The following is a 55367-nucleotide window of genomic DNA, read 5'->3' on the forward strand; positions in this document are numbered from 1 at the left end:
CTGTGTAGCGACTGGCATCAGCCCGTCGGCAAAGATCAAGGATCTGAGCGAAGAGCAGATTGATCAGCTGCGTACCGAAGTGGGCAAACTGACCACCGAGGGTGACCTGCGCCGCGAAATCAACATGAACATCAAGCGTCTGATGGACCTCGGTTGCTACCGTGGTCTGCGTCATCGTCGCGGTCTGCCGGTTCGCGGTCAGCGTACCAAGACCAACGCGCGCACCCGTAAGGGCCCGCGTAAGCCGATCCGCAAGTAATCGCTTAGGAATTTAGTCATGGCAAAACCTGCTGCTCGTCCTCGTAAGAAAGTCAAAAAGACGGTGGTTGACGGGATCGCTCACATCCACGCGTCCTTCAACAACACCATCGTTACCATCACCGACCGTCAGGGCAACGCTCTGTCCTGGGCTACCTCTGGTGGTTCGGGCTTCCGCGGCTCGCGTAAGAGCACCCCGTTCGCTGCCCAGGTAGCGGCCGAGCGTGCCGGCCAGGCTGCTCTGGAATACGGCCTGAAGAACCTCGACGTAAACGTCAAGGGCCCGGGTCCGGGTCGTGAATCGGCTGTTCGTGCGCTGAATGCCTGCGGTTACAAGATCGCCAGCATCACCGACGTAACCCCGATCCCGCATAACGGCTGCCGCCCGCCGAAAAAGCGTCGCGTGTAATAGGAGACAGTGAGAAATGGCTCGTTACATTGGTCCCAAGTGCAAACTGTCTCGCCGTGAAGGCACTGATCTGTTCCTGAAGAGCGGCGCTCGCGCCCTCGACTCCAAGTGCAAGGCCGAACAGGTTCCTGGCCAGCACGGCGCTCGCCGTGGTCGCCTGTCCGACTACGGTCTGCAGCTGCGTGAGAAGCAAAAAGTCCGTCGTATCTACGGCGTACTGGAGCGTCAGTTCCGTGGTTACTACCAGGAAGCATCCCGCCGCAAAGGTTCTACCGGTGAGAACCTGCTGCAGCTGCTGGAATGCCGTCTGGACAACGTCGTCTACCGTATGGGCTTCGGTTCCACCCGTTCGGAATCCCGTCAGCTGGTGTCCCACAAGACCATCAGCGTGAACGGTCAGACCGTCAACATCCCGTCCTATCAGGTTAAGGCCGGCGACGTCGTTGCTATTCGCGAAAAGTCGAAGAACCAGCTGCGTATCGCTCAAGCCCTCGAACTGTGCGCCCAGCGCGGTCGCGTTGAGTGGGTCGAAGTGGACACCGACAAGAAGTCCGGTACCTTCAAGAGCGTTCCGGCTCGTGCCGACCTGTCCGCCGACATCAACGAAAACCTGATTGTCGAGCTCTACTCCAAGTAAGGGCTAGAAAATAGGTGCATCCATGCAGAGTTCGGTAAATGAGTTCCTGACCCCCCGCCACATCGATGTGCAGGTGGTCAGCCAAACCCGCGCCAAGATCACTCTCGAGCCTCTCGAGCGTGGTTTCGGCCATACCCTGGGCAACGCGCTGCGTCGCATCCTGTTGTCCTCCATGCCCGGCTGTGCAGTGGTCGAGGCCGAGATCGACGGCGTACTCCACGAGTACTCCGCGATCGAAGGTGTGCAGGAAGATGTCATTGAAATCCTGCTCAACCTGAAAGGTCTGGCCATCAAGCTGCACGGCCGTGACGAAGTGACGCTGACCCTGGCGAAAAAGGGCTCGGGTGTGGTGACCGCTGCCGATATTCAGCTGGATCATGATGTCGAGATCGTCAACGGTGACCATGTTATCGCCCACCTGGCCGATAACGGTGCGCTGAACATGAAGCTGAAAGTCGCTCGTGGCCGTGGCTACGAGCCGGCTGATGCTCGTTCGAGCGATGAAGACGAAAGCCGTAGCATTGGCCGTCTGCAGCTCGATTCCTCGTTCAGCCCCGTACGTCGTGTTGCCTACGTGGTCGAGAACGCCCGTGTCGAACAGCGTACCAACCTGGACAAGCTGGTCCTCGATCTGGAAACCAACGGCACCCTGGACCCTGAAGAGGCTATCCGTCGCGCCGCTACCATCCTGCAACAGCAGCTGGCAGCGTTCGTGGACCTCAAGGGTGACAGCGAGCCTGTCGTTGAAGAGCAGGAAGACGAGATCGATCCGATCCTGCTGCGTCCGGTCGATGACCTGGAGCTGACCGTCCGTTCGGCCAACTGCCTGAAGGCGGAGAACATCTACTACATCGGTGACCTGATTCAGCGCACCGAAGTAGAGCTGTTGAAAACTCCGAACCTGGGCAAGAAGTCCCTGACCGAAATCAAGGACGTCCTGGCCTCTCGTGGTCTGTCCCTCGGTATGCGCCTCGATAACTGGCCGCCGGCAAGTCTCAAGAAAGACGACAAGGCTACTGCCTGATCGTCGTAGCTACCGAACGTAAAGTTTGGAAAGGAATTGAACCATGCGCCATCGTAAAAGTGGTCGTCACCTGAGCCGCACCAGCGCGCACCGCAAGGCTATGTTCCAGAACATGGCTGTGTCGCTCTTCGAACACGAACTGATCAAAACCACCCTGCCCAAGGCCAAGGAACTGCGTCGCGTTGCCGAGCCGCTGATCACCCTGGCCAAGGTCGACAACGTTGCCAACCGTCGTCTCGCTTTCGACCGTACCCGTTCGAAAGAAGCCGTAGGCAAGCTGTTCAACGACCTGGGCAAGCGCTACGCCAACCGTCCGGGCGGCTACCTGCGCATCCTGAAGTGCGGCTTCCGCGCCGGCGACAACGCCCCCATGGCGTACGTCGAGCTGATCGATCGTCCGGTTGCCGGTCAGGTCGAAGCGGCTGAATAAGCCTGCTTGCTGCTCTACAAGAAACCGGGCCTCGTGCCCGGTTTTTTGTTGTCCCTGGAAATGGCTCGTATTTCGTCAGCATTTTCGCAATGGGGCTATCCTCGACCCGATCCGGATCGCGGTCGTGGAGGGCGGACTCCCCTTATTTTCTTCATCGGATTCATGGAGCTGACTGATGCAAGGCCACGCGGAAGTAATCGACTATCTCAACATGCTGCTAGCAGGCGAGCTGGCCGCGCGCGACCAATATTTCATCCATTCGCGCATGTACGAGGACTGGGGCTTCAGCAAGCTTTACGAGCGCCTCAACCATGAGATGGAAGAGGAAACTCAGCACGCCGACGCGCTGCTCCGTCGCATCCTGCTGCTCGAGGGCACGCCCCGCATGCGTCCGGACGAAATTCATCCAGGTCGCACCGTGCCGGAAATGCTCGAGGCCGATCTCAAGCTGGAGCGCCAGGTGCGCGCCGCGTTGGCCAAAGGCATCGCGCTTTGCGAGCAGCATCGCGATTTCGTTTCCCGCGAGATTCTCAAGGCGCAGCTGGCCGACACCGAGGAAGACCACGCCTACTGGCTCGAGCAGCAGCTCGGTCTGATCGCCAAGATGGGGCTGGAGAACTACCTGCAGTCGCAGATCTGACAGCCGAATCGCCATAAAAGAAGCCCCTGGTGCTGCCGTGCACCAGGGGCTTTTTGTTGGGTCGGGAAGCGCGTTCAGGCGTCTGTAGCGCACCGGCGGCTGCCTATCAGGATGTCAGTTTTTAAGAGATAAAAACTATCGTGGCGTTGCTTTTCATAAATTGGTCCCTTCTTTGGAGCGGGTCTAGTCTTACCCAACCGTCGGCCGTAGTCGTCCAGACCGACTCGATGAGCACAGAGGACAAAGGAGAGAGCAATGTCGAATGAAGCAAAATGCCCGTTCAATCATGTCGCAGGTGGCGGCACCACTAACAGGGATTGGTGGCCCAACCAGCTTCGCGTGGATCTGCTCAACCAGCATTCGAACAAGTCCAACCCGCTCGGCAAGAAATTCAACTACGCCGAAGAATTCAAGAAGCTCGACTACAAGGCCCTGAAGGCCGACCTGGTCCGGCTGATGACCGACTCCCAGGACTGGTGGCCCGCCGACTTCGGCCACTACGGTCCGCAAATGATCCGGATGGCCTGGCACGCCGCCGGCACCTATCGCACCACTGATGGCCGTGGCGGCGGCGGTCGCGGCCAGCAGCGCTTCGCTCCGCTCAACTCCTGGCCGGACAACGTCAACATCGACAAAACTCGCCGTCTGCTCTGGCCGATCAAGCAGAAGTACGGCCAGCAAATTTCCTGGGCCGACCTTCTTTTGCTCGCCGGTAACGTCGCGCTCGAGTCCATGGGCTTCCGTACCTTCGGTTTCGGTGCTGGCCGCGAGGACGTGTGGGAACCGGACCAGGACGTGAACTGGGGCGCCGAGATCAAGTGGCTGGGCGCGGACCCCGAGCGCGTCGACGCCGCCCGTGATCTGACCCCGCCTTTCGGTGCCACCCACATGGGCCTGATCTACGTGAACCCCGAAGGCCCGAATGCCAGTGGCGACTACATCCTCGCTGCCCGCGATATCCGCGAAACCTTCGGCCGCATGGCCATGGACGACGAGGAAACCGTGGCCCTGATCGCCGGTGGCCACACCTTCGGCAAGACCCACGGCGCCGCGCCCGAGTCGCACAAGGGGCCGGAGCCGGAAGGCGCGCCTATCGAAGCCCAAGGTCTCGGCTGGATCAGCAACTTCGGCAGCGGCCACGGCAAGGACACCATTTCCAGCGGCCTCGAAGTCACCTGGACCAAGACCCCGGCGCTGTGGAGCAACAACTTCTTCGAGAACCTGTTCAAGTTCGAGTGGGAACTGACCACCTCGCCGGCAGGTGCGAAGCAGTGGATCGCCAAGGACGCGCCGGAAATCATTCCGGATGCGCATGTCCCTGGCAAATTCCACAAGCCGACCATGCTGACCACCGACCTGACCCTGCGTTTCGATCCCGAGTTCGGCAAGATCTCCAAGCGCTTCCTCGACGATCCGCAGGCTTTCGCCGACGCCTTCGCCCGCGCCTGGTTCAAGTTGATCCACCGCGACCTGGGCCCGAAAGCACGCTACCTCGGCCCGGAAGTGCCGAAGGAAGACCTGCTCTGGCAAGACCCGCTGCCGGCGGCCACGCACAATCCGAGCGCTGCCGATATCGCTGATCTGAAGGCGAAGATCGCTGCCTCCGGGCTGTCGGTTGGCGACCTGGTTTCGGTAGCCTGGGCCTCGGCTTCGACCTTCCGCGGTGGCGACAAGCGCGGCGGCGCCAACGGCGCGCGCCTGGCTCTGGCGCCGCAGAAGGACTGGGCGGTCAACCAACGTGCCATCAAGGCGCTGCCCAAGCTGGTGGATATCCAGAAAGCATCTGGCAAGGCGTCGCTGGCCGACGTCATCGTACTGGCCGGTAACGTGGGTATCGAGCAGGCCGCCAAGGCTGCCGGCGTAAGTGTGGACGTGCCGTTCAGCGCGGGCCGTGTCGATGCTCGCCAAGACCAGACCGACGTCGACTCCTTCGGCGTGCTGGAGCCGGTTGCCGATGGCTTCCGCAACTACAGCAAGGGCAAGCTCGGTGTTCCTACCGAGGCCATGCTGATCGACAAAGCGCAATTGCTTACGCTGACTGCGCCCGAGATGACCGCGCTGGTGGGTGGCCTGCGGGTGCTGGGAGCCAACCACGACGGCAGCCAGCACGGCGTGTTCACCGACAAGGTCGGCGTGCTAAGCAATGACTTCTTCGTCAACCTGCTGGACATGGGCACCGAGTGGAAGGCTGTGGACAGCTCTGGCGAAGTCTTCGAGGGCAAGGACCGCAAGACCGGGAAGGTAAAGTACACCGGGACCCGCAACGACCTGGTGTTCGGCTCCAACTCGGTGCTGCGCGCCTACGCCGAGGTGTATGCCAGTGCCGACGGCAAGCAGAAGCTGGTGGAGGACTTCGTCGCCGCCTGGACCAAGGTGATGAACCTGGACCGTTTCGACCTGGCCTGATGCTCCAGTGCTGAAAGAAAAAGCCCCGTGGTTTGCGGGGCTTTTTTTCGTTTTCGGCCGTCAGGCGCGATCGCGTTCCAGCAGCGGTTTGAGGAAGCGGCCGGTGTGCGACTGCTCCATCTCCGCCACCTGTTCCGGTGTGCCGCTCGCGATGATCTGGCCGCCCTTGGAGCCCCCCTCGGGGCCGAGGTCGACCAGCCAGTCGGCGGTCTTGATCACGTCCAGGTTGTGCTCGATCACTACCACGGTGTTGCCGTGGTCGCGCAGGCGGTGCAGTACGTCGAGCAGTTGCTGGATGTCCGCGAAGTGCAGGCCGGTGGTCGGCTCGTCGAGGATGTACAGGGTCTTGCCGGTATCGCGCTTGGACAGCTCGCGGGACAGCTTGACCCGCTGCGCCTCGCCGCCGGAGAGGGTGGTCGCGCTCTGCCCCAGCTTGATGTACGACAGGCCCACGTCGATCAGCGTCTGCAGCTTGCGGGCGATGGCCGGGACGGCGTCGAAGAACTCGCGGGCGTCCTCGATGGTCATGTCGAGTACCTCGGTGATGCTCTTGCCCTTGTAGCGGATCTCCAGGGTCTCGCGGTTGTAGCGCTTGCCCTTGCAGACGTCGCAGGGCACGTAGATGTCCGGCAGGAAGTGCATCTCCACCTTGATCACGCCGTCGCCCTGGCAGGCCTCGCAGCGGCCGCCCTTGACGTTGAACGAGAAGCGCCCCGGGCCGTAGCCGCGCGAACGGGCTTCCGGCACGCCGGCGAACAGCTCGCGGATCGGGGTGAACAGGCCGGTGTAGGTCGCCGGGTTCGAGCGCGGTGTGCGGCCGATCGGGCTCTGGTCGATATCCACCACCTTGTCCAGGTGCTGCAGCCCATCGAAGGTTTCGTAGGGTGCGACCTCCAGGCTGGTGGCGCCGTTCAGCGCGGTGGCGGTGATCGGGAACAGGGTGTTGTTGATCAGCGTCGACTTGCCCGAGCCGGACACGCCGGTCACGCAGGTGAACAGGCCGACCGGGATTTCCAGGTTGACGTTCTGCAGGTTGTTGCCGCGCGCGCCCTTGAGCTTGAGCAGCTGCTTCTTGTTGCGCGGCGTGCGCTCGGCCGGCACCACGATCTTCTGGCGTCCGGAGAGGTACTTGCCGGTGACCGAGTCCGGATGGTCCATGACCTCCTGCGGCGTGCCCTCGGCGACGATCTGCCCGCCGTGCACGCCGGCGCCGGGGCCGATGTCGACCACGTAGTCGGCGAGGCGGATGGCGTCCTCGTCGTGCTCCACCACGATCACCGTGTTGCCGAGGTTGCGCAGGTGGGTGAGGGTGCCCAGCAGGCGCTCGTTGTCGCGCTGGTGCAGGCCGATGGAGGGTTCGTCGAGGATGTACATGACGCCCACCAGGCCGGCGCCGATCTGGCTGGCCAGGCGGATGCGCTGGGCTTCGCCGCCTGACAGGGTGTCGGCGCTGCGGTCCAGGGTCAGGTAGTCGAGGCCCACGTTGACCAGGAACTGCAGGCGCTCGCGGATTTCCTTGAGGATCTTCGCGGCGATCTCGCCGCGGCGACCGGTCAGGGTCAGCCCCTCGGCGTAGTCACAGGCAGCGCCCACCGGCATCGAGGTGACCGCCGGCAGGGTCTTGTCGCCGACCCATACGTGGCGCGCCTCGCGGCGCAGGCGGGTGCCGTGGCAGTCCGGGCAGGGCTGGGTGCTGAGGAACTTGGCCAGCTCCTCGCGCACGGTGGCCGACTCGGTTTCGCGGTAGCGGCGTTCCAGGTTCGGCAGGATGCCCTCGAAGGGGTGCGCGCGCTTGACGATGTCGCCGCGGTCGTTGAGGTAGCGGAACTCGACATTTTCGCGGCCGGAGCCATTGAGGATGAATTTCTGGTGCTCCGGTGGCAGGTCCTGGAAGGGTTCCTCCAGGCTGAATCCGAAGTGTGCGGCCAGCGAGCCGAGCATCTGGAAGTAATAGACGTTGCGCCTGTCCCAGCCGCGGATGGCGCCCTCGGCCAGGGTCAGCTCGCCATTCACCACCCGGCGCGCGTCGAAGAACTGCTTCACGCCCAGTCCATCGCAGGTCGGGCAGGCGCCGGCCGGGTTGTTGAAGGAGAACAGCTTGGGTTCGAGCTCGCTGATCGAGTGGCCGCAGATAGGGCAGGCGAAGCGGGCGGAGAAGATGATCTCTTCGCCTTCTTCGTCGTCCATCGGTGCCACGAGGGCGATGCCATCGGCGAGATTGATCGCCGTCTCGAAGGACTCGGCCAGGCGCTGCTGCAGGTCGCCACGGACCTTGAAGCGGTCGACCACGACGTCGATGGAGTGCTTCAGCTTCTTGTCCAGCTTGGGCAGCTCGTCGAGCTCGTAGAGCTTGCCGTTGACCCGGGCGCGGACGAAGCCTTGCGCGCGCATTTCCTCGAACACCGCCAGGTGCTCGCCCTTGCGCTCGCGGATCACCGGGGCCAGCAGCATCAGCTTGCGGCCTTCGGGCAGCGCCAGAACCTGGTCGACCATCTGGCTGACGGTCTGCGCCTCCAGCGGGATGTCGTGGTCCGGGCAGCGGGGGATGCCGACGCGCGCATACAGCAGGCGCAGGTAGTCGTAGATCTCGGTGATGGTGCCCACGGTGGAGCGCGGGTTGTGCGACGTCGACTTCTGCTCGATGGAGATGGCCGGCGACAGACCTTCGATAGTGTCGACGTCGGGCTTTTCCATCATTGAGAGGAACTGCCGGGCATAGGCCGACAGGGATTCCACGTAACGGCGCTGACCTTCGGCGTAGAGGGTGTCGAAGGCCAGGGAAGACTTGCCGGAGCCGGACAGGCCGGTGATCACGATCAGCTTGTCGCGCGGCAGGGTCAGGTCGATGTTCTTCAGGTTGTGGGTACGTGCCCCACGGATGAGGATCTTGTCCACAGCGGCCTCGCATGGCGGGCGAAAACCGCTGAGTATACGTTTCCCCCGGCCGCTGCGGCAAAGCGCCGACTGGTGCCCTCGGCCGGCATGGCTGCTAGAATGCCCGGCTGTTTTTCGGCGTCGGCGCCAGCCGACCATCCCGGGAGCGGATGGACACGCCAGCGCGGGGCATGAGGCAACGCCCGCATCCATTCTTCCCACGAGGGGCTTATGCAAGACACCCACACCGAGCGCATGAGCGGCACCGAAACCCGCGCCGCCATGGGCCTGTCCCTGGTCTTCGCGTTTCGCATGCTCGGCATGTTCATGGTCCTGCCAGTCCTGGCCACCTATGGTCAGGACCTCGCCGGCTCGACCCCGGCACTGATCGGCCTGGCCATCGGCGCCTATGGCCTGACCCAGGCGATCCTGCAGATTCCGCTGGGCACCCTGTCCGACCGCATCGGCCGCCGGCCGATCATCGTCGTCGGGCTGCTGATTTTTGCCGCCGGCGCTGCGCTGGCGGCCAACGCCGATTCCATCTGGGGCATCATCGCCGGCCGCGTGCTGCAGGGCGCCGGGGCGATCTCCGCGGCGGTCATGGCCATGCTTTCGGACCTGACCCGCGAACAGCACCGCACCAAGGCCATGGCCATGATCGGCATGAGCATCGGCCTGTCGTTCGCCGTTGCCATGGTCGCCGGTCCTGTGCTGACCCACCTGTTCGGCCTGCACGGGCTGTTCTGGTTCACCTCCGGCATGGCGCTGGTGGGGCTGCTGATCATCCTCTTCGTGGTGCCGACGCCCGACCATCGCATGCAGCACCGTGAATCCAGCGTGGCCAAGCAGTCGCTGGTGCCGACCCTGAAGAACCCCGAGCTGCTGCGCCTGGACGTCGGCATCCTGGTCCTGCACGCAATCCTCATGGCCAGCTTCGTGGCCCTGCCGCTGGCGCTGGTCGAGCGCGCCGGCCTGCCCAAGGAAGAGCACTGGTGGGTCTACCTGACCGCGCTGCTGGTGGGGTTCTTCGGCATGGTCCCGTTCATCATCTATGCCGAGAAGAAGCGCCAGATGAAGCGCGTGCTCAGTGGCGCGGTAGCGACCCTGCTGCTCTGCGAGCTGTACTTCTGGGAGTTCGGCTACAGCCTCCGGGAGCTGGTGTTCGGCATCGTCGTCTACTTCACCGCCTTCAACCTGCTGGAGGCCTCGCTGCCGTCGCTGGTGAGCAAGGTGTCGCCGGCCGGCGGTAAAGGCACGGCGATGGGCGTGTACTCCACCAGCCAGTTCCTCGGCGCAGCCGTGGGCGGCATTCTCGGCGGCTGGATGTTCCAGCACGGTGGCCTTGACGGGGTGTTCATCGGCTGCGCGGTGCTGGCTGCCCTCTGGTTGGCGATTGCTGTTACCATGCGCGAACCGCCTTACGTGACCAGCATCCGCCTGCCCCTCTCGGAGGAGGCCTTGCGCGACGCAGAGCTGGCACAGCGATTCAAGGCACTGCCCGGTGTGGCAGATGTGATGGTGGTCGCCGAGGAAGGCGCCGCCTATGTCAAAGTGGATACCCAACAAGTCGATCGCATGTCCCTCGAGCGTCTGGCGCAAGCCGCGCCGGTGGCGTGCTGATCCTTCAGGAGAACGTCATGGCCCGTGGGGTTAACAAAGTCATTCTGGTTGGCAACGTCGGTGGTGACCCGGAAACCCGCTACCTGCCCAACGGCAATGCGGTGACCAACGTCACCCTGGCCACCAGCGAGAGCTGGAAGGACAAGCAGACCGGTCAGCAACAGGAACGCACCGAATGGCACCGCGTGGTGTTCTTCGGTCGCCTGGCGGAAATCGTCGCCGAGTACGTGCGCAAGGGTTCGCAGATCTACGTCGAAGGCAGCCTGCGTACCCGCAAGTGGCAGGGGCAGGACGGCCAGGACAAGTACACCACCGAGATCGTGGTAGACATCAACGGCAACATGCAACTGCTCGGCGGCCGTCCGGGCGCCGGTGGCGACGACGCCCCGCGCGCTCCGCGTGAGCCGCAGCAGCGTCCGCAACAGGCTCCGCGCCCGGCCCCGCAGCAGCAGGCTCCGGCCCCGCAGCCGGCTCCGGACTACGACAGCTTCGACGACGACATTCCGTTCTAAGCGTCGGATCGGTCTCAAAGAAGCCCGGCATTCCCCTTGGGGATGCCGGGCTTTTTCATTTCCGTTTGTAGGAGCGCTGCTAGGCGCATGCCAGCTCCGTAGGATGGGTTGAGGCGCGAAACCCATGCGGCGACTGGTGCGGCGCACACGATGCCCGGCCTGGGCGTCTTCCAGGGCAGCATGGGTATCGCCTTCGGCTCAACCCATCCTACGAATCGCAAGGCCTAGCCTTATCCGCCGCTGCCAATCGCACTAGGCAGATCAGCGATACCAGCGCGGCGTATACACCCAGTCGCCGCCGTCGGCGCGGGGGAAGCGCCGGGTCAGTGACGAACCGATGATCACCAGGGTGCGCATGTCGACCATCTCCGGCTGCAGCTCGCCGAGGGTCAGCACCCGCAGCGCCTCGGCCGGGCGGCCGATATCGCGGCCGAGCACCACCAGGGTTTCTGGCGCACGGTGTTCGCGGACGATTTCCAGGGCGCGGCCGAGCTGCCAGGGGCGCGCCTTCGAGATCGGGTTGTAGAAGGCCATTGCCAGGTCGGCGAGGCCGGCGTGGGCCAGGCGCTTCTCGATGATGTCCCAGGGCTTGAGGTTGTCCGACAGCGAGATCAGGCAGAAGTCATGCCCCAGCGGCGCTCCGGCCTTGGCAGCCGCGGCAAGCGCGGCGGAGACGCCGGGCAGCACCTCCAGCTCGACGTTGTGCCATTCCGGATCGTCGCTTTCATGCAGCGCTTCCATCACCGCTGCGGCCATGGCGAACACGCCGGGGTCGCCGGACGAGATCACCACCACCTTGCGTCCGCTCGCCGCCAGTTCGAAGGCGTGGCGGGCGCGCTGCATTTCCTCGCGGTTGTCGGTGCAATGGCGCACCTGCTCCGGGCGCAGCGGCTCGGCCATCTTCACGTAGGTCTCGTAGCCGAGCAGGTCTTCGGCTTCATCCAGCGCGCGGCGCACGGCCGGGGTCATGTGCTCGGCGGCGCCGGGACCGAGGCCGATCACGCTGAGGCGACCGCGCGGACGACCGATGACAGCGGCCTGCTCTGGGGAATCGGCGAGGCGCAGGCGGATGCCGTTCTGGCTCGAATGCACGGGCGGTAATACGTCTTCGGCGATGAAGCGCAGCGGTACACCGAGCGCCCGGGCGACCTCACCGAGGCGCACATCGGCCATGTGCTCGCGCGGGGCGAGCAGGGCGGCGAGGGCGGCCGGGGCGAGATTCGCGGCGGCCAGGGCGTTGTGGACAAGCGTTTCCAGATTGCCGGTGGGCGCTTCGATTTCAGCGAGCACGCAGCGCGGATGGATCAGCAGTTCGTCCCGCTGCGCCGGGCGTGCCTCGCAAGTCACCCGCACACTGCGCCGGGCATCCTCGGCCAGCGGCAACTTCGCTTCGGCCAGCCAGGGCGCTTCACCTTCGATGCGCAGGCTTTCGCCGCCGAGCAGGTCGGCGACGAAGCGCTTGCCCTGTTCGATATCGGCCAGTTCGTAGCCGGCGGGCGGCTCCAGCAGGCAGGTGCCGAAGCGCAGCTCGCCGCTGGTGGTGATGGCGGGAGCCACTTCCAGTGCGGCGGCGATCCCGCGCGCCAGGCGGTTCACCCCGGCCAGGCCACCGAGCAGCGGCACCACGGCGCTGCCGTCCTCGGCGACGGCCAGTACCGGCGGCTCGGCGCCTTTCTCCTGCAGCAGTGGCGCCAGGCTGCGGATGACGATGCCGGCGGCGCACAGGGCGATGAGCGGGGTGTTGCCGCGGTAGAGCGCACGCAGGGTGTCGCCGAAGTCCTGGTAAAGCTCGTCGGCGCCTTCGACGCGGCCCTGCAGGCCGTGGATGCGCGCCTGTGGATAAAGCGCCTGCAGGCGTTTCGCGGTGGCCAGGGCGCTGGCGCCGAGGATGATGATGGCGGGGGAGGCGTTCATCAGCCGCGCCACCTTTCGCCGGGGATCACCACCATGGAGAAGTACGGCGAGGCCATTGGGTCGACGTCGTCCAGCGGCACGATGCGTTGTTCCCGCATGGTCGCCCGCTCCACGTAATGGGCGCCGCCGTCGCGGCCGAGTTCGCGCAGCACGCGGCGAACCTTGTCGAAGTTGCGCCCAAGCTTCATCACCACCGCTGCGTCTGCCGTTGCGAGGCGTTGCTTGAGCTCGTCTTCCGGCAGTACGCCGGAGAGCACCGAAAGGCTCTGGTTGCGGTACACCAGCGGCACGCCGAGCACCGCAGCGCTGCCCAGCATCGAGCACACGCCTGGCACCACTTCTGCCGGATAGCGCTCGGCCAGGCGGTCGTGCAGGTACATGTAGGAGCCGTAGAAGAACGGATCGCCCTCGCAGATCACCGCGACGTCGCGGCCGGCGTCCAGATGGCGCGCGACCTGTTCGGCGGCGGTGTCGTAGAAGTCGCTGATCACGCCTTCGTAGGTCAGCGGCGGCTCCAGCTTTTCGGTGGTCACCGGGTACACCAGCGGCAGACGCTCCTGCGCCTCGCCCAGGTGCTGTTCGATGATGCCGAAGGCATTGCCGCCGTGGCCCGCGTGGTGCTTGGCCTTGGCCACGAAGTAGGCGACCACGGGGGCGGATTGCAGCAGGCGCAGGGCCTTGAGGGTGATCAGCTCGGGGTCGCCGGGGCCGACGCCGAGGCCGAGCAGGCGGCCAGTCATCATTCCACCTCCGTGGCCAGGGCGTTCACCGCGGCGGCGGCCATGGCGCTGCCGCCGCGACGGCCGCGGACGATCACGTAGGGCACGCCGCGGCTGTCGGCGGCGAGCAGGTCCTTGGATTCGGCGGCGCCGACGAAGCCCACCGGAAAGCCGAGGATCAGCGCGGGTTTCGGTGCGCCGGCATCGAGCATTTCCAGCAGGTAGAAGAGGGCGGTCGGCGCGTTGCCGATCACCACCACGCTGCCTTCCAGGTGCTCGCGCCAGTGCTCCAGGGCGACCGCCGAGCGGGTGTTGCCCAGCTCGCGGGCCAGCGCCGGGACGTCGGATTCGTTGAGCGTGCAGATCACCGGGTTGTCCGCCGGCAGGCGCGCGCGGGTGATGCCTTCGGCGACCATGCGTGCATCGCAGAGGATCGGCGCGCCTTTCGCCAGGGCTTCGCGGCCGGCTGTGCCGGCGCCGGGGGAGAAGCGCAGCTCCTGCACCACGTCGACCATGCCGCAGGCGTGGATCACCCGCACGGCGAGTTTTTCCAGGTCGGCGGGGATGGCCGAGAGATCGGCCTCGGCACGGATGGTGGCGAAGGATTGGCGGTAGATCGCCTGGCCATCGCGGATGTAATCAAGCATCGGGAATCACTCCGGGATCGCGCAGCCGGTCGGCGGCGGCGTCGAGGGAAAGGTTGCGCGCCAGCGGCTGGCCGAAGCCGGCCACGCGTTGGGGGGGACGGAAGAGGTCGTAGCGGCCGTCGGCGACGGCCAGCAGGGTGAAGGGCGCGACATGGGCGGCGGCGCAGGAGCGCGGGCAGCCGCACAGGTGCACGCCAGCGGGTAGCGGCTCCTGCAGGCGCTCGGCCAGGCGCAGGGCGTCGCCCTTGGTGTCGGCCAGGCCACGGGCGCAGCCGGTCGAGCCGCTGCAGGCGATCAGCCGGGACAGCGGCTGCTCGGCCGAAGTGGTCAGGCCCAGGTCATCCAGTGCGGCGAGCACGGCATCGGCGCGCTCGTTCGGAATGTTCGGCAGCAGCACGCCCTGCCAGGGGGTGAGGCGCAAGGTGCCGTCGCCTTCGCACTCCGACAGGTCGGCGAGCGCGCGCAGCAGTCGGCTGTCCAGGCGGCCGAGCACGAAGCCGGCGCCGATGCTGCACGAGCCTGGCTGGCGCTGCTGGCAAACGCCGAGCTGGGCGAAGGGCTGCACCGGCTGGCGCCGCCAGTTACCCACAGAGGCATCGCGTTGCAGCGGGACGTCGAGCTGTTCCAGCAGGCGTTCGGCCGGTGTCGTTTCGAGGAGCTGGCGCATGCGCGCCTGGCCTTCGCCGGCCAGGTCGAGGAACAGATTCAGCAGCGCTTCGACCAGCACCGGCACCTGCTCAGTGGCAACGGCGGCGAGGGCCGGTTGATCGTCTGCATGGATTGGCGGGCAACCCGCCAGGCCGAAGGCGAAGTGCCCGCCATCCATGGCCGAGAGCCAGAGATCGTGGGGATGTTCGAGCATCGCCAGGCCTTCGCCGCCGTCCAGTTGAATGGCGAACTTGGCCGACAGCGTGTGGAAGCGCGGATTGTCTTGCAGCAGGGCGAGCAGGGTGTCGGCCAGCGGCGTGACGTCCCGCTGCATGGCCGGATCGATGCCGGCGGCGGGGCTGAGCAGCAGGTTGCGCACGTCATCGGCGGCGGCCACGCGCGGGCCGAGCCCGGCGTCGAGCAGCTCGGCGGAAAGCGCTGCTTCGGCGCCGGCATGCACGCCACGAATCTGCAGGTTTGCTCGATTGGTCGCTTCCAGCACGCCATCGGCATGACGTTCGGCGGCAGCGGCTATGGCGCGCGCGGCGACGGCGTCGAGACGCCCGCCGGGCAGCTTGATGCGGCAGATGCCGCCATCGCGCGAGGCGACGATGCGCAGCAGCCCCGGGCAGGCCGAGGGGCGGATGGCAGTGGACGGGGCAGGGGACGGGCGCTGCACAGGGTCACCAGGGCTGGGTCGCCGTGACCATGCGGATCGCCTCGGAGGGCGACCTCACAACACCGATACACCCCGCTCGATGTCTGCACGTGCGACTGGTCTCGTCGGCAGGTCTCCTGGCTGGCAGGTCCTCATCCAGCGCGGCCTTCCCGGTTGCCCAGTGGCCAATTCGCGCGGACTCGCTGCTTACAGTTGCGGGGGCAGCCACGGTTGGTCCCGTGTTCCCTCTTCGGCCCTGATGGGCACCGACGAAGCGCGTATTATGCCCGCTTTGTCCGAATGCTGGAAAAGCCTGCCCGTCGGATCGGTGGGCAGCGAGATCGAGGAGTTTCCATGACAGCCTGGCTGACCATCGTCGGCATCGGCGAGGACGGCTATGCCGGCCTCGGCAAGGCCGCTCGCCGCGCGCTGCTGGCGGCCGGCGTGGTGTTCGGCGGCGAGCGCCAGCTGGACCTTTTGCCGCACTGCCTGAAGGCCCGCCGCGTGGCCTGGCCGAGTCCCTTCGACCTGGCGCCTCTGCTGGCGCGGCGCGGCACGCCGACCTGCGTGCTGGCCAGCGGCGACCCGATGTTCTTCGGCATAGGCGCGACCCTCGCGCGGCAGTTGCCGGTGGAGGAGATGCAGGTGCTGCCGGCGCCGTCCTCGGTGAGCCTGGCCGCTGCGCGCCTGGGCTGGCCGCTGCAGGCGGTCGAGCTGCTGTCGCTGGTCGGTCGCCCGCTGGCGGCGCTCAATTCGCGCCTGCATGCGGGGCGTCGCCTGTTGCTGCTGAGCAACGACGGCCGCAGCCCGGCAGCGGTTGCGGCGCTGCTGCGTGAGCGCGGTTTCGCGCCGAGCCGGCTGAGTGTGCTGGAGCACCTGGGCGGCGAACGCGAGCGGCGCATCGATGGTTTGGCTGCCGATTGGGCGGTCGACGAGACGGCTGCGCTCAATGTCATCGCCATCGACTGCATGGCCGGCGACGATGCCCGGCGCCTGCCGTTGACGCCCGGCCTGCCGGACGACGCCTATCGCCACGACGGCCAACTGACCAAACGCGACGTGCGCGCCGTGACCCTCGGGCGCCTGGCGCCGGAGCCGGGCGAACTGCTCTGGGACGTCGGCGCCGGTTGCGGCTCCATCGGTATCGAGTGGATGCGCGCGCACCCCAGTTGCCGCGCTATCGCTATCGAGGCCGATGCAGGGCGCCAGGGCCATATCGCGCATAACCGCGACGCTCTCGGCGTTCCCGGCCTGCAACTGGTCGCCGGACACGCGCCCGAAGCGCTGGACGGACTGGAAGCGCCCGACGCCATCTTCATCGGCGGCGGCGTCACCGTGCCGGGCGTGCTGGAAAGCTGCTGGGCCAACCTGAAATCGGGCGGCCGCCTGCTGGCCAACGCCGTGACCCTGCAGAGCGAAGCGACGCTGGTGAGCTGGCGCGAGCGCCATGGCGGCGAGCTGGTCCGTCTGCAAGTGGCCCAGGCACAAGCGCTGGGCAGCTTCGACACCTGGCGCGCGGCGCTGCCGATCACCTTGCTGGCGCTGCGCAAGCCATGAGCGGCAAGCGCGTCCTGCTGCTCGGTGGCATAGGCGAGGCGCTGTCCATTGCCCGTCGCCTCGGCCCGCAACACCTGTACAGCCTCGCCGGACTGGGCAAGGTGCCGGACGACCTGGCCTGCCAGGTGCGAGTCGGCGGCTTCGGCGGTGCCGAGGGGCTGGCGCAGTTCATCGTCGAACACGGCTATGACCTGCTGCTCGATGCCACCCATCCCTACGCCGCGCAGATCAGCGCGAATGCCGCGCGCGCCGCGCAGCTGGCCGGTGTGCCCTGCTGGGCGCTGCGCCGTCCGGGCTGGCAGGCTGGTGCTGGCGACGACTGGCGCGAGGTGCGCGACTGGGCAGCGCTGATCGAGGCGTCGGCGCCATTCCGCCGTCCGCTGTTCACCCTGGGCCGCGAACCGCTGGAGCACCTGCACGAGATTCCCGCCGAGCAGTTCTGGACGGTGCGCTGCCTGCAAACCCTGCCGGGTGCGGAGCGCGCGGAAGTGCTGGGCGCACGTGGGCCCTTCACGCTGGAGGGCGAGCGCGAGCTGTTCGAGCGCCTGGGGACCGATGTGCTGATCAGCAAGAACAGCGGCAGCCAGGCCACCGAGCCGAAGCTGCAGGTGGCGCGTGAGCGGGGGATTCCGGTGCTGATACTGGCGCGTCCCGAACTGCCGACAGTGGACCGGCAGTTCGAGGGCGTCGAAGAGATGTGGGAGGCGTTGGGGCCTCTCGTCAACGGATAACGAGCGCTTCAACCGCAGCCTGGGGAGCGGCGTATGACCGCGAAGGGTCATACGCCGCTCGGTTAGCTAACTAGCTGGCGCCGCGGTCGTCGCCGGGCTCAGCGTGATTGCCGTGATCGTCTCCGGCCTCGGCGTGATTGCCGTGATCGTCTCCGGCCTCGGCGTGATTGCCATGGTCGTCTCCGGCCTCGGCGTGATTGCCATGGTCGTCACCGGCTTCGGCGTGGTTGCCGTGGTCATCGCCGGCTTCGGCATGGTTGCCATGGTCGTCCCCGGCCTCGGCATGGGTACCGCTACGGCCGCTGTTGCCGGCGCTGTCGCCGCTGTGGCTGCTGCCGCTGTTGGCACTGCCGTGACCGCTGTTGCCGCCGCCATGGCCGCTACCGCTTCCACCGCCACTGCTGCCTCCACCGTGGCCGCCGCCATTGCCGCCGCCGCTGCCACCACCGCCGTGACCGCCACCGCCGCCGCCGCTGCCACCACCGCCATGGCCGCCACCACCGCCGCCGCTGCCGCCACCGCCATGGCCGCCACCACCGCCGCCGCTGCCGCCACCACCGCCGCCGCTGCCGCCACCACCGTGGCCGCCTCCGCCTCCGCCTCCGCCGCTACCGCCTTCCCGCGCCTCGGCGCTGGAAAGCGGCGAAAGATTGTCGGGCAGCCAGGAATGAGCCGCTACCAGTGCACCAGCAACGGCCAGGACCAACAGGCTTTTCTTCAACTTCATGGGAGTCTCTCCATTGGCTTTGGGGCACGAGGCCCGAACTGGGGCTCACATGCTCTGGGTCCACTGACGGCCCTCGGAAAGAGCGGCCAGTGATTACGGAACACGCCAGGAAGGCGATCGCGCCGACCGGTCGTCGGGCGGCGCGGCGCTTTCACTGGCTGGCCTGCTGCAGTGCCGGCTTTGCAGGGGCAGTCGGCGGCAAAGGGTTGTCGAGGTAGGTGAGCAGCGCTTCGACGTCCGTTTCGCCCAGCCCCATGTTGGGCATGGCCACCTGGTTGAACTGCTGGTAGAGCGCGCTGGCGATCGGGTCCTGCTCGGCCAGCATGCGGTCCGGCTCGCGCAGCCAGCGGCTCAGCCAGGCGCGTTCGCGGCGCTGGGTGACGCCGGCGAGGTCCGGGCCTATGGCCTGGCGCAGGGCGTTGGCGTCGGCGCCCAGGGAGTGGCAGGCGGAGCAGCGGGTGCGGAACAGCTGCTCGCCGTGCGAGGGCGTGCGCAGCTGGGGCGCGTCGGCGTAGCTGTTGGGCTTGGCGCTGGCCAGCTTCCAGTTGTGCAGCTCGTTGCCCAGGCGGTCGGCGAGGATGTACGGATTCTCGAAGGGCGAGACCTTCATCCATTGCCCCGTAGCCTGGTTGCCGATGATCAGGCTGAGGCTGTGCTGGCTCTTGTTCTGCGGGTCGATCCGCGCGTCGAGCAGGCCCAGGCGCTGGCGCAGTTCGGTGATGGCGGCGAAGTCGCCGGTGAGGAAGCGCCAGCCGGGGCCGACGTGGAAGCGCTCGGCGTAGGCCTTGAGCACTTCCGGGGTGTCGGCCACGGGGTCGATGCTGATGGAGTAGAAGTACAGGTCCTTGCCGACGCGGTCGCCCAGCAGCTTCTGCACCTGGCGCAGGCGCGCGGTCTCCGCCGGGCAGGTGGCCGAGCAGCCGGTGAAGATGAAGTTGATGGCCACCACCTTGCCGGCGATCAGGTCGTCGAAGAAGCGCACGTGCCGGCCGTCCTGGTCGACCAGCTCGGTGTTGGGGAAGTAGTCGCGGCCCCAGGGGCCATCGCCCTCGGCGGCCGCCATGTGGCAGGCGGCCGCCAGGAGCAGTAGCCAGGGCTTCAGCCACCGGGCCGCGCGTTTCACGGCTGCGACCCGCTGTTGCTGGTGACATCGCCGGTACGGAAGGTCGGCAGGGCGACGGACCCGGCGTATTCGACGCCATCCCAGGTCGGCAGCGGCGTCGGCATCAGCTGGAACTGCCCGGGGAACTCGACGTCCCAGCGCAGCAGCATGGAATTGTCCTCATGCTGGGTGTTGTGGCAGTGCTCCATGTAGGTGCCGGCGAACTCGCGGAAGTGGATGGCCATCTGCACTTCCTGCTGGCTGTCGGCGTCCTCGCCGATGCGGTAGACGTCCTTGCGCGCCCACTTTTCCCATTCCGGTGGTGCCTTGCCGCCACGGCTGAGGACGATGCCTTCCTCGAAGTGCACGTGCACCGGGTGGCTCCAGCCGTTGCCGCCGTTCTGGATCTTCCACACCTCCAGGGTGCCGTCGCCGCTCCAGCCGGCGTCGGTCGGTCCATTGCCCAGCTGTGGCGCGGCGGAGACGCGCAGGGCGTTCATGCTGATGCCCAGGCCGCCGTCGGTCTTGATGGTCCAGGGCGCTTCGTCGGTGCCGTCGGAGCGGCCGAAAACGAAGGTGCGATGGCGGGCCTGGGCGATCTTCGCCTTGTCGGTCGGGTTGTCGCGGTCGAGGGTCAGCGGAATCATCTTCTTGCCGGCGGCCTTGCCCGGCTTGGCTGGCTCGTAGGCCACCGGGTCGAGGCTGAGGTCCTGGCCGCTGTAGGGTTTGACGATGAACTGCATGACCAGGCCGACGCCGGGGTCGCCTCTGTCCCATTGCGGGCCCTTGCTGCCCTGCTTGATGACCGCCTTGTACTTCTCCGAGAGCACTTCGGCCAGCGGCACGTCGCGCTTGGTGCCCTTGCCGGTGTCGTGCTCCTTGAGGTTGACCAGGTAGAGCTTGTCGCCGGGCTTGATGCCGTTGCGGGAGAAGTTGACGAGGATGTCGTAGCGCTCGGCGATGCCCTGGGTCGGCAGGATCGCGTTGTTGTCGCTGCGGTCGCCGTCGCCATTGAGGTCCATGCTGCCGTCGAAGGGCACGGCATGCTCCATCAGGTTGCCGTCGTTGGCGACCATGTGGAACGGCACCCGCGCGTAGGTCAGGTTGGAGCCGGAAGGGCCCTGGAACTCGCCGCCCTTGCCGTTGATCTCGCGGACCAGGGCGAGCTTCAGGTAACGCGACACCGAGCCGTTGAGGATGCGGAAGCGGTAGTTGCGGGCGCGCACATTGAGATAGGGCTTGTACTGCCAGTTGGTCAGCACCTGGTCGCCGAGGAAACCGTCGGTGTTGAACGGGTTGAACCACAGCTGGCCGCTCTGATCCCAGGCCTTGTCGGCGATCACCAGGTTGACGTCGTAGTCGCGGTTGCCCCAGGCCAGCGCCGAGCCGCTGGGCAGGCGCAGGTTGACGCCGTCGTCGATGGCCTCGTTGCCGCGGTCCAGGGCGCTGTAGTAGTTCATCATCGCGGCGTTGCCCTTGTAGACGTTCTGCGCGGTGAAATCGAGCATGTGGTCGTGGAACCAGTGGGTGCTCATGGTTTCGCGCCAGTCGCCGCGGATGTTGATGCGGCCGTTCTGGCAGGTCTTCAGGCCGGGTTGTTCGTCGTTCACCCAGAGGGTTTCGCCCGGCGCGCAGGGGAAGGCTGCGCGCGGGTCCTGGGCGCGGGTGTTGATGCTGTCGTAGCCGGCCAGCTGGATCGGCCAGCGGTAGTCGTAGTACTGGCCGGGGAAGAAGAACGCCGCGGTGTAGCCATCGCTTTCCGCCGGGGTGTGCCCGTTGTGTTCATGGGTGCTGATGGTGTGCAGGCCGAAGCCGCGGTTGGCTGCCGGGTCGATCGGCAGGGCGTTGTAGTGGCGCATCAGCAGCGGCTGGCCGTAGCGCACCATGAGCAGCTTCGGCGGCAGGGTGCCGTCGAAGGTCCACACCGAGTTGTGGTCCTGGATCGGCATCAGCGGGTGGATGCGGATCGGGATGCCCTTGGTTGTGCCGTCGAAGCCCTGCGTACCCGTGGTGTTGTGGTAGAGCCCGCCAGGCGCGAACTCACCGACCGCGTAGTGGTGCATCTGCCAGGCGTCGCGCACGCCGCCGTTGGCGCGTGCGCCGGCCTGCACGGTCTTGTACGCGGCCTGCGGGTAGAACTCGTTCCAGCGCTGGTGCGACCAGCCCTTGCCCGGTGGCCGGCCCTCGGCGGGCGAACCGATCGGCTGGCGGTTGAGGAAGTCCTCGATCGGCCGCTTCCAGGGGTTGCGGTCGAGCACGTTGGCGAACTGGCTGGGGTAGGGCGTCAGCCCCGGCTGCTTGAGGAAGGCGTCCAGTGCGCTGCTTGCCGGGCCGCTGCGGGCGACGCTGAGCGGGTCCTGCTCGGGAGCCGGGCCAACGGTCGGCAGCGGGAAGGTCAGGGGGCCGGGCGGGGTCGTCGGGTCCAGTTTCACCGGGCCGAATTCCTCGAACAGCAGCATCTGCTGGGTGAACGGCTGGGCGCCGAACAGGGGGCTCGGCTTGCCGTTGGTGGGGTAGTTGAACGAGGTCTGCTGCAGCGGCGGCAGGACGTTCTCGGTGCGCGGCGTAGTGCGGTCGCCCTCCACGCCGTTGGGCAGGTCGAAGGCGCCCTGGTTGGCATCCGGGGTGTTGGCCAGTTCGGCGGCCGCGTCGACGTCGTTGGGGACGTCGCGGAAGTAGGAGACATCGTTGTCCGGCGGCTGGCCGAAGTCGTCCAGCGAGGAGGCCTGCAGCGCCGGCGCGGCAGCCAGGATCAGGGTGCAGGAGAGGTTCCTGAGACGGCGTGAGGGAACCCTGGGGCGTTGTGAGTTCATGTTCGGCTTCCTTCGCTTCGCGAGCGGATGGGTCGACGTAGCGATCCGCGGTGTACGGAACGGCCGCGGGTGTTTCTGGTGTTGGCGAAGGGGCCGTCGCAAAGCTCGCGCCACAATTTGCAACAAATTGCCTGGCGCGCCGCTGGCCTAGTGCCATGCGGCTTGCAGGAGAGAGTGAGGAAGAAGTGAGGGGGAACGCGGCTGGGGATATTGCCCCGAGCCCGGGGGATCGGCGGCCCGCTGGCGGGGAATCAGCGCAGCGCCACAGCGAGCCGATGGGCTGGTACTTGGCGCCCAGCTTTTTGGCCAGCAGGCGGGCACGGCCGAGACGCACGGGGCCGCTTTCGATGTCCACCAGCAGCGTCGGGCAGGGCAGTGGCGACAGGGGGGCGCTGTCGCTCAGGCGGCCGTCGGTGAGGATCAGCAAACGCTGGTTTTCACCAGGCTTGTGGCGCTGGCGCCGTTGCAGCCAGTCACTGGCCTGGGCGAGTGCTTCGGGGAGCGGCGTGCCGCCGCCGGCGCCCACTTCGCGAAGCCAGTCGCGCAGCTCTCGCGAGGCTTTCTGGCCTTGCCACAGCCAGCGCGGTTCGCTGCCTGCGGCGTGCAGCACGGCGAGGCGTGCGCGCTTGCGGTAGGCCTGCTCGAAGACGTTTGCCAGCAGGCCCTTGGCCTGGCTCAGCGCGCCGTGGCGGTGGGTGCTGGCCGAGGCGTCGAGCAGGACCAGCCAGAGTTCCTGGGGCCGCGCGCTGCGAGCGTGCCAGTGCAGATCGTCGCGCTGGCGCGGCCGGCCGTGGCGCAGCGTCGCCGGCCAGTCGATGCGCAGCTGCGCGCCGTCGCGGCGGGCGCCGCTGCGGCCGCCGGCGAGCTGGCCGGGTCTGGGGTTGGCATCCGCGCCTGGGGCCGGGCGCGGGCGGATGCTCAGGGCTTTTTTGGCCAGCGCGGCAATTCGCGCGCGGCGCCCATCGGCACGGCGCGGGCGGGCAGTTCGCCCCACTGGCCGTCGCCCTGATTGCCTTGCTGCGGTTCGTTGGCGCTCGGTGCTTGCGCGGATGGCGGCTGGCTCTGCGCGGGCGGCGAATGACGGCGGCGGTGGGCCAGGGCGAAGGGTTCGAGCGCGTCGATATCCACCGCTTCGATGCGGTCGGCGCCGCGCCAGGCGGCATGCGCGCGGGCGCCCCGCAGCCAGACCAGATCGGCGCGCAGGCCGTCGACGCCGGCGGCATAGCAGCGCTCGGCAATCGCCTGCAATGCGTCGTCGTCCAGCGGGATGTAGGCCAGGCGCTGGCGCGCGTCGCTGCAGCGCTGGCGCAGGGCCTCCTGCTCGGCTTGCCAGCGTGCAAGGAAGGCCTGCGGATTGGCATCGAAGGCCAGGCGGCGGCGGACGATCTCGGCGCGCTCGGCCGGTTGCGGGGTGCTGTCCAATTCGACCTTGAGGCCGAAGCGGTCGAGCAGTTGCGGGCGCAGTTCGCCTTCCTCGGGGTTCATGGTGCCGATCAGCACGAAGCGCGCCGGGTGGCTGTGCGACAGGCCATCGCGCTCGACGTGGTTGACCCCGCTGGCGGCGACGTCCAGCAGCAGGTCCACCAGGTGGTCGGGCAGCAGGTTCACCTCGTCGACGTAGAGCACGCCGCCATCGGCGTTGGCCAGGATACCCGGCGAGAAGCGCGCGCGGCCTTCGCCCAGTGCGGCATCGAGGTCGAGGGTGCCGACGATGCGTTCCTCGCTGGCACCCAGCGGTAGGGTGACGAAGCGCCCGCCATCGAGCAGGTCGGCGACGCCACGGGCCAGGGTCGACTTGGCCATGCCGCGCGGTCCCTCGATCAGCACGCCGCCGATGGCCGGGTCGATGGCGGCCAGGCACAGCGCCAGTTTCAGGTCGTCGGCGGCGACCACGGCGGCGAGGGGGAAGTGCGCTTGCATCGGGTTTACCTGCGGCGGGCGTGAGAGGGCGAATGGTAGCGAAGGCGGAAGGGTCGGGCGACCGTTGCGGATCGGTCCGATAGACAAGAGTGATTGAAAGCCCTGCGGCGATGCAGTAAGTTGGCCCTCAACTTGTGGAGATAACCATGTCGTCCAGCCTGTCCATCCAGTCCCTCGCTCGCCTCGGTGCCATCGGCTCCGTGGTCGCTCGCGCGCAGGTCCTGGCTGCTGCGGCCGGTTATTTCTTTTATGGGTATTGGTTTAGCCACAGGCGCGCCTGATACCCCACAGGCGCCCTAGCAAGCAGGGTCGCCAACCAGACAGATTCACGAAACCCCGGTCGGCCCCCCGGGGTTTTTGTTTTTCCGGCCCACAAGGCCAACACACTTCAAGCACAGGATCGAAACATGACCGCTTACACCACCTACCGCTATTACCGCACCTCCGACTGGCGATTTAGCAGCCGCGCCGCTGCCACACCCGAACGACTCAGTCGAACACTCAGATAGCGCCGCGCGCGGCAGATGACCGCGCCGGCCAAGGATGCCCACCGATGAACTCTTCCGTTTCCGCCCTGATCCGCAACGACCTGCCGCAGTCCGCCGAAGTCCTCGACCTGCCGCTGCCCTCCGCTCGCCGCCGCGAACAGCCGCTGCCGAGCCCCGCCGAATTGCGCCAGCGCCTGCCGCTGCCTGCCGCCCTGGCCCACCAGGTCCGCGAAGGCCGCGAGGCCATCCGCGCCGTCCTCGCTGGCCGCGACCCGCGCCTGCTGGTAGTGGTCGGCCCGTGCTCCATCCATGACCCCGAGTCCGCCCTCGAATACGCCGACCGCCTGGCCGCGCTGGCGCCGCAGGTGAGCGACCAGCTGCTGCTGGTGATGCGCGCCTACGTCGAGAAGCCGCGCACCACCGTCGGCTGGAAGGGCCTGGTGTACGACCCGCAGCTGGATGGCAGCGGCGACATGGCTGGCGGCTTGGCGCTGTCGCGCAAACTGATGCTGGGCATGCTCGAACGCGGCCTGCCGATCGCCACCGAACTGCTGCAACCGCTGGTGGCCGGCTACTTCGACGACCTGCTCGGCTGGGCCGCCATCGGTGCGCGCACCAGCGAGTCGCAGGTGCACCGCGAGATGGTCAGCGGGCTGGATCTGCCGGTGGGCTTCAAGAACGGCACCGACGGCAGCATCGGCATCGCCACCGACGCCATGCGCTCGGCGGCGCACCCGCACCAGCACTTCGGCATCGACCCGCAGGGCCGTCCGTCGCTGGTGCAGACCCAGGGCAATCCGGACACCCACCTGGTGCTGCGCGGCGGCCACAGCGGGCCGAACCACGATGCGGACAGCGTGCGGAAGATCCGCGAAGGGCTGGAGAAGCTGGGCATCGCGCCGAGCATCATGGTCGACTGCAGCCACGCCAACAGCGGCAAGGACCCGCTGCGCCAACCGGCGGTCCTGCAAAGCGTGCTCGACCAGCGCCTGGCCGGCGACACATCCCTGCGCGGGGTGATGCTCGAAGGGCACCTGTTCGACGGCTGCCAGCCGCTATCCGGCGAGCTGCGCTACGGCGTCTCGATCACCGACGGCTGCCTGGGCTGGAGCGGTACCGAGGCGCTGCTGCTGGAGGCGGCGGAGCGACTGCGCCGGGGGTGAACCCGGCGGCTGAACGGTGCCGTAGGAGCGGATCTTATCCGCGAAAATACTGGCGCCGATGCAACCTTGTAGGAGCGCGCCATGCGCGCGAATCGCGGACAAGCTCCGCTCCTGCAGGGGCGTCGCGTCATGGTGTACATCCGCGAACGGTTGTGCGCCCTACGGTCGATCCGTGCCGCGTAGGAGCGGATCTTATCCGCGAAAATACTGGCACCGATGCGACATTGTAGGAGCGCGCCATGCGCGCGAATCGCGGCCATGGGCCGCTCCTACAGGGGCGAGCGGACTCCGTCCGCGATGGCATCCGATGATACGGATCGCGGATGAATCCGCTCCTACGAATAGCCGGTCGGCGCTATTGCTCCTCGCTGTCCACCAGGATGTTCTCCAGCGCCTCGCGGTATTCGCCGGGTTCCTCCCACAATCCGCGCTGCTGCGCTTCGACCAGCCTTTCGGCGATGTCGCGCAGGGCTTCGGGGTTGTGCTGGCGGATGAATTCGCGGGTGTCCGGGTCCAGCACGTAGGCATCGGCGAGCAACTGGTACTGGTGGTCGTCGACCAGTTCGCTGGTGGCGTCGAAGGCGAACAGGTAATCCACCGTTGCCGCCATCTCGAAGGCGCCCTTGTAGCCGTGGCGCTTCATCCCGGCGATCCATTTCGGGTTCACCGCGCGGGCGCGGACGACGCGGCCGAGTTCTTCCTTCAGCGTGCGGATGCGCGGGTTGTCCGGCTGGCTGTGGTCGCCGTGGTAGCTGGCGACGCGGCGCTGCTGCATGACTTCCGCCGCCGCCAGCATGCCGCCCTGGAACTGGTAGTAGTCGTTGGAATCGAGAATGTCGTGCTCGCGGTTGTCCTGGTTGTGCAGCACCGCCTGCAGGCCCTCCAGGCGTCGCGCGAAACCCTCGCGGGCTGGCGTTCCTTCGTCGCCTGCGCCGTACGCGTAGCCGCCCCAGTTGAGGTAGGCCGCGGCGAGGTCGGCGCGGCTTTCCCAGTTGCGCTCCTCGATCACGCCCTGCACGCCGGCCCCGTAGGCGCCGGGTTGCGCGCCGAAGATGCGCCAGCCGGCCTGGCGTCGGGCGCTTTCCTCATCCACTCCGGTCGCTTGTAGCTGCACGCTCTCGGCGCGTACGCGGGCGGCCAGCGGGTTCATGTCGTCTGGCTCGTCGAGCGCGGCCACCGCCTGCACCGCTGCGTCGAACAGGCGGATCAGGTTGGCGAAGGCGTCGCGGAAGAAGCCGGAGACGCGCAGGGTCACGTCCACCCGCGGACGGTCGAGCAGGCTCAGCGGCAGGATCTCGAAGTCTTCCACGCGCTGGCTGCCGGCCTGCCAAACCGGGCGCACGCCCATCAGCGCCAGGGCCTGGGCGATGTCGTCGCCGCCGCTGCGCATGGTCGCCGTGCCCCACACCGAGAGGCCGAGCTGGCGCAGGTGGTCGCCGTGGTCCTGCAGGTGTCTTTCGAGCAGTCGGCTGGCGGACTGGAAGCCGAGGCGGTAGGCGGTCGGCGTGGGCAGGTTGCGCACGTCGACGGTGAAGAAGTTGCGCCCGGTGGGCAGCACGTCGAGGCGCCCGCGGCTGGGTGCGCCACTCGGTCCGGCGGGGACGAAACGGCCTTCCAGTGCGGCGAGCAACTGGCCGATCTCGTTGCCGCCGCAGGCATCGAGTAGCGGTGCCACCTGTTCGCGCAGCTGGCGCAGGACCAGCGCACTCGCTGCGCCGGGCGCCTCGAGTTCGTGCTCGATCAGCAGCAGGGCGAGCAGTTCCAGGCGCTCGCGGGTGTCGCCGTTGCTGCGCCAGGGTTCGTCGCTGACTTCCACCAGCAGCGCCGGGCGCGGGCCTTCCCAGGCCTCGGCGAAGTTGCAGTCCAGCGGATCGCGGCCGAGCTTCAGGTCCTCGGCAAGCGCGCGCAGCAGGCTGGCGTTGCCGCCGCGACCATCGCCACGCGGGATGCGCACCAGCGACAGCAGCGTGTCGCGGCGCAGTTGGCCGACCGGCGATTCGCCGAACACATGCAGGCCGTCGCGGATCTGCGATTCCTTGAGGTCGCACAGGTAGGCGTCGAGCTGCGGCAGCCAGCTGTCTTCGTCGTCGTTCAGCTGCAGGCCGAGCTCGCGGTCGAGTGCGGCGGCGCGCACCGCGTCGAGGATTTCCCCGCGCAGCTGGATGGCGCGGCGCGGGTCCAGCAGCGAGGCGTCGTAGTACTCGTCGGCCAGGCGTTCGAGGTCGCGCAGTGGGCCGTAGTTCTCCGCGCGGGTCAGCGGCGGCATCAGGTGGTCGATGATCACCGCCTGGCTGCGGCGCTTGGCCTGGGCGCCTTCGCCGGGGTCGTTGACGATGAACGGGTAGAGGTTCGGCAGCGGGCCGAGGATCGCGTCGGGCCAGCATTCCTCGGACAGGCCGACGCCCTTGCCGGGCAGCCATTCGAGGTTGCCGTGCTTGCCGACGTGGATCACCGCATCGACGCCGAATACTTCACGCAGCCAGAAATAGAAGGCCAGGTAGCTGTGCGGCGGGACCAGCGCCGGGTCGTGGTAGATGGCCGCCGGGTCGAGCTGGTAGCCGCGCGCCGGCTGGATGCCGACGAAGGCCAGGCCGAAGCGCAGGCCGGCGACCATCATCCGTCCGCCGCGGAACATCGGGTCCTGCTCGGGCTCGCCCCAGCGCTCGCGCACGGCCTGCTGGTTGGCTGCGGGCAGGCGGGCGAAGCAGGCGAGGTAGTCGGCGAGCGCCAGGCTCTGGGCGCAGGGGCGCAGGTCGAGGCTGTCGAGGTCGTTGCTCACGCCGCCGAGCAGGCTGTGGATAAGCGAGGTGCCGTCCTGCGGCAGGCCGGCGAGGGGATAGCCCTGGTCTTCCAGCGCACGCAGGATGTTCAGCGCGGCGGCGGGGGTGTCGAGGCCGACGCCGTTGCCGATGCGGCCGTCGCGGGTCGGGTAGTTGGCCAGGATCAGTGCCACGCGCTTGTCGGCGTTTTGCTTGCGGCCGAGGGTGATCCAGCGCCGCGCCAGCTCGGCGACGAAGTCCATACCCGGCAGGTGCGGCAGGTAGCAGACCACGTCGCTCTGGCTGCGCTCGCTACGCCAGGCCAGGCCCTTGAAGCTGATCGGGCGGGTGATGAGGCGGCCGTCCAGCTCCGGCAGCGCAATGTGCATCGCCAGGTCGCGCGGGCCCAGACCCTGCGGGTTGGCGCGCCATTGCTCGATGTTGTCCAGCGAGCAGATGGCCTGCAGCACCGGCACGTCGCGGCGGAACGGCTGCGCCTGCGGCGTCTCGGGGTTCGACTGGGCGAAGCCGGTGGTGTTGATGATGAGTTCGGCGCCGGCCTCGTCCAGCAGCGCTTCGACCTGCTCCAGGCAGGCGGCTTCCTTGAGGCTGGCGACGGCGATCGGCAACGGGTTGAGCTGCTGGGCGCGCAGGCGTTCGCAGAAGCTGTCGATGAAGCCGGTGTTCGCCGCCTGCAGGTGGGTGCGATAGAACAGCAGCGCGGCGACGGGCCAGTCCGCATTCCACTCGGCTTGCCAGTGGGCGAGGGTGGCTGCGGGTTGTCGTGGATGGTGCAGCGCCACACGCGGCAAGGTGTGCGGCTCGCGCCACGGGTAGTCGCGCTTCAGGTACTGCGCGGCCAGGCAGGCGAAGAACTGTTGGGCGTTGTCCAGGCCGCCTTGGCGCAGGTACTGCCAGAGGCGTTCGGCCTCGGGCGGCGGGACAGTGCAGAGGGCGGTCAGCTCGGGATCGGGCTTGTCGTCGCCGGGGACGAGGACGAGCGTGGCGCCGCGCTCGGCCAGCGCCACCAGCTGTTCGATGCCGTAGCGCCAGTAGCCAACGCCGCCATGCACCGAGATCAGGATGACCTTCGCGTGCTGCAGCACCTCGTCGACGTAGAGGTCCACCGAGGCATGGTTCTGCAACTGCATGGGGTTGGCCAGGCGCAGGCTCGGGTAGTCCTCCGGCAGCGCGCGGGCGGCCTCGGCGAGCAGCGCGAGGTGCGAGTCGCCGCTGCAGAGGATCACCAGCTCGGCGGGCGTCTGGGCCAGGTGGGCGATGCCGTCGTCGGGGACGAAGCCGCCGGGTTGGGTGCGCAGCAGGTGCATGGAGCAGCCTCGGTGGTGGCTCTTCGTAGGAGCGAGCTTGCTCGCGAACCAAACCCCGCTGCGGAGTTGTTCGCGAGCAAGCTCGCTCCTACAAAAGCGTTATTGCGCCAGCGCCGTGCGCAGCTCGTTGGTGATGGCCGCCTGGTCCAGCTCCTGGCCGATCACCACCAGGCGCGTGGCGCGGGTTTCGTCGCTCAGCCACTTGCGGTCGAAGTGCTTGTCGAAGCGCTTGCCGACGCCCTGGATCAGCAGGCGCATGGGTTTGCCGGGGATGGCGGCGAAGCCCTTGATGCGCAGGATGCCGTGGCGCTCGACGAGTTGGCCGAGGGCTTCCAGCAGCGCGCGCTCCTCGACTTCCGGCAGGTCGACGTGGAAGGAGTCGAACTCGTCGTGGTCGTGGTCCTCGTGCCCTTCGTGATCGTGGTGGGTCGGACGGCTGTCGATATGCAGCTCGGCCTCGGCGTTCAGTCCCAGCAGCACCGAGAGCGGCAGCTGGCCGGCGCTGGCCTCGATGATCTTCACCGCCGGCGGCAGCTCCTCGGCGACGTGCGCGCGCACCTGGGCGAGGGTGTCGGCGTCGAGCAGGTCGGCCTTGTTCAGAACCACCAGGTCGGCGCTGGCGAGCTGGTCTTCGAACAGTTCGTGCAGCGGCGATTCGTGGTCGAGGTTCGGGTCCTGCTTGCGCTGCTCGTCCACTTGCTCGGGATGCGCGGCGAAGGTGCCGGCGGCCACGGCCGGGCTGTCGACCACGGTGATCACTGCGTCGACGGTGCAGGCGTTGCGGATTTCCGGCCACTGGAAGGCCTGCACCAGCGGCTTGGGCAGGGCCAGGCCGGAGGTCTCGATGAGGATCTGGTCGAGGTCGCCGCGGCGGGCCACCAGCTCGCGCATCACCGGGAAGAACTCTTCCTGCACGGTGCAGCACAGGCAGCCGTTGGCCAGCTCGAAGACGCGGCCGACGGCTTCTTCTTCCGTGCAGCCGATGGAGCATTGCTTGAGGATTTCGCCGTCGATGCCGAGCTCGCCGAACTCGTTGACGATCACCGCGATGCGGCGGCCTTCTGCGTTGTCGAGCATGTGCCGGAGCAGGGTGGTTTTGCCGGCGCCGAGGAAGCCGGTGACGATGGTGACGGGGAGCTTGGCCAGGGTTTGCATGTTCGCCTCTGCGCAGAGGACGGGATGCAGAGGCGCGCGCACGGAGCAGCCGTGCAACGGAAGCCGCCACCCGGATCACCCCGCCCGGTTGTCGTAATGCTGGTGCGAGGCAGGTCTCCTGGCTCGCGATCCGGCTTTCGCCTCGTCCTTCGCCTTCCCACCTTGCGGCAGTGGCATTCGAAGGAGTTCCGATCGCTTACAGTTGCGGGGGCAGCCGTGGCTTGGACCACGTTCCCTCTTAGCTTCGGCGCGCGGCCGAAGAACCTCGAAGGCGCACAGGCTACGCAGGCCGCCTGGGTCGGTCAATCGCCACCCGGCCGTTGACGGCGCGCGGGGCCCGTGCTGAGCTGCCCGGCGATTCCCCGCCCGAGGAGGCCCGCATGATCCTGGTTGCCGGATTGGGCTGCCGCAAAGATTGCGGCGCCGACGAACTGCTCGCCCTGCTGCGGGCCTGCCTGCGCGAAGCCGGGCTCGACGAGACGCTGCTGAAAGCCTTGGCCAGCAGCGAGGCCAAGGCGCTGGAGGGCGGCTTGCGCGAACTCGCGCGCCAGTTGCGCTTGCCGCTGGAGCTGCTGCCCGCCGAGCGCCTGTTGCCCTACGAAAGCCAGCTCAGCTCGACCTCGGCGCTGGCGCGCCAGGCCACCGGCAGCCCCGGTGTGGCCGAAGCCTCTGCGCTGGCGCTGGCCGAGGCGCTGGCAGAGGGCCCGGCGCGCCTGGTGCTGACCAAGCGCCGCAGTGCCAATGCCACCTGCGCGCTGGCCATGGCGCCAGTCGGGCTGGGGTAGACTGCGCACCTTTCCCGATCCGAAGCGAAGCCAGCATGACGGTCTATTTCATCGGCGCCGGTCCCGGCGATCCCGAGCTCATCACGGTCAAGGGCCAGCGCCTGGTGCGCACGTGTCCGGTGATCCTCTATGCAGGCTCGCTGGTGCCTGAAGCGGTGCTGGAAGGGCACAGCGCGGAGGTGGTGGTGAACACCGCCGAGCTGCACCTGGAGCAGATCATCGCGCTGTTTGCCGAGGCCCACGCCAAGGGCCAGGACGTGGCCCGCGTGCACTCCGGCGACCCCTCGCTGTACGGCGCCATCGGCGAGCAGATCCAGCACCTGCGCAGCCTCGGCATCCCCTACGAGATCGTCCCCGGCGTCACTGCGACGGCTGCCTGCGCCGCGCTGCTGGGCTGCGAGCTGACACTGCCGGATATCTCGCAGACGCTGATCCTCACCCGCTATGCGAGCAAGACGAAGATGCCCGAGGGCGAGCAGTTGGGCGACCTGGCGCGGCACCGGGCGAGCATGGCCATCCACCTGGGTGTGGGGCAGTTGGAGAAGATCGTCGAGGAGCTGCTGCCGCACTACGGAGCGGACTGCCCGATCGCGGTGATCCACCGCGCCAGCTGGCCGGATCAGGACCAGGTCACCGGTACCCTCGGCGATATCCTGCCCAAGGCCCGCGCCAAGGGCTTCAAGCGCACCGCGCTGATCCTCGTCGGGCATGTGCTGGGGGCGGAGGGCTTCACCGAGTCGTCGCTGTACAGCGCAGGGCATCAGCACCTGTATCGGCCTTCCTAGCGCTCCGGATTTTTCAGCAAGGGCGCCAGCAGCGCCTGCATGCTGCGCCAGTGCGAGCCCTCCCAGAACACCCGGTCGCAGGCGTCGCAGGCGAGGTAGCGGCTGTGCCGCGCGGCGATGCTCGGCGGCACCCGCGTACGGGCGAGCTCGGCCGGCAGTTCGTGCAGCGGATGGTTGCAGCGCAGGCACAGGCTGAACGGCCGCGCGCTGCGCGCCAGGTCCAGGCGCTCGAAGAGTTCGCGCAGCTGTGGCGCCGGCTTGCGCGCATGCAGGTAGCAGCCGTGGCTGATGATCCGCCGCTTGAGCAGCTCGCGGTCGCGGGTCAGCACGACACGCCCGTCGTGGGCGCCGATCTCGGCGATCTCGCCGTCCTCGAAAGCGTTGTCGTAGAGGGTGTCGAAACCGCTCATGCGCAACAGCGCGGCGAGCCCGCCGAGGTGCGCGTCGGCGATGAAGCGCAGCACCCGCAGCGGCCGCGTGCGCACCTTGAGCAGCGGGCTGATGTCCAGGCGTTCGAACTTCGGGTAAACGGCCACCCGGTCGCCATCCAGGATCAGCCGGTCGAAGCCCACCGACTCGCCGTTGAGTAGCACCAGCTCGACTTCCGTATGCGGCACGCCGAGCGCTTCGATCATGTGCTTCACCGTCGCGGATTGCGCACACACGCAATCGAACGCCCGCCGCCGACGCAGGCTCGGCAGGAAGTCGTTGAGCTCCTCGTAGAAGCGGAAGGTCGCGGTGATCATGCGAGGAAGTATGGCAGGCGGCCGAGGGGCGGCCAGGCGCGGTGGGCGGTTGGCGTCATCCCGTAGGAGCGGATCTCATCCGCGATGACCCACGCACCAATGCCAACCTGTAGGAGCGGCCCATGGCCGCGAAATCGCGGGCATGGCCCGCTCCTACAGGTGAACACCGTGCATTGGGGGGCGCGGATAAATTCGGGCGTGCAGGCCTCAGGCCTCCCAGTCGTCGCGCCGTTCGGCCAGCCCGTGGCGGATGTACCAGCGCACACCCAGATGCACGCCGAGCGCCGCCAGGACGGTGAGGAAGATGTGCAGGGGTTCGGCTTCCATGTCCTTCCCTCCAGGGTGATCGAAGGCTTCCAGCCTAACGCTGCGGCGGTCGGTCGCACAGGTACAGATCGGCCGCCGGACAGCGGAGCAGTTCAGAGCGACTGGATGATCCGCCCCAGGGTCTCCATGGCCTTTTCGCTGCGCGTCGTCCACGGGTGGCCGTGGTTCAGCCGCAGGCAGTGGCGGAAGCCGCGGGTGGCGGAGAAGATCGGCCCCGGGGCGATGCTGATGCCCTGGGCCAGGGCCAGTTGGAACAGGCGCAGCGCGTCGATTCGCTCGGGCAGTTCCAGCCAGAGGAAGTAGCCGCCGCTGGGGCGGGTCACCCGGGTTTCGTCGGGTAAGTGCCGGGCCACCGCGGCGAGCATCGCGTGCTGCTGGCTTTCCAGGGAATGGCGCAGCTTGCGCAGGTGGCGGTCGTAGCCGCCGTGCTGCAGGTAATCGGCGATGGCCGCCTGGGCCGGCACCGAGGCCGACAGGCTGGTCATCAGCTTGAGCCGGGCGATCTGCTCGTGGAAGCGCCCGCCGGCCACCCAGCCGACCCGGTAGCCCGGCGCCAGGCTCTTGGAGAAGCTGCTGCAGTGCATCACCAGGCCTTCGCTGTCGTAGGCCTTCACCGGCTTGGGCGCCTGCTGGGCGAAGTACAGCTCGGCGTAGACGTCGTCCTCGATCATCGGCACCTGGTGCTTTGCCAGCAGGCCGGCGAGGGCGCGTTTCTTGTCCTCGCTCATGCTGGCGCCGAGCGGGTTCTGGAAGTTGCTCATGAACCAGCAGGCGCGGATCGGCAGGCGCTCCAGGCTGTCGGCCAGCACGTCGAGGTCGATGCCCTCGCGCGGGTGCACGGGGATTTCCACGGCCTTGAGCTTCAGCCGTTCGAGCACCTGCAGGGTGGCGTAGAAGGCTGGCGCCTCGATTGCCACCAGGTCGCCGGGGCGGGTGACCACCTGCAGGCACAGGTTCAGCGCTTCCAGCGCGCCGTTGCTGACCACCAGTTCCTCGACCGGCAGCGGCGTGCCATTGACCATGTAGCGCAGGGCGATCTGCCGGCGCAGGGCGTGGCTGCCGGGCGTCATGTCGGCGACCGTGGCGCGTGGGTCCATGTCGCGCACCGCCTGGGCCATGGAGCGCGCCAGGCGTGGCAGGGGGAACAGTTCCGGGGCCGGGAAGGCCGAGCCGAAGGGCACGGTGTCCGGGTCCTTGATCGAGCTGAGCACCGAGAACACCAGCTCGCTGACGTCCACCTCGGTGGTCTGCGCCTCGTGGCGGGCGATCTCAGGTTCCGCCAGGTCGCGCCGCGCGTGCTCGCGGACGAAGTAGCCGGAGCGCGCGCGGGCGACGATCAGCCCGCGGTCCTCCAGCAGGTAGTAGGCCTGGAACACGGTGGACGCGCTGACCCCGTAGGTGCGGCTGGCGTGGCGCACCGAGGGCACCTTCTGCCCGGGGGCGAGCACGCCGCTGCGGATCAGCTCGGCGATTTCGTCGGCGAATTTCTCGTAGCGCTTCATCTTGTCCTGGGCGTGGGGCGAAGGCTCCCACTCTAGGCGCTGCGCGAGGTTGTCGCCATGCCGGAGCGCCATGCTCAGCGCCTCGGCGAGACGAAGGTGCTGGCGGCGTCGATCTGCTCATGGCCGTCACTGACTTCGAAGTGCAGCGGCACCGATCCGCCGGCGCTGCTCTGCGCCAGGCTGGCCACCGAGACGGCGAAGTCGCGAATCTCGCCGGGCGCGAGGCTCAGCTCCGGCACGCCCTGCAGGCGATAGCCCGAGGCATCCGCGAGGCTCAGGTGGTAGCGCTGCGGCTGCTGGGTCTTGTTGATCAGCTTGAGGTTGTAGATGTTCTCGATCTCGCCGGCGGCGTTCTCGCGGAACAGGCCACGGTCGCGGGCCACGTCCAGGTTGATCAGCGGCCGTGCTTCGAGCGCCCAGACGAAGGCGCCGATCATCGCCACCAGCACCGCCGCATAGCCGACCAGGCGCGGACGCAGCAGGTGCGTGCGGCCGCCTTCGAGGGCGCGTTCGGAGGTGTAGGCGACCAGGCCGCGGGCGTAGCCCATCTTGTCCATCACCGTGTCGCAGGCGTCGACGCAGGCGGCGCAGCCGATGCAGGCGATCTGCAGGCCGTCGCGGATGTCGATGCCGGTGGGGCAGACCTGCACGCACTGCTGGCAGTCGATGCAGTCGCCCAGGCCGAGGGCTTTCGGGTCGGCCTCCTTCTTGCGCGCGCCGCGCGATTCGCCGCGGGCGGCGTCGTAGGAGATGACCAGGGTGTCCTTGTCGAACATCACGCTCTGGAAGCGCGAATAGGGGCACATGTGGATGCACACCTGCTCGCGCAGCCAGCCGGCGTTGGCGTAGGTGGCGGCGGCGAAGAAGGCCACCCAGAAGCTGCTTTCCAGGTCGAGCTGGAAGCTGAACAGGTCGCTGACCAGCGGGCGCACCGGGGTGAAGTAGCCCACGAAGGTGATCGCCGTGACCAGGCTGACCAGCAGCCAGATGCCGTGCTTGGCTCCTTTGCGCAGGACCTTGTTGGCGCTCAGCGGCGCCTTGTCCAGCTTCATGCGCTGGTTGCGGTCGCCTTCGGTGACCTGTTCGGCCCACATGAAGACCCAGGTGAACACGCTCTGCGGGCAGGTGTAGCCGCACCAGATGCGCCCGGCCAGCACCGTGATGAAGAACAGGCCGAAGGCGGCGATGATCAGCAGCGCCGAGAGCAGGATCAGGTCCTGCGGCCAGAAGGTCGCGCCGAAGATGTAGAACTTGCGCTCGGGCAGGTCCCAGAGCACCGCCTGGCGGCCGTTCCAGTTCAGCCAGAGGGTGCCGAAGAACAGCAGGAAAAGCGCCGCGCCGCCGAGCCGCCGCAGGTCGCGGAAGCGCCCGGTGAAGCGCTTGGTGTAGACCGTCGGGGTAACCGCCGAGAGCGGCTTGGGCGGCGGGGTGAAGCGTTGCGGGGCGGCGATCTCGACGATCTTCGCGGGGATTCTTTCGCTCATTGTCGTGGCCCATCAGGCTGGGGATGCGCCGCGACTATAGGAACGACCCTGAAAGCAAAACAGATTCAGGTCTTGCGGAAAAAGCCATATCAGATGCGCCGGACCAGGCGCGGCGCGCGGCCTGGCTGGTAGGCGCGGCACGCGGTCGCAGGGCGGCCCAGTGGTGCCTGGCGAAACATCTGATCTGCTTTTTTGCGTGCGATCTGCCGCTGTTTTGCAGTACAGCCGCCGGCCATAGTGCGGCCATCCATCAGCGGTGGTCCGACGCAGGCTGCCGCAGCAGCCTTGTGAGGGCCCCCGGCGATGTACCGATACGACGATTACGACCACGCTCTGGTGCGCGAGCGCGTTGCGCAGTTCCGCGACCAGGTGGCGCGCCGGCTCTCCGGCGAGCTGAGCGAGGAGGAGTTCCTGCCGCTGCGCCTGCAGAATGGCCTCTACCTGCAGAAGCACGCCTACATGCTGCGCGTGGCGATTCCCTACGGCACCCTGGCCAGCGCCCAACTGCGCGCGCTGGCGCGCATTGCCCGGGAGTACGACCGTGGCTACGGGCACTTCACTACGCGGCAGAACATCCAGTTCAACTGGATCGAGCTGGAGCAGGTGCCGGACATCCTCGAACAGCTGGCCGAGGTCGAGATGCACGCCATCCAGACCTCCGGCAATTGCGTGCGCAACGTCACCACCGAAGCCTTCGCCGGCGTCGCCGCCGATGAGCTGCTCGACCCGCGTCCGCTGGCCGAAATCCTCCGCCAGTGGTCGACGGTGAACCCGGAATTCCTGTTCCTGCCGCGCAAGTTCAAGATCGCCCTGTGCGCCGCCGAGGAAGACCGCGCGGCGGTGATGATGCACGACATCGGCCTGTACGTTTATCGCGACGCGACCGGGCAACTGCTGCTGCGGGTGATGGTCGGCGGAGGCCTGGGGCGTACGCCGATCCTCTCGCAGATGATCCGCGAGGACCTGCCCTGGCAGCACCTGCTGTCCTACGTCGAGGCCATCCTGCGCGTGTACAACCGCCACGGCCGGCGCGACAACAAGTACAAGGCGCGGATCAAGATCCTGGTCAAGGCGCTGGGCATCGAGGCCTTCGCCCGCGAGGTGGAGGAGGAGTGGGAGCACATTCGCGACGGCGAGGCGCAGCTGACCCTGGCCGAACTGCAGCGCGTGGTCGCGGCCTTCGATCCGCCGCGCTACGAAGCCGCCGCCGGCGACGAGCTGGCCTACGGCAGTGCCCTGGCCGGCGATGCCGACTTCGCCCGCTGGGCCTCGCGCAACGTGCGCCCGCACAAGGTGCCGGGCTACGCCAGCGTGGTGCTGTCGACCAAGCCGGGCGTGGCCGCGCCGCCGGGTGACGTCACCGCCGAGCAAATGGAGTGCGTCGCCGACTGGAGCGAGCGCTACGGCTTCGGCGAGATCCGCGTTGCCCACGAACAGAACCTGGTGCTGCCGGACGTGCGCAAGGCCGACCTGCACGCGCTGTGGAAAGAAGCCTGCGCCGTCGGGCTGGGAACGCCTAACCAGGGCCTGCTCACCGATGTAATCGCCTGCCCGGGCGGCGACTACTGTGCGCTGGCCAACGCCAAGTCGATTCCCATCGCCCAGGGCATCCAGCAGCGCTTCGAGGACCTCGACTACCTGCATGACCTCGGCGAGCTGAGCCTGAACATCTCCGGCTGCATGAACGCCTGCGGCCACCACCACATCGGCAACATCGGCATCCTCGGCGTCGACAAGAACGGCAGCGAGTGGTACCAGGTGACCCTCGGCGGCGCCCAGGGCAAGCGCGCCGCGCTGGGCAAGGTGATAGGCCCGTCGTTCAGCGCCGCCGAGGTGCCGGCTGTGATCGAGCGCATCGTCGCCACCTACGTCGAGCAACGCGGCGCCGGCGAGAGCTTCGTCGAGACCGTCGAGCGCGTCGGCCTGGAACCGTTCAAGGCGCGGGTCTACCAGCAGGCGGAGGTGCCGGCATGAAGAACCTGATCCGTTTGCACGAGGGCGTGGCACAGCTGGCGCCGGAAGATTCCTGGGAGTTGCTGCGCGAGGTGCCGGAGGTGCTGCCCGAAGGCGACCTGATCCTGCCGCTGGAAGCCTGGCTGGCCTCGCGGGCGACGCGGGGTGTGTGGCTGACGCCGGAAGATGATCCGCAGCGCCTCGTCGAGCGGCTGGACGAGCTTTCGCTGATCGCCATCGACTTCCCCAGCTTCCGCGACGGTCGCGGCTACAGCCTGGCCTACCTGCTGCGCCAGCGCCTGGGTTGGAAGGGTGAGCTGCGCGCGGTGGGCGACGTGTTGCGCGACCAGCTCGCGCACATGCGCCAGTGCGGATTCGACAGTTTCGCGGTGCGCGAGGACAAGCCCGTGGAGGACGCCATCAAGGGCCTGGCCGGCCTCAGCGTGCTCTACGGACGCTCGGCGATCGAGCCCAGGCCGCTGTTCCGCCGCCGCTGACGGGGCTCAATCCCGCGCGCCGCGCGGCGGCTGTGCTTGACGCTGTCCCGGAGGGCAGGAAAAATGCCGGGGATATTGCCGACGGTCGCGCCGTCGGCCGTGGCCCACGATTCGAGTGACCCCCTGAAGATGCGCATGCGCCTGATGCTGTTGGGTGGTGGTAATGCCCTTGGACAGGCGCTGATCCGCCTGGGTGCCGAGGAGGACATCGGCTTCCTCGCACCCCGCCCGCCCGAGACCGGCTGGGACGCCTCCAGCCTGACCCTGCTGCTGGACGAGACCCGCCCCGACGCGGTGATCAACCTCGCCTACTACTTCGACTGGTTCCAGGCCGAGACCGTCGACGAGGCGCGCCTGGCCGGCCAGGAACGCGCGGTCGAGCGCCTCGCCGAGCTTTGCCAGCACCACGACATCCTGCTGCTGCAGCCCTCCAGCTACCGCGTGTTCGATGGCGCCCGCGCCACCGCCTACAGCGAGAAGGACGAGCCGATGCCGCTGGGTCGTCGCGGCCAGGCTTTGTGGCGCATGGAGCAGTGGGTGCGTGCAACGTGCCCGCGCCATGTGCTGCTGCGCTTCGGCTGGCTGATCGATGACAGCCTGGAAGGCAGCCTGGGGCGTTTCCTCGAACGCACGCGGCTGGACCAGGAGTTCTTCCTCGCCGACGACCGCCGCGGCAACCCGACGCCGGTGGACGACGCCGCTCGGGTGATCCTCTCGGTGCTCAAGCAGCTCGACTGCCAGGCGCCGCTGTGGGGCACCTATCACTACGGCGGCCTGGAGGCCACCACCACCCTGGCCCTGGGCCAGGTGATCGTCGCCGAGGCCCGTGCTCTCAGCGGGCAGAACTTGCGCGACCCGAGCGCCCAGGCCCATGCCGTGCGCGCCGACGCCAGCGAGGAGCCGCAGCACGCGGTGCTCGCCTGCAAGAAGATCCTCCACACCTTCGGCATCAAGCCGCGCGCCTGGCGCGCCGCGCTGCCGACCCTACTGGACCGTTACTACCGTCGTGGCTGACATCTCCCCGGCATCCGCCGCCCCCATCCTCATCACCGGCGGCGCCGGTTTCATCGGCTCGCACCTGGCCGACGCGCTGCTGGCGCGCGGCTACCGCGTGCGCGTGCTGGACAACCTATCCGCCGGCAAGCGCGAGAACCTGGCAGCGGGCGTGGAACTGCTGGTCGGCGACGTCGCCGATGCCACCGTGGTGCGCCATGCGCTGAGCGGCTGCCAAGCTGTTGTGCACCTCGCGGCGGTAGCCTCGGTGCAGGCGTCGGTGGACGATCCGGTGGCGACCCACCAGAGCAACTTCATCGGCACCCTCAATCTCTGCGAAGCGATGCGCGAAGAGGGCGTGAAACGCGTGCTCTTCGCTTCCAGCGCGGCAGTCTACGGGCAGAATGGCCAGGGCACGGCGATCACCGAGGACCTGCCGAAGTCGCCGCTGACACCTTATGCGGCGGACAAGCTGGCCAGCGAGCACTACCTGGACTTCTATCGCCGCCAACATGGCCTGGAGCCGGCGATCTTCCGCTTCTTCAACGTCTACGGCCCGCGCCAGGACCCGTCCTCGCCCTATTCCGGGGTGATCAGCATCTTCACCCAGCGCGCCCAGGCCGGGCAGCCGATCACGGTTTTCGGCGACGGCGAGCAGACCCGCGACTTCATCTATGTCGCCGATCTCGTGCAATTGCTGGTGCAGGCGCTGGAAGCGCAGCAGGTCGTCGAGGGTGCGGTGAACGTCGGGCTGAACCAGGTGACCAGCCTGAACCAATTGCTTGCCGAGATCGGCCAGTTGGTCGGTGGACTACCGGCGGTGACCCACACCGAGGCACGTGCCGGCGACATCCGTCATTCGCGCGCCGACAACAGCCGCCTGCTGGCGCATTTCAGCCTCGCGCAGCCAACGCCCATCGGTGTCGGACTGGCGCGGCTGCTCGGCCGCTGATCACCACCAGGGCTTGGCCAGCGCCAGGTAGAAAATCCCGCCCAGTGCGCCCAGCGCCAGGACGCTGAACAGCGTCTTGGTCGGGCGCTGCGTGCTGCGCAGGGCGAATCCGGCCAGCACGATGTAACCCAGCAGCAGCCCCAGCTTGGCCTGCAGCCAGCGTGGCAGCGGCCAGGGCATCGCCAGGTGCACCAGCGCCAGGGCGCTGAGCAGCAGCAAGGTATCCACCAGGTGCGGTGCCCAGCGTTGCCAGCCGCGCGTGCGCCGGCCGCGCCAGCTCAGGGCCAGGCGCCAGCAGAAAAGTGCGGCACTGCTCAGCGCGAAGGTGATGTGCAGGGCTTTCAGCAGCGGGTACACGATTTTTCCTCGGACAGACAAAAGGCGCCCGAAGGCGCCTTCTGCTGGGGCTGGGGTCCCCGGGAGTTGCAGCTTAGAACTTGTAGCCGAAGCCGACCATGTAGACCCACGGGTCGACGTCGACGTTGACCTTGGTCTTCTGTACGCCCAGGGCGCTCGGGCCGTCGACGCTGGCCTTGGTGTCGATGTCCATGTACCAGACCGAGACGTTCACCAGCGCGTGCGGGTTCAGCATGTAGTCGAAGCCCAGTTCGCCGGCCAGGCCCCAGGAGTCCTGCAGCTTCAGGTTGCTGAAGCCCTGGTCCTCGCGTTGGCTGGACAGGTTTTCGTCGAAGAAGGTGGTGTAGTTGACGCCGATGCCAGCGTAGGGCTGGAACGGGTTGTTCTGGCCGCCCATGGGGTAGTACTGCAGCAGCACGGTCGGCGGCAGCTGCTTGACGTCGGCCAGCTTGCCGTCCAGGCCGGTCAGGCCGGTGGCGTGGTTCAGGCCCTTGACGTCCACCTGGTGGTTGAACGGAGTGGCGGCGACAAGCTCGACGCCCAGTTGGTCGGTGAACAGGTAGCTGAAGGTCAGGCCCAGCTGGGTATCGCTGTCCACGGTGGCCTTGGTGCCGCTCACCTTGTTGCCGTCGAGCTTGACGTTGCCGCTGTCGTCGTTCGGAGCGACGGTGGCGAAGCCGCCACGGATGATGAAGTCACCGGCGCGGTGGCCCATGAATTCATCGGCCGCCTGGGCGGCGAAGGGGGCGGCGACCGTGGCGGCGAGCAGGGCTGCAGCGAGCGGGGTCTTGAACATGACGGAGCTCCATGAGTTTCGAATTAGTGTTGGTGCTCCGCATGATAGTCAGCGATCCGTGGCGCTTCTTGACGCAGCTCAATACGGGCAAAAGGCCCGACCTTGACAAGCTGCGACAAGCCGTCGCAGTCACTGCCCCTCGTATTCGTAGGGCGCCACCTCGTCGGCCTTGAGCTGGTAGCCGGCCTGCGCGAGGTCGCTGTCCAGGGCCTTCACGCTGATTTTCCCGGTGACCCAGAACGGCTGGTACAGCTCATCCATCTTCACGCCCTTGGCGTCGTGCACGTAGACGATCTGGTTCGACGGCGGCGGCGGCACGTGGATGCAGGCGCCGTAGTAGGGCACCAGGAGGAACTCGCGGACCTCGCCGTCGGCCGCCACGTCCAGCGGCACCACATAGCCGGGCAGCTTCACCTGCTGGCCGTCCAGCGCCTGCACCACGGGGGCGTTCGGTGTCTGCTGCTTCGCCGCCGGCGCGCTCTCGGCGTTGAGCGTATCGGCCAGCTTGGAGAGGTCGTGCATCGGCACCGGCGGCGGGGGCGGCGGAGCGCCCTCGGGGATCAGCTGCGGCCAGGTCAGGGTGCGCGGCTCGCCGGCCAAGGCCGAGCCGCTGGCGAGCAGGACGAGAAAAAGACCCAGGGCGAGAGAAACTTTCTTCAAGGTTCAGGCACTCACAGGCGGATCGACAGGCCATCGGCCAGGGACTGGCGGTACGCGCGCCAGGCCGGCACGCAGCCCATCAGCAGGGCGGCCAGCAGTATGCCGCCGAGCAGCGACCACTCATAGGCGCTGGGCGCCGCCAGCGGCAGGTAGATGCCGTAGTTGGCCTGCACGAAGCCCTGTGCCGCGCCTATGCCCACGTAAAGCAGGCTGAGCCCGAGGGCGACGCCGGCCAGCGCCAGGGCGAAGGCCTCGGCCACCAGCAGGCTGAACACGTGCCAGGGCCGCGCGCCTACCGAGCGCAGGATGGCCATTTCGCGGCGGCGTTCGTTGAGGCTGGTGAGGATCGCCGTGAGCATGCCGATCAGCCCGGTCAGCACGACGAACAGCGAGACCACGAACAGTGCCTTCTCCGCCGTGCCCATCAGGCCCCAGAGCTCCTGCAGGGCGACGCCGGGGAGGATCGCCAGCAACGGTTCGCCGTCGTATTCGTTGATCTGCCGCTGCAGGGCGAAGGTCGCCACCTTGCTCTTCAGGCCGAGCAGGAAGGCGGTGATGGCGGTTGGTTGCAGGTTCATCGCCCGCGCCTGGTCGGCGCTGATGCGGCCGTCGCCGCGCGCCGGCACGCCGTTCTTCCAGTCGACGTGCAGCGCTTCCATCCCCGCGAGGGATATGTGCAGCGTGCGATCCACCGGCGTGCCGGTGCGGGCGAGGATGCCGACCACGGTGAACGGCTTGTCGGCGTGCTGCACCAGGCTGATGGTGCTCACGCCGTGGCTGAGGACGATGTGGTCGCCGAGCTTGTAGTGCAGCGCCTCGGCTACTTCGGCGCCGAGCACCACGTCGAACAGGTCCTGGCCGAAGGGCCGGCCTTCGGCGAGCTGCAGCGCCTGGTCGTGGCCGTAGTGGTAGTGCTCGAAGTAGCTGGCGTCGGTGCCCATCACCCGGTAGCCGCGGTGTGAGTCGCCCAGGGAGATCGGGATGGCCCACTTCACCAGCGGGCTTTCCTTCACCGTCTCGAAGCTTTCCCAGCGGATGTTGTTGGTGGCGTTGCCGATGCGGAACACCGAGTAGAGCAGAAGGTTGATGGAGCCCGAGCGCGCGCCGACGATCAGGTCGGTGCCGGCGATGGTGCTGGCGAAGCTGGCGCGGGCTTCGCTGCGCACCCGCTCGACGGCCAACAGCAGGCAGGCCGAGAGGGCGATGGCGAAAACCGTGAGCAGGGCGGTGAAACGGCGGTTGGCGAGGCTGGCCAGGGCCAGGCGGAACAGGTACATGCTCAGATCCCGGGGGCGGTGGCGGCGCGGTTGAGGTCGGCCAGCGAAAGGCTGCGGTCGAACAGCCGCGCCAGGCTCTGGTCGTGGCTGACGAACAGCAGGCTGGCGCCGGCGTCGCGGCATTCGGCGAACAGCAGTTGGAGGAAGGCTTCGCGGGCGTCGGCGTCGAGCGCCGAGGTTGGCTCGTCGGCGATCACCAGCTCCGGCTGGCCGATCAGCGCGCGCGCCGCGGCGACCCGCTGCTGCTGGCCGATCGACAGGTTGTCGGCGCGTCGCTGCTGCAGCGCCGCATCGCCCAGGCCGAGGTGCGCGAGCAGTGCGCGCGAGGCTTCGGCGACGCTGCCGTGGCGCTCTTGTGCGCGCGCCGCGCGACTGCGCGAGAAGTGGCAGGGCAGCTCGACGTTCTCCAGCACCGAGAGGAACGGCAGCAGGTTGAACTGCTGGAAGATGTAGCCGGTGTGGTCGACGCGGAAGTGATCGCGGCGCGCGGCGGAGAGCTGCGCGAGGTCCTCGCCGAGCAGGCGGATGCTGCCGCGTTGCGGCTTCTGTACGCCGCCGAGCAGGCCGAGCAGCGTGGTCTTGCCGCTGCCGGACGGGCCCTTGAGGAACAGCGTCTCGCCGCGGCGCAGGGCGAAGTGCGGGATGTCCAGCAGCTCCGCCTGGCCGGGCCAGGCGAAGCCGAGGTCGCGGAGTTCGAGCAGGTCATCCATGGCCGGTCAGAAGCTCAGCAGGCTGTTCGACGGGGTCAGCTCGGCGCCTTGCTGGCCTTTCGGGCCGATCAGCTGCACCACCAGCTTCTGGGTGGCGGGGAAGCGCTTGAACAGCGGCGCCAGGTCGAGGCTGGCGAGGGCCTCGGGCGAGGCGCAGGTCAGGGTGTAGTGGGCGTTGATGTCGGCGTGCTGGTGGCCTTCGTGCTCGTCGCCATCGTCATCGTGGTCTTCGGCCTTGGCATTGCCGAACAGCGGGCTGCTCAGCTCGACCTCGGTGACGCTGCAATTGGCCGCGACCGGCGGCACGAACAGCTCCAGCGGCTTGCCCAGCTGGATGCGGGCGGCGGCCACTGTGGCCTGGTCGGCGGCGCTGCTGGCCGGGTGCTCGAAGCCGACGAAGTTCATCGCCGGGCTGTCTACTTCCAGCTCCAGGGTCTTGCCGTCCAGCGCGACGTTGAGCTGGGCCACACCGTGCTCGTGCTTGCCGAGGCTGTGCTGGTGTTCGTCATGGGCCTGGGCGGCGGCGAAAGGGAGCAGGGCCAGGGCAAGCAGCAGAGGGCGCATCGGGGTCTCCAGCGGTTGGGATGTTTTAGGGGTTGTTACGTTATAACAAAGTGTTGCCGGCGCCTAGAGGGATTCCAATTGGCGCTCGCGATTCGGCGTGGGAGCATGCGCGCCACTCTGGAGGAAATGCCCATGCGAATTCGCGGACACATCGGCGACTGGCCGGTGGACCTGGTGCTGGAGCTGGACGAGGCGGAATGGCGGCGCCTGGGGGTGGCGCTACAGCAAGCGCCGATTGCAGTCGAGCCTGTAGCGCCTGTGGATAACCCGCCGCCATCCAGCGCGCCCGCCCGCCTCTGGCAGGCGGCCTGCGACCTGTTGCGCCAGGCCGGCAGCAGCGAAGGGCCGCAACTGCTCGACGAGCTGAGCGCCCTGGCCGGCAGCGCCGGCGCGGCCAAGGGCTTGCTGGTGCGCCTGCGGCACAGCCCGAATGTGAAGATCGAGGTGTGTGACGGAACGCAGGTGTTCAGCTGGGTGGAGGTCTGAGACGGGAGGGCTCTTCGTAGGAGCGAGCTTGCTCGCGAACGACTCCTCGGTGGAGCTGGTTCGCGAGCAAGCTCGCTCCTACAAACGATGGTTTGGTGCGGGTCAGTACAGCAGGTTGGCCAGCTTGCGGCGGTAGGTGGTGACCAGCGGGTGGTCGTTGCCGAGCAGGTCGAATACCTGCACCAGGGTCTTGCGCGGCAGGCCGTCGCCGTAGTCGCGGTTGCGCTGGAACAGGCGCAGCAGGCCGTCCATCGCCGCTTCGTACTGCTGGCGGGCGAGTTGCTGCACGGCCAGTTGGTAGGCCGCTTCGTCATCGTTGGCGTCGGCCGCGAGGCGGGTCTTCAGGGCGGCGGCGTCGGGCAGGTCGGCGGCCTGGCGAAGGAAGGTCAGCTGCGCCTTCGCGGCGGCCAGGGCCTGCTTGTGCTCGTCGCTCTTCACCGCGCCAAGCACGGTTTCCGCTTCACTAAGCTCGCCGCGTTCGGCCAGGCAGCGGGCGTACAGGATCAGCGCGGCGGCGTTGGTGTTGTCTTCGCTCAGCAGGGCCTTGAGCTGGGCCTCGGCGTCGGCGAAGCGGCTCTCGGCGAAAGCCGCCTGGGCCGCTTCCAGCGGATTGGCGGCGGGCGCGGCCGGCGGCTGCACGTGTTGCTCGAGCATCTGGCGAATCGCCGATTCCGGCTGCGCACCGGCGAAGCCGTCGAGCGGCTGGCCGTCCTTGAACAGCACCACGGTGGGCAGGCTGCGGATACCGAAGCGCATCACGATGTCCTGCTCGACATCGCAGTTGACCTTGGCCAGCAGCAGTTCCCCCTGGTACGACTCGGTGATCTGCGCGAGCAGCGGCATCAGCGATTTGCACGGGGCGCACCAGTCGGCCCAGAAGTCGACCAGCACCGGCTTGTGGAAGGAGTTCTGGATCACCAGCTGGTCGAAGTTGGCCGAGCTGACGTCGAAGATGTAGGGGGTATCGCTCATGGGGGCTCTCGTCGTGCGCAGGGGCGATGAATTCGGGGTGCCACTATAAGTGGGGGCGCGGCGTGGGGAAACAAGCACGGGTCGACCAGCCTCTGCGCCTGTGCGTAGGTGGGATTGCTTTTTGTGGGAACGACCGGACGGCCTTATCTCTCGCGCCGTGCGTGGTACAGGCTGACCTTGCGGAATTCGTGGGGCTCGGCCAGGTCCGGCCAGGTGCAGGCGTCGAGGATGTCCAGGCGCCGGTATAGCGGGTGCTGGAAGTCGCGGACCCGCGAGTCGGCCACCAGGGCTTCGCGGCCGCGGCCGAGGAAGGCGTCGAGCAGCGGCAGGTTGGCGCGGTCGTAGAGCACGTCGGCGACCAGGATCAGGTCGTAGTCGTCGGCTTCCTTGAAGAAATCGTCGGAATAGCTCAGCTCCACGCCATTGAGCTCGGCGTTCGCGCGGCTGGCGGCCAGGGCCAGCGGGTCGAGGTCGCAGGCCACCACTTCGCGGGCGCCGGCCTTGACCGCGGCGATGGCGGCGATGCCGGAGCCGGCGCCGAAGTCCAGCACGCGCTTGCCGGCGACCCACTCCGGGTGCTCGGCCAGCCAGCGTGCCATGGCCAGGCCGCTGGCCCAGCAGAAGCACCAGTAGGGCGGCTCTTCGAGGATGCGCCGGGTTTCCTCGGGGTTGAACTGGCGATCCATGTTGTCGGCGTCGATCAGCCACAGCGAGAGCTCGGTGCCGGGCAGGCGCTCGGCGACCAGGCGCGCGTCGCCGAGCAGTTCGACGAGGGCCTGCTGCAACTCGCGCGGCGGATTCACGGTGCCTGCTCCAGGCGCAGTTCGCCGAGGGCCTGCGATTGCGCAGCGGCGATCGGGATGGGGCGCAGGCGCCAGGCCAACTGGCCGTTCTGCGCGACCCGCACGTGCAGCTCGACGCGTGCGCCGGCTGGGAAGGCGCTCGGATCGAAGCGCAGGCTGAAGGGCAGGGCGCCGCCGTTGCCGAGCAGGTCGAGGCTGGCGAGGGCACCTTGCGGGTGATCGCGTTGGTCCATCAGCAGCAGCGCCACTTCCACTTCCGCGCCGGCCGGCAGGTAGCCACGGGCACTGGTGATAGTGCCGGACAGTTCGCGCTGGTTGGCCGGCAGCGGCGCGCTGGCCTTGGCCTGCGACATGGCGGACGGCTGCTCGGGAGCGGGTTGCTTGCTCGAGCAGGCGGCCAGCAGTGCCAGGGTGAAGAGGCAGAGGAGGCGGAGTGGCATGGGGCGGTGTCCCTCGCGACGGATTCCAGGGCGGCGTGTATAGCCTAAAGTGTGGGGCTTGTCTTGCGGGAATGCTCGGCTGGTCGATGGGCAGCAGCGGATGCGCTACCATTGGCGATCTTTCTGTAGGGCCTTTCCTGCCATGCATTGTCCGTTCTGCGCTGCCAATGACACCAAAGTCATCGACTCGCGCCTGGTCGCCGAGGGCGATCAGGTCCGCCGCCGCCGCGAATGCCTGGCCTGCGGCGAGCGCTTCACCACCTTCGAGACCGCCGAGCTGGTCATGCCGCGCCTGATCAAGCAGGACGGCAGCCGCCAGCCGTTCGACGAGGACAAGCTGCGCGCCGGCATGCAGCGCGCGCTGGAGAAGCGTCCGGTGGGCGTCGATCGCCTGGAAGAAGCCATCGCCCACATCAAGCACAAGCTGCGCGCGACCGGTGAGCGCGAGGTGAAGTCGCGGGTGCTCGGCGAGTTGGTGATGGCCGAGCTGCAGAAGCTCGACGAAGTCGCCTACATCCGCTTCGCCTCGGTCTACCGGCGCTTCCAGGACCTCAACGAGTTCCGCGAAGAGATCGAGCGCCTGGCGCGCGAGCCGTCCAAGGAATGAGCGCCGTCGACCAGGCCCATATGGCGCGCGCGCTGGAACTGGCGCGCAAGGGGCTCTATTCGACCCATCCGAATCCGCGCGTCGGCTGCGTGATCGTCAAGGACGGCCAGGTGCTCGGCGAAGGCTGGCACGTCCGCGCAGGCGAACCGCACGCCGAGGTCCACGCCCTGCGCCAGGCCGGCGAGCAAGCCCGCGGCGCCACCGCCTACGTGACCCTGGAACCCTGCAGCCACTTCGGCCGTACGCCGCCGTGCGCCGACGCCCTCGTCAAAACCGGCGTTTCCCGCGTCGTGGCGGCCATGCAGGACCCCAACCCGCAAGTCGCCGGACGCGGCCTGCTGCGTCTGGCCGAGGCCGGCATCGAGGTTTCCTCCGGCGTGCTGGAGGCCGAGGCCCGCGAGCTCAACGTCGGCTTCATCAAGCGCATGGAGTGCGGCCTGCCGTTCGTCCGCGTGAAGCTGGCGATGAGCCTGGATGGCCGCACCGCCATGGCCAGTGGCGAGAGCCAGTGGATTACTGGCCCGGCCGCGCGCCGTGCGGTGCAGCGCCTGCGTGCGCGCTCCAGCGTGGTGCTCTCTGGCGCCGATACCGTGCTGCTGGACGACGCCCGCCTCACCGTGCGCCCCGACGAGCTGGGCCTAGACACCGAGCAGACTGCCCTGGCCGCCGCGCGTCAGCCGCTGCGCGTGCTGGTCGATGGCCACCTGCGGGTGCCGCTGGATGCGCCTTTCTATCGGGCCGGGCCGGTGCTGGTCGCCAGTTGCGCTGCGCGCGAGGGCTTCGCCGCCGACGGTCGCGAGCTGCTCGTCGTGCCGGGTAGCGATGGCCATGTCGATCTGCCGCAGTTGCTCGCCGAACTGGGCCGGCGCGGTGTCAACGAGGTGCTGGTGGAAGCCGGTCCGCGCCTGGCTGGCGCCTTCGCTCGCCAGGGGCTGGTGGACGAGTACCAGATCTTCGTGGCGCCCAAGCTGCTCGGTTCCAGCGCCCGTCCGCTGCTGGAGCTGCCGCTGGAGAAGATGGCCGAGGCGCGCGAGCTGCGCATCCTCGACATCCGGGCGGTGGGCGACGACTGGCTGGTCACTGCGCGTCCCGCCTGAAGCGTTCCGATCCGATTTCCTCATCCTTCCCGCGAATGCGGAGACTCACCCAACTGAATCTTCCGACTTGCGGCCGCCTGTGGTAAAACGCCACACGCGGCCGGCTTTGCAACGGCCGCGATTGACGTTCTCAGGGCGGGGTGCAAGTCCCCACCGGCGGTAATGGCGCGCAATGCGTCTAGCCCGCGAGCGCTTGCCACGACCGGCTTTCACGGCGGAGCGGCAAGGTCAGCAGACCCGGTGCGATTCCGGGGCCGACGGTAACAGTCCGGATGAAGAGAGAACGGGATGAGCCTGCGCTCGGCGTGCCTGCGCGCGTCCGCAAAAGTCCCTTCGATCCGATTTGCCCTGTTTTTCCCAAAACAGGAGTTCAGTTGCATGCACCACCCCTTCGTTTTCCGTCCGCTGGCCCGTGCCGGCGCGCAGCCGCATAGCGCTGCCCAGGAGGCCCCATGTTCACCGGCATAATCGAAGCCATCGGCACCATCCGCTCGATCACCCCCAAGGGCGGTGACGTGCGCCTCTACGTGCAGACCGGCAAGCTGGACCTCGGCGACGTCAAGCTCGGCGACAGCATCGCGGTCAACGGCATCTGCCTCACCGCCGTGGACCTGCCCGGCGACGGCTTCTGGGCCGACGTCAGCCGCGAAACCCTCGCGCGCACCGCCTTCCACCAGCTCAAGGTCGGCAGCAAAGTGAACCTGGAGAAGGCCCTGACCCCGACCACCCGCCTGGGCGGCCACCTGGTCAGCGGCCACGTCGACGGCGTCGGCGAGATCGTCAAGCGCGAGGATAACGCCCGCGCCATCCAGTTCACCGTGCGCGCGCCGCGTGAGCTGGCCAAGTACATCGCGCTCAAGGGCTCGATCACCGTCGACGGCACCAGCCTGACGGTCAACGCCGTGAACGGCGCCGAGTTCGAGCTGACCATCGTCCCGCACACCCTGGTCGAGACGATAATGGACGACTACCGCCCGGGCCGTGAGGTCAACCTCGAGGTCGACCTGCTGGCGCGCTACCTCGAGCGCCTGCTGCTCGGCGACAAGGCCGCCGAGCCCAGCGCCCCTGGCATCACCGAAGCATTCCTGGCCGAAAACGGCTTCATGAAGCACTGATTAGGAGCTGCCCAGATGGCACTCAACAGCATCGAAGAACTGGTCGAAGACATCCGCCAAGGCAAGATGGTCATCCTCATGGATGACGAGGACCGCGAGAACGAAGGTGACCTGATCATGGCCGCCGAGTGCGTCCGCACCGAAGACATCAACTTCATGGCCAAGCACGCCCGCGGCCTGATCTGCATGCCGATGACCCGCGAGCGTTGCGAGCGCCTCGGCCTGCCGCTGATGGTGCAGCGCAACGGTTCCGGCTTCGGCACCAAGTTCACCGTTTCCATCGAGGCCGCCGAAGGCGTGACCACCGGCATCTCCGCCGCCGACCGCGCCCGCACCGTGCAGGCCGCCGCCGCCAAGAATGCCGTGGCTGCCGATATCGTCAGCCCCGGCCACATCTTCCCGCTGATGGCCCAGCCCGGCGGCACCCTGGCTCGCGCCGGCCACACCGAAGCTGCCTGCGACCTGGCGCGCATGGCCGGTTTCGAGGCTTCCGGGGTGATCTGCGAGATCATGAACGACGACGGCACCATGGCCCGCCGTCCGGAACTGGAAGAATTCGCCAAGCAGCACGGCATCAAGATCGGCACCATCGCCGAGCTGATCCACTACCGGCTGATCCACGAGCGCACCGTCGAGCGCCTGGCCGAACAGCCGCTGGACACCGAGCTCGGCCAGTTCAAGCTGATCACCTACCGCGACTCCGTGGAAGGCGAAGTGCACCTGGCGCTGACCCTCGGCAGCATCTGCGCCGAAGAAGCGACCCTGGTGCGCGTGCACAACATGGACCCGCTGCGCGACCTGCTGATGGTCAACCAGGCCGGTCGCTGGAACCTGCGCGCGGCCATGGCCAAGGTGGCCGAAGCCGGCCGTGGCGTGGTGCTGCTGCTCGGTCACCAGATCGGCGGCGAGGACCTGCTGGCCCATGTGCGCGAAATCGCCAACCCGGCGGCGGCGCCCAAGCCGACCACCACCTACAGTACGGTAGGGGCCGGTTCGCAGATCCTGCGCGACCTCGGCGTGCGCAAGATGCGCCTGATGTCGGCGCCGATGCGCTTCAACGCGATATCCGGTTTCGACCTGGAAGTTGTAGAATACCTGCCCGCTGAATGACCGCCTGCCGCCGCGCCCCGCGCGCGGCGGCCGTGCCTCAGCCCATTTCTTTCGGGGTGCCCCGAGCGCCCCGGCTCTTTAGACAAACGAGACCTGTCCATGACCCTGAAGACCATCGAAGGTACCTTCATCGCCCCCAAAGGCCGTTTCGCCCTGGTGGTCGGCCGCTTCAACAGCTTCGTCGTCGAAAGCCTGGTGAGCGGCGCCATCGATGCCCTGGTTCGCCACGGCGTCGCTGAAAGCGAAATCACCATCATCCGTGCCCCGGGCGCCTTCGAGATCCCGCTGGTAGCGCAGAAAGTCGCCAAGCGCGGCGAGTTCGACGCCATCATCGCCCTCGGCGCGGTCATCCGTGGCGGCACCCCGCATTTCGAGTATGTCGCCGGTGAGTGCACCAAGGGCCTGGCCCAGGTCTCCCTGCAGTTCGACGTACCGGTCGCCTTCGGCGTGCTGACCGTCGACTCCATCGAACAGGCCATCGAGCGTTCCGGCACCAAGGCCGGCAACAAAGGCGCCGAAGCCGCGCTGTCCGCCCTGGAAATGGTGAGCCTGCTGTCGCAGCTGGAGGCCAAGTGAGCAACACCGACAACGGTGCTCCGGCCAAACCGGCCAAGCCGAACAAGATCGCCATGCGCCGCAAGGCCCGCAGCCTCGCGGTGCAGGCCCTGTACTCCTGGCACATGGCCGGTCAGTCGCTGAACGAGATCGAGGCGAGCTTCCGCACCGAGAACGATTTCAGCGACGTCGACGGCGCCTACTTCCACGAGATCCTGCATGGCGTGCCGCGCCTGAAGAGCGAGCTGGACGAGGCGTTCACGCCCTGCCTGGATCGCGCGCTGGACGAGGTCGACCCGGTCGAGCTGGCGATCCTGCGCCTGGCCACCTACGAGCTGCGCGTGCGCCTGGACGTGCCGTACAAAGTGGTGATCAACGAAGGCATCGAGCTGGCCAAGACCTTCGGCGCCACCGACGGCCACAAGTTCGTCAACGGCGTGCTGGACAAGCTGGCACCGCGCCTGCGCGCGGCCGAGCTGCGCGGCGCGAAGCGCTGAGGCTTCGTTCGCGCCGGCATGGGTGAGTTCGAGCTGATCCGCCGCTACTTCGCCGCGGCCGCCTGTGCGGCCGCGAGCGAAGGCGTCGCGCTGGGCATCGGCGACGACTGCGCCTTGCTGACGCCGGCCGCCGGCCAGCAGCTTGCGGTATCCACCGACACCCTGGTGGCCGGCGTGCACTTCCCCGCACTCTGCGATCCCTTCCTGCTCGGCCAGCGTGCCCTGGCAGTCTCCGCCAGCGACCTGGCCGGGATGGGCGCCGCGCCCCTGGCGTTCACCCTCGCGCTGACCCTGCCCGAAGCCGATCCGGACTGGCTGGAAGCCTTCGCCCGCGGACTCAACCGCATGGCCGAGGATTGCAAGCTGGCGCTGGTCGGTGGCGACACCACACGTGGCCCGCTGAGCATGACCCTGACCGTTTTCGGCCAGGTTCCAGCTGGCCAGGCGTTGACCCGCGCCGGCGCACGAGTCGGCGACCTGCTCTGCGTCGGTGGTCCGGTGGGCGAGGCGGGCGGTGCGCTGGAGCTGGTGCTTGGCCGCCTGGCTGCCGAACCCGAAGTGGCCGAACCCTTGCTCGCCCGCTACTGGTCGCCGCAACCGCAGCTGGCCCTCGGTCAGGCGCTGCGCGGCCGCGCCACGGCGGCGCTGGACGTTTCCGACGGCCTGCTCGCCGACTGCGGGCATATCGCCCGTGCATCCGGCGTGGCCCTGGTCATCGAGGCCGAGCGCCTGCCCGTGAGCGAGCCGCTGGAAGCGCTGCTTGGTGCGGAGCGTGCGCTGCAGGCCAAGCTCGGCGCCGGCGACGACTACGTCATTGCCTTCACCTTGCCGCCGTCCGAACTGCCCGCCTTGCAGGCGCAATGGCCAGCGTTGGCGGTGATCGGACGGGTGGAAGCGGGCAGCGGTGTGCGCGTGCTGGACCGCAGCGGTCACGACATAACGCCGCGACAGGGCGGCTACCTGCATTTCACGGAGTGACAGTGACAGAGCATCCCCATCAGGCCCCGGCCCAGCCGGTGCCGCCTTCGGTCTGGCGCAACCCCTGGCACTTCCTGGCCTTCGGCTTCGGCTCCGGCACCCTGCCCAAGGCACCGGGCACCTGGGGTTCGCTGGTCGCCATCCCGTTCGTTCCGCTGTGGCAGATGCTGCCGGACTGGGGCTACTGGCTGATGCTCGGGATCACCATGCTGTTCGGCTTCTGGCTGTGCGGCAAGGTGGCCGACGACCTGCGCGTGCACGACCACGAAGGCATCGTCTGGGACGAGATGGTCGGCATGTGGATCACCCTCTGGCTGGTGCCGGAAGGTTGGGTCTGGCTGCTGGTCGGCTTCCTGGCGTTCCGCTTCTTCGACATCCTCAAGCCCTGGCCGATCCGCTGGATCGACCGCCACGTCCACGGCGGAGTCGGCATCATGCTCGACGACCTGCTCGCCGGCGTCTTCGCCTGGCTGGCCATGCAGGGCCTGGTCTGGGCCTGGGTGCACTGGCTGTTCTGACAAGCCGATCGCGTCACTGACGCTGGCGTGTTGCCAGTGTATGTTTGCATCCACCACCGCTTCCTGCCGACTAGGAGTCGATCATGCTGCGCGCGTTGCTTGCCCTGACCCTTTCTCTCGCCGCCGTAGCGCAAGCCGCGCCGCAGGTGCGGGTCGTCGGCCTGTTCCCCAATGCGGCAGTGGTCAACATCGACGGCCAGCGCAAGTTCCTCAAGGTCGGCGAGACGGGGCCGCAAGGCGTGCAGGTAATCAGCGCCGACAGTCACAAGGCGGTGCTGCGGGTGAATGGCGTCGAGCAGACCTTCGACCTCAGCCGCGAATACAACGCCAGTGGCTATTCCGCGCCGGCCCCGGCGCAGGAAATGGGCATCGCTCGCAACACCGACGGGCATTACTGGGTGTCCGGCTCGATCAACGGTCAGACCGCGCAATTCCTGATCGACACCGGCGCCACCACCATTGCGATGAACGATGAACAGGCGCGGCGCCTGGGCATCGATTACCGCGTCGTCGGCAAACCCATGGTCGCCTCCACGGCCAGCGGCACGGTGCAAGGCTGGCGCGTCACCCTGAACAGCGTGAAGCTCGGCGGCATCGAGGTGCTCGGCGTCGACGCCAGCGTGCTGGAAGGCGGCTTCCCTACCGAGATCCTGCTCGGCATG

General features: G+C 67.8%; 50 protein-coding genes, 2 pseudogenes and 3 riboswitches (2 of these 55 only partly in view). Of the genes and pseudogenes, 28 read left to right on the forward strand and 24 right to left on the reverse strand.

Annotated features, from left to right (window positions below; genetic code table 11):
• From rpsM to katG, 7 genes are all read left to right on the forward strand, one after another.
• On the forward strand, positions 1-259 hold the 3' portion of the coding sequence (gene rpsM / locus PKB_RS03190) for a 30S ribosomal protein S13 (RefSeq protein ID WP_043248952.1). Its footprint begins 98 nt before the window's first position; only the last 259 of its 357 coding nucleotides appear in the window; its start codon lies beyond the left edge, outside the window; the stop codon is at positions 257-259.
• A gap of 18 nt (positions 260-277) precedes the next feature.
• Positions 278-667 (forward strand): 30S ribosomal protein S11, encoded by a 390-nt coding sequence (rpsK, locus tag PKB_RS03195; RefSeq protein WP_003093689.1) that lies wholly within the window; start codon positions 278-280, stop codon positions 665-667.
• 16 nt (positions 668-683) lie between these two features.
• A complete protein-coding gene (rpsD, locus tag PKB_RS03200; RefSeq protein WP_043248954.1) occupies positions 684-1304 on the forward strand; it encodes a 30S ribosomal protein S4 in 621 nt (206 codons plus the stop codon).
• 22 nt (positions 1305-1326) lie between these two features.
• Positions 1327-2328 (forward strand): DNA-directed RNA polymerase subunit alpha, encoded by a 1002-nt coding sequence (locus PKB_RS03205; RefSeq protein ID WP_043248956.1) that lies wholly within the window; start codon positions 1327-1329, stop codon positions 2326-2328.
• Positions 2329-2371: 43 nt separating this feature from the next.
• Complete coding sequence (gene rplQ, locus PKB_RS03210; protein ID WP_043248958.1) at positions 2372-2758, forward strand: 50S ribosomal protein L17; 387 nt, start codon at positions 2372-2374, stop codon at positions 2756-2758.
• Between the two features lie 175 nt (positions 2759-2933).
• Positions 2934-3398: a bacterioferritin gene (bfr, locus tag PKB_RS03215; RefSeq protein WP_043248961.1), complete on the forward strand. Its 465-nt coding sequence runs from the start codon at positions 2934-2936 to the stop codon at positions 3396-3398.
• Positions 3399-3653: 255 nt separating this feature from the next.
• The gene (katG, locus tag PKB_RS03220; RefSeq protein ID WP_043248963.1) at positions 3654-5804 is read left to right on the forward strand and encodes a catalase/peroxidase HPI; all 2151 of its coding nucleotides are present in this window, start codon (positions 3654-3656) and stop codon (positions 5802-5804) included.
• 60 nt (positions 5805-5864) lie between these two features.
• Here the strand turns inward: katG and uvrA are convergent, their stop codons facing one another.
• Positions 5865-8699, reverse strand: a complete 2835-nt coding sequence (gene uvrA / locus PKB_RS03225; protein WP_043248965.1) for an excinuclease ABC subunit UvrA — start codon at positions 8697-8699, stop codon at positions 5865-5867.
• Between the two features lie 210 nt (positions 8700-8909).
• Here uvrA and PKB_RS03230 point away from each other — a divergent pair, with 210 nt between their 5' ends.
• The gene (locus PKB_RS03230) at positions 8910-10298 is read left to right on the forward strand and encodes an MFS transporter (RefSeq protein ID WP_043248967.1); all 1389 of its coding nucleotides are present in this window, start codon (positions 8910-8912) and stop codon (positions 10296-10298) included.
• A 17-nt stretch (positions 10299-10315) separates the two neighbouring features.
• Positions 10316-10810, forward strand: coding sequence for a single-stranded DNA-binding protein (gene ssb, locus PKB_RS03235; RefSeq protein ID WP_043248969.1), 495 nt, complete (start codon positions 10316-10318; stop codon positions 10808-10810).
• Between the two features lie 261 nt (positions 10811-11071).
• Here the strand turns inward: ssb and cobJ are convergent, their stop codons facing one another.
• From cobJ to cobG, 4 genes are read right to left on the reverse strand one after another with little or no spacing between them, the layout of a single operon-like run.
• Positions 11072-12724 carry a precorrin-3B C(17)-methyltransferase gene (gene cobJ, locus PKB_RS03240; RefSeq protein WP_043248970.1) on the reverse strand — a complete coding sequence of 551 codons (1653 nt, stop codon included), beginning with the start codon at positions 12722-12724 and terminating at the stop codon, positions 11072-11074.
• On the reverse strand, positions 12724-13467 hold the full coding sequence (locus tag PKB_RS03245) for a precorrin-2 C(20)-methyltransferase (RefSeq protein ID WP_167333354.1): 744 nt from the start codon (positions 13465-13467) through the stop codon (positions 12724-12726). Before PKB_RS03245 ends, cobJ begins: the two co-directional genes overlap by 1 nt.
• Positions 13464-14090, reverse strand: a complete 627-nt coding sequence (locus tag PKB_RS03250) for a precorrin-8X methylmutase (protein WP_043248975.1) — start codon at positions 14088-14090, stop codon at positions 13464-13466. Before PKB_RS03250 ends, PKB_RS03245 begins: the two co-directional genes overlap by 4 nt.
• A complete protein-coding gene (gene cobG / locus PKB_RS03255) occupies positions 14083-15417 on the reverse strand; it encodes a precorrin-3B synthase (protein ID WP_043248977.1) in 1335 nt (444 codons plus the stop codon). The genes PKB_RS03250 and cobG overlap by 8 nt, the downstream gene beginning before the upstream one ends.
• A gap of 89 nt (positions 15418-15506) precedes the next feature.
• Positions 15507-15682: riboswitch (cobalamin riboswitch) on the reverse strand.
• 68 nt (positions 15683-15750) lie between these two features.
• On the opposite strand from cobG, the gene PKB_RS03260 reads away from it, so the two are divergent.
• Together PKB_RS03260 and PKB_RS03265 are read left to right on the forward strand one after the other, a co-directional pair.
• Positions 15751-16953, forward strand: a complete 1203-nt coding sequence (locus PKB_RS03260) for a bifunctional cobalt-precorrin-7 (C(5))-methyltransferase/cobalt-precorrin-6B (C(15))-methyltransferase (protein WP_043248979.1) — start codon at positions 15751-15753, stop codon at positions 16951-16953.
• The gene (locus PKB_RS03265; RefSeq protein ID WP_043248981.1) at positions 16950-17684 is read left to right on the forward strand and encodes a cobalt-precorrin-6A reductase; all 735 of its coding nucleotides are present in this window, start codon (positions 16950-16952) and stop codon (positions 17682-17684) included. Before PKB_RS03260 ends, PKB_RS03265 begins: the two co-directional genes overlap by 4 nt.
• Positions 17685-17754: 70 nt before the next feature.
• Here PKB_RS03265 and PKB_RS30075 read toward each other — a convergent pair whose 3' ends face one another.
• The 5 genes and pseudogenes from PKB_RS30075 to PKB_RS03290 all read right to left on the reverse strand — a co-directional run bounded on the left by PKB_RS30075 (position 17755) and on the right by PKB_RS03290 (position 24246).
• Positions 17755-18411, reverse strand: a complete 657-nt coding sequence (locus tag PKB_RS30075) for a hypothetical protein (RefSeq protein WP_043248983.1) — start codon at positions 18409-18411, stop codon at positions 17755-17757.
• A gap of 151 nt (positions 18412-18562) precedes the next feature.
• Entirely contained in the window at positions 18563-19474 is a 912-nt protein-coding gene (locus PKB_RS03275; RefSeq protein WP_084166765.1) for an SCO family protein, read from the reverse strand.
• A 68-nt stretch (positions 19475-19542) separates the two neighbouring features.
• Positions 19543-22326, reverse strand: a pseudogene (locus PKB_RS03280) (multicopper oxidase domain-containing protein); the annotation flags it as partial.
• A gap of 265 nt (positions 22327-22591) precedes the next feature.
• A pseudogene (locus tag PKB_RS28925) lies at positions 22592-23263 on the reverse strand (vWA domain-containing protein); the annotation flags it as partial.
• Entirely contained in the window at positions 23245-24246 is a 1002-nt protein-coding gene (locus PKB_RS03290) for a magnesium chelatase ATPase subunit I (protein WP_043248988.1), read from the reverse strand. The pseudogene PKB_RS28925 and the gene PKB_RS03290, both read right to left, overlap by 19 nt.
• A 553-nt stretch (positions 24247-24799) precedes the next feature.
• Between PKB_RS03290 and PKB_RS03295 the strand changes: the two genes are divergently transcribed.
• Positions 24800-25897 (forward strand): 3-deoxy-7-phosphoheptulonate synthase, encoded by a 1098-nt coding sequence (locus PKB_RS03295; protein WP_043248990.1) that lies wholly within the window; start codon positions 24800-24802, stop codon positions 25895-25897.
• Positions 25898-26252: 355 nt separating this feature from the next.
• Here PKB_RS03295 and cobN read toward each other — a convergent pair whose 3' ends face one another.
• Positions 26253-29984, reverse strand: coding sequence for a cobaltochelatase subunit CobN (gene cobN, locus PKB_RS03300; RefSeq protein ID WP_043248993.1), 3732 nt, complete (start codon positions 29982-29984; stop codon positions 26253-26255).
• A gap of 99 nt (positions 29985-30083) precedes the next feature.
• Positions 30084-31139: a cobalamin biosynthesis protein CobW gene (gene cobW, locus PKB_RS03305; protein ID WP_043248995.1), complete on the reverse strand. Its 1056-nt coding sequence runs from the start codon at positions 31137-31139 to the stop codon at positions 30084-30086.
• Between the two features lie 91 nt (positions 31140-31230).
• A riboswitch (cobalamin riboswitch) is annotated at positions 31231-31422 on the reverse strand.
• A gap of 97 nt (positions 31423-31519) precedes the next feature.
• Here cobW and PKB_RS03310 point away from each other — a divergent pair.
• Entirely contained in the window at positions 31520-31924 is a 405-nt protein-coding gene (locus tag PKB_RS03310) for a cobalamin biosynthesis protein (protein WP_043248997.1), read from the forward strand.
• 35 nt (positions 31925-31959) lie between these two features.
• Positions 31960-32709 (forward strand): precorrin-4 C(11)-methyltransferase, encoded by a 750-nt coding sequence (gene cobM / locus PKB_RS03315; RefSeq protein WP_043249000.1) that lies wholly within the window; start codon positions 31960-31962, stop codon positions 32707-32709.
• Here the strand turns inward: cobM and PKB_RS03320 are convergent.
• The 3 genes from PKB_RS03320 to ccoG form a co-directional block, all read right to left on the reverse strand.
• Positions 32706-33455, reverse strand: coding sequence for a Mut7-C RNAse domain-containing protein (locus PKB_RS03320; protein WP_043249002.1), 750 nt, complete (start codon positions 33453-33455; stop codon positions 32706-32708). The two genes, cobM and PKB_RS03320, sit on opposite strands and share 4 nt — an antisense overlap.
• 419 nt (positions 33456-33874) lie before the next feature.
• Positions 33875-35284: a GntR family transcriptional regulator MpaR gene (gene mapR, locus PKB_RS03325; RefSeq protein ID WP_043256860.1), complete on the reverse strand. Its 1410-nt coding sequence runs from the start codon at positions 35282-35284 to the stop codon at positions 33875-33877.
• A gap of 74 nt (positions 35285-35358) precedes the next feature.
• Positions 35359-36768, reverse strand: coding sequence for a cytochrome c oxidase accessory protein CcoG (ccoG, locus tag PKB_RS03330; RefSeq protein WP_043249004.1), 1410 nt, complete (start codon positions 36766-36768; stop codon positions 35359-35361).
• A 303-nt stretch (positions 36769-37071) separates the two neighbouring features.
• On the opposite strand from ccoG, the gene PKB_RS03335 reads away from it, so the two are divergent.
• The 4 genes from PKB_RS03335 to PKB_RS03350 all read left to right on the forward strand — a co-directional run bounded on the left by PKB_RS03335 (position 37072) and on the right by PKB_RS03350 (position 41163).
• Positions 37072-38742, forward strand: coding sequence for a nitrite/sulfite reductase (locus PKB_RS03335; protein WP_043249006.1), 1671 nt, complete (start codon positions 37072-37074; stop codon positions 38740-38742).
• Entirely contained in the window at positions 38739-39218 is a 480-nt protein-coding gene (locus PKB_RS03340) for a DUF934 domain-containing protein (RefSeq protein WP_043249009.1), read from the forward strand. Before PKB_RS03335 ends, PKB_RS03340 begins: the two co-directional genes overlap by 4 nt.
• A gap of 129 nt (positions 39219-39347) precedes the next feature.
• On the forward strand, positions 39348-40232 hold the full coding sequence (locus PKB_RS30080; protein ID WP_043256861.1) for a sugar nucleotide-binding protein: 885 nt from the start codon (positions 39348-39350) through the stop codon (positions 40230-40232).
• Positions 40225-41163, forward strand: a complete 939-nt coding sequence (locus PKB_RS03350; RefSeq protein WP_052355160.1) for an NAD-dependent epimerase/dehydratase family protein — start codon at positions 40225-40227, stop codon at positions 41161-41163. Before PKB_RS30080 ends, PKB_RS03350 begins: the two co-directional genes overlap by 8 nt.
• On the opposite strand, the gene PKB_RS03355 is transcribed toward PKB_RS03350, so the two are convergent.
• From PKB_RS03355 to PKB_RS03380, 6 genes are all read right to left on the reverse strand, one after another.
• Positions 41164-41520: a SirB2 family protein gene (locus PKB_RS03355; protein ID WP_043249012.1), complete on the reverse strand. Its 357-nt coding sequence runs from the start codon at positions 41518-41520 to the stop codon at positions 41164-41166.
• A gap of 73 nt (positions 41521-41593) precedes the next feature.
• A complete protein-coding gene (locus tag PKB_RS03360) occupies positions 41594-42316 on the reverse strand; it encodes an OmpW/AlkL family protein (protein ID WP_043249014.1) in 723 nt (240 codons plus the stop codon).
• A gap of 129 nt (positions 42317-42445) precedes the next feature.
• The gene (locus PKB_RS03365; RefSeq protein ID WP_043249016.1) at positions 42446-42976 is read right to left on the reverse strand and encodes a DUF3299 domain-containing protein; all 531 of its coding nucleotides are present in this window, start codon (positions 42974-42976) and stop codon (positions 42446-42448) included.
• An 11-nt stretch (positions 42977-42987) separates the two neighbouring features.
• Positions 42988-44253, reverse strand: coding sequence for an ABC transporter permease (locus PKB_RS03370; protein WP_043249017.1), 1266 nt, complete (start codon positions 44251-44253; stop codon positions 42988-42990).
• 2 nt (positions 44254-44255) lie between these two features.
• Complete coding sequence (locus PKB_RS03375) at positions 44256-44963, reverse strand: ABC transporter ATP-binding protein (RefSeq protein ID WP_043249018.1); 708 nt, start codon at positions 44961-44963, stop codon at positions 44256-44258.
• A gap of 6 nt (positions 44964-44969) precedes the next feature.
• Entirely contained in the window at positions 44970-45527 is a 558-nt protein-coding gene (locus tag PKB_RS03380) for a DUF2796 domain-containing protein (RefSeq protein ID WP_043249020.1), read from the reverse strand.
• Between the two features lie 132 nt (positions 45528-45659).
• Here PKB_RS03380 and PKB_RS03385 point away from each other — a divergent pair, with 132 nt between their 5' ends.
• Positions 45660-46013, forward strand: coding sequence for a hypothetical protein (locus PKB_RS03385; protein ID WP_043249022.1), 354 nt, complete (start codon positions 45660-45662; stop codon positions 46011-46013).
• 102 nt (positions 46014-46115) lie between these two features.
• Here the strand turns inward: PKB_RS03385 and trxA are convergent, their stop codons facing one another.
• From trxA to PKB_RS03400, 3 genes are all read right to left on the reverse strand, one after another.
• On the reverse strand, positions 46116-46985 hold the full coding sequence (gene trxA, locus PKB_RS03390; RefSeq protein WP_043249025.1) for a thioredoxin: 870 nt from the start codon (positions 46983-46985) through the stop codon (positions 46116-46118).
• A gap of 143 nt (positions 46986-47128) precedes the next feature.
• On the reverse strand, positions 47129-47788 hold the full coding sequence (locus PKB_RS03395) for a class I SAM-dependent methyltransferase (protein ID WP_043249027.1): 660 nt from the start codon (positions 47786-47788) through the stop codon (positions 47129-47131).
• The gene (locus tag PKB_RS03400) at positions 47785-48228 is read right to left on the reverse strand and encodes a YbaY family lipoprotein (protein WP_043249029.1); all 444 of its coding nucleotides are present in this window, start codon (positions 48226-48228) and stop codon (positions 47785-47787) included. The genes PKB_RS03395 and PKB_RS03400 overlap by 4 nt, the downstream gene beginning before the upstream one ends.
• A gap of 142 nt (positions 48229-48370) precedes the next feature.
• Here PKB_RS03400 and nrdR point away from each other — a divergent pair, with 142 nt between their 5' ends.
• From nrdR to PKB_RS03445, 9 genes are all read left to right on the forward strand, one after another.
• A complete protein-coding gene (nrdR, locus tag PKB_RS03405) occupies positions 48371-48835 on the forward strand; it encodes a transcriptional regulator NrdR (protein ID WP_043249030.1) in 465 nt (154 codons plus the stop codon).
• Positions 48832-49932 (forward strand): bifunctional diaminohydroxyphosphoribosylaminopyrimidine deaminase/5-amino-6-(5-phosphoribosylamino)uracil reductase RibD, encoded by a 1101-nt coding sequence (gene ribD / locus PKB_RS03410; protein WP_043249033.1) that lies wholly within the window; start codon positions 48832-48834, stop codon positions 49930-49932. The genes nrdR and ribD overlap by 4 nt, the downstream gene beginning before the upstream one ends.
• 122 nt (positions 49933-50054) lie before the next feature.
• A riboswitch (FMN riboswitch) is annotated at positions 50055-50221 on the forward strand.
• 163 nt (positions 50222-50384) lie between these two features.
• Complete coding sequence (locus PKB_RS03415; protein ID WP_043249035.1) at positions 50385-51047, forward strand: riboflavin synthase; 663 nt, start codon at positions 50385-50387, stop codon at positions 51045-51047.
• A gap of 15 nt (positions 51048-51062) precedes the next feature.
• Positions 51063-52157 (forward strand): bifunctional 3,4-dihydroxy-2-butanone-4-phosphate synthase/GTP cyclohydrolase II, encoded by a 1095-nt coding sequence (gene ribBA / locus PKB_RS03420; protein WP_043249037.1) that lies wholly within the window; start codon positions 51063-51065, stop codon positions 52155-52157.
• A 99-nt stretch (positions 52158-52256) separates the two neighbouring features.
• Positions 52257-52733, forward strand: coding sequence for a 6,7-dimethyl-8-ribityllumazine synthase (gene ribH / locus PKB_RS03425; protein WP_043249039.1), 477 nt, complete (start codon positions 52257-52259; stop codon positions 52731-52733).
• Entirely contained in the window at positions 52730-53209 is a 480-nt protein-coding gene (gene nusB, locus PKB_RS03430) for a transcription antitermination factor NusB (protein ID WP_043249041.1), read from the forward strand. Before ribH ends, nusB begins: the two co-directional genes overlap by 4 nt.
• Before the next feature lie 18 nt (positions 53210-53227).
• The gene (gene thiL, locus PKB_RS03435; RefSeq protein WP_043249042.1) at positions 53228-54187 is read left to right on the forward strand and encodes a thiamine-phosphate kinase; all 960 of its coding nucleotides are present in this window, start codon (positions 53228-53230) and stop codon (positions 54185-54187) included.
• A gap of 2 nt (positions 54188-54189) precedes the next feature.
• The gene (locus tag PKB_RS03440) at positions 54190-54705 is read left to right on the forward strand and encodes a phosphatidylglycerophosphatase A family protein (RefSeq protein WP_043249044.1); all 516 of its coding nucleotides are present in this window, start codon (positions 54190-54192) and stop codon (positions 54703-54705) included.
• Positions 54706-54788: 83 nt separating this feature from the next.
• On the forward strand, positions 54789-55367 hold the 5' portion of the coding sequence (locus PKB_RS03445) for a retropepsin-like aspartic protease family protein (protein ID WP_043249047.1). 66 nt of this gene lie beyond the right edge of the window; only the first 579 of its 645 coding nucleotides appear in the window; the start codon lies at positions 54789-54791; its stop codon lies beyond the right edge, outside the window.

Origin of the sequence: Pseudomonas knackmussii B13, from assembly GCF_000689415.1 — a bacterium.
GTDB lineage: Bacteria > Pseudomonadota > Gammaproteobacteria > Pseudomonadales > Pseudomonadaceae > Pseudomonas > Pseudomonas knackmussii.

What these genes read in the sequence shown, in the direction of transcription:
- rpsK (WP_003093689.1), top strand. Translation starts at nt 278, where the DNA reads ATGGCAAAACCTGCTGCTCGTCCTCGTAAGAAAGTCAAAAAGACGGTG.
- rpsD (WP_043248954.1), top strand. Translation starts at nt 684, where the DNA reads ATGGCTCGTTACATTGGTCCCAAGTGCAAACTGTCTCGCCGTGAAGGC.
- PKB_RS03205 (WP_043248956.1), top strand. Translation starts at nt 1,327, where the DNA reads ATGCAGAGTTCGGTAAATGAGTTCCTGACCCCCCGCCACATCGATGTG.
- rplQ (WP_043248958.1), top strand. Translation starts at nt 2,372, where the DNA reads ATGCGCCATCGTAAAAGTGGTCGTCACCTGAGCCGCACCAGCGCGCAC.
- bfr (WP_043248961.1), top strand. Translation starts at nt 2,934, where the DNA reads ATGCAAGGCCACGCGGAAGTAATCGACTATCTCAACATGCTGCTAGCA.
- katG (WP_043248963.1), top strand. Translation starts at nt 3,654, where the DNA reads ATGTCGAATGAAGCAAAATGCCCGTTCAATCATGTCGCAGGTGGCGGC.
- PKB_RS03230 (WP_043248967.1), top strand. Translation starts at nt 8,910, where the DNA reads ATGCAAGACACCCACACCGAGCGCATGAGCGGCACCGAAACCCGCGCC.
- ssb (WP_043248969.1), top strand. Translation starts at nt 10,316, where the DNA reads ATGGCCCGTGGGGTTAACAAAGTCATTCTGGTTGGCAACGTCGGTGGT.
- cobJ (WP_043248970.1), bottom strand. Translation starts at nt 12,724, where the DNA reads ATGAACGCCTCCCCCGCCATCATCATCCTCGGCGCCAGCGCCCTGGCC.
- PKB_RS03245 (WP_167333354.1), bottom strand. Translation starts at nt 13,467, where the DNA reads ATGATGACTGGCCGCCTGCTCGGCCTCGGCGTCGGCCCCGGCGACCCC.
- PKB_RS03250 (WP_043248975.1), bottom strand. Translation starts at nt 14,090, where the DNA reads ATGCTTGATTACATCCGCGATGGCCAGGCGATCTACCGCCAATCCTTC.
- PKB_RS03260 (WP_043248979.1), top strand. Translation starts at nt 15,751, where the DNA reads ATGACAGCCTGGCTGACCATCGTCGGCATCGGCGAGGACGGCTATGCC.
- PKB_RS03265 (WP_043248981.1), top strand. Translation starts at nt 16,950, where the DNA reads ATGAGCGGCAAGCGCGTCCTGCTGCTCGGTGGCATAGGCGAGGCGCTG.
- PKB_RS30075 (WP_043248983.1), bottom strand. Translation starts at nt 18,411, where the DNA reads ATGAAGTTGAAGAAAAGCCTGTTGGTCCTGGCCGTTGCTGGTGCACTG.
- PKB_RS03275 (WP_084166765.1), bottom strand. Translation starts at nt 19,474, where the DNA reads ATGGCGGCCGCCGAGGGCGATGGCCCCTGGGGCCGCGACTACTTCCCC.
- PKB_RS03290 (WP_043248988.1), bottom strand. Translation starts at nt 24,246, where the DNA reads ATGCAAGCGCACTTCCCCCTCGCCGCCGTGGTCGCCGCCGACGACCTG.
- PKB_RS03295 (WP_043248990.1), top strand. Translation starts at nt 24,800, where the DNA reads ATGAACTCTTCCGTTTCCGCCCTGATCCGCAACGACCTGCCGCAGTCC.
- cobN (WP_043248993.1), bottom strand. Translation starts at nt 29,984, where the DNA reads ATGCACCTGCTGCGCACCCAACCCGGCGGCTTCGTCCCCGACGACGGC.
- cobW (WP_043248995.1), bottom strand. Translation starts at nt 31,139, where the DNA reads ATGCAAACCCTGGCCAAGCTCCCCGTCACCATCGTCACCGGCTTCCTC.
- PKB_RS03310 (WP_043248997.1), top strand. Translation starts at nt 31,520, where the DNA reads ATGATCCTGGTTGCCGGATTGGGCTGCCGCAAAGATTGCGGCGCCGAC.
- cobM (WP_043249000.1), top strand. Translation starts at nt 31,960, where the DNA reads ATGACGGTCTATTTCATCGGCGCCGGTCCCGGCGATCCCGAGCTCATC.
- PKB_RS03320 (WP_043249002.1), bottom strand. Translation starts at nt 33,455, where the DNA reads ATGATCACCGCGACCTTCCGCTTCTACGAGGAGCTCAACGACTTCCTG.
- mapR (WP_043256860.1), bottom strand. Translation starts at nt 35,284, where the DNA reads ATGAAGCGCTACGAGAAATTCGCCGACGAAATCGCCGAGCTGATCCGC.
- ccoG (WP_043249004.1), bottom strand. Translation starts at nt 36,768, where the DNA reads ATGAGCGAAAGAATCCCCGCGAAGATCGTCGAGATCGCCGCCCCGCAA.
- PKB_RS03335 (WP_043249006.1), top strand. Translation starts at nt 37,072, where the DNA reads ATGTACCGATACGACGATTACGACCACGCTCTGGTGCGCGAGCGCGTT.
- PKB_RS03340 (WP_043249009.1), top strand. Translation starts at nt 38,739, where the DNA reads ATGAAGAACCTGATCCGTTTGCACGAGGGCGTGGCACAGCTGGCGCCG.
- PKB_RS30080 (WP_043256861.1), top strand. Translation starts at nt 39,348, where the DNA reads ATGCGCATGCGCCTGATGCTGTTGGGTGGTGGTAATGCCCTTGGACAG.
- PKB_RS03360 (WP_043249014.1), bottom strand. Translation starts at nt 42,316, where the DNA reads ATGTTCAAGACCCCGCTCGCTGCAGCCCTGCTCGCCGCCACGGTCGCC.
- PKB_RS03370 (WP_043249017.1), bottom strand. Translation starts at nt 44,253, where the DNA reads ATGTACCTGTTCCGCCTGGCCCTGGCCAGCCTCGCCAACCGCCGTTTC.
- PKB_RS03375 (WP_043249018.1), bottom strand. Translation starts at nt 44,963, where the DNA reads ATGGATGACCTGCTCGAACTCCGCGACCTCGGCTTCGCCTGGCCCGGC.
- PKB_RS03380 (WP_043249020.1), bottom strand. Translation starts at nt 45,527, where the DNA reads ATGCGCCCTCTGCTGCTTGCCCTGGCCCTGCTCCCTTTCGCCGCCGCC.
- PKB_RS03385 (WP_043249022.1), top strand. Translation starts at nt 45,660, where the DNA reads ATGCGAATTCGCGGACACATCGGCGACTGGCCGGTGGACCTGGTGCTG.
- trxA (WP_043249025.1), bottom strand. Translation starts at nt 46,985, where the DNA reads ATGAGCGATACCCCCTACATCTTCGACGTCAGCTCGGCCAACTTCGAC.
- PKB_RS03400 (WP_043249029.1), bottom strand. Translation starts at nt 48,228, where the DNA reads ATGCCACTCCGCCTCCTCTGCCTCTTCACCCTGGCACTGCTGGCCGCC.
- nrdR (WP_043249030.1), top strand. Translation starts at nt 48,371, where the DNA reads ATGCATTGTCCGTTCTGCGCTGCCAATGACACCAAAGTCATCGACTCG.
- ribD (WP_043249033.1), top strand. Translation starts at nt 48,832, where the DNA reads ATGAGCGCCGTCGACCAGGCCCATATGGCGCGCGCGCTGGAACTGGCG.
- PKB_RS03415 (WP_043249035.1), top strand. Translation starts at nt 50,385, where the DNA reads ATGTTCACCGGCATAATCGAAGCCATCGGCACCATCCGCTCGATCACC.
- ribBA (WP_043249037.1), top strand. Translation starts at nt 51,063, where the DNA reads ATGGCACTCAACAGCATCGAAGAACTGGTCGAAGACATCCGCCAAGGC.
- ribH (WP_043249039.1), top strand. Translation starts at nt 52,257, where the DNA reads ATGACCCTGAAGACCATCGAAGGTACCTTCATCGCCCCCAAAGGCCGT.
- thiL (WP_043249042.1), top strand. Translation starts at nt 53,228, where the DNA reads ATGGGTGAGTTCGAGCTGATCCGCCGCTACTTCGCCGCGGCCGCCTGT.